This is a genomic window from Shewanella sp. 10B, from assembly GCF_023475885.1.
GTDB lineage: Bacteria > Pseudomonadota > Gammaproteobacteria > Enterobacterales > Shewanellaceae > Shewanella > Shewanella mangrovisoli.
The window spans coordinates 1,384,114-1,441,784 of record NZ_JAMDJO010000001.1 but is presented as its reverse complement, the minus strand read 5'-3'; the positions used below and the strand labels follow the sequence as shown (position 1 = coordinate 1,441,784).

49 protein-coding genes and 1 pseudogene (2 of these 50 only partly in view) are annotated in these 57,671 nt (G+C 48.7%); 15 read left to right on the top strand and 35 right to left on the bottom strand.

Going from position 1 to position 57,671, the window contains the following annotated elements; all coding sequences use genetic code 11:
- A protein-coding gene (pabB, locus tag M0415_RS06120; RefSeq protein WP_249554961.1) for an aminodeoxychorismate synthase component I crosses the window boundary here: on the bottom strand, positions 1-862 show its 5' portion. It extends 542 nt beyond the left edge of the window; the window shows 862 of its 1,404 coding nt (coding positions 1-862); its start codon is at positions 860-862; its stop codon lies off the left edge, out of view.
- A 121-nt stretch (positions 863-983) separates the two neighbouring features.
- On the opposite strand from pabB, the gene M0415_RS06115 reads away from it, so the two are divergent.
- From M0415_RS06115 to M0415_RS06100, 4 genes are all read left to right on the top strand, one after another.
- Complete coding sequence (locus M0415_RS06115) at positions 984-2,528, top strand: fumarate hydratase (RefSeq protein WP_220055792.1); 1,545 nt, start codon at positions 984-986, stop codon at positions 2,526-2,528.
- A gap of 274 nt (positions 2,529-2,802) precedes the next feature.
- A complete protein-coding gene (locus M0415_RS06110; protein WP_249554963.1) occupies positions 2,803-4,854 on the top strand; it encodes a dipeptidyl-peptidase 5 in 2,052 nt (683 codons plus the stop codon).
- A gap of 137 nt (positions 4,855-4,991) precedes the next feature.
- Positions 4,992-5,450, top strand: coding sequence for a GNAT family N-acetyltransferase (locus M0415_RS06105; RefSeq protein ID WP_249554965.1), 459 nt, complete (start codon positions 4,992-4,994; stop codon positions 5,448-5,450).
- A gap of 55 nt (positions 5,451-5,505) precedes the next feature.
- On the top strand, positions 5,506-6,441 hold the full coding sequence (locus M0415_RS06100; RefSeq protein WP_249554967.1) for a M14 family metallopeptidase: 936 nt from the start codon (positions 5,506-5,508) through the stop codon (positions 6,439-6,441).
- 213 nt (positions 6,442-6,654) lie between these two features.
- Here M0415_RS06100 and M0415_RS06095 read toward each other — a convergent pair whose 3' ends face one another.
- The 4 genes and pseudogenes from M0415_RS06095 to M0415_RS06080 all read right to left on the bottom strand — a co-directional run bounded on the left by M0415_RS06095 (position 6,655) and on the right by M0415_RS06080 (position 9,461).
- Positions 6,655-7,911 (bottom strand): Y-family DNA polymerase, encoded by a 1,257-nt coding sequence (locus tag M0415_RS06095; RefSeq protein ID WP_249554969.1) that lies wholly within the window; start codon positions 7,909-7,911, stop codon positions 6,655-6,657.
- Positions 7,899-8,315: a LexA family protein gene (locus M0415_RS06090; RefSeq protein ID WP_249556597.1), complete on the bottom strand. Its 417-nt coding sequence runs from the start codon at positions 8,313-8,315 to the stop codon at positions 7,899-7,901. The genes M0415_RS06095 and M0415_RS06090 overlap by 13 nt, the downstream gene beginning before the upstream one ends.
- Positions 8,292-8,678: pseudogene (locus M0415_RS06085) on the bottom strand (LexA family protein); the annotation flags it as partial. The gene M0415_RS06090 and the pseudogene M0415_RS06085, both read right to left, overlap by 24 nt.
- Positions 8,679-8,816: 138 nt before the next feature.
- Positions 8,817-9,461, bottom strand: a complete 645-nt coding sequence (locus M0415_RS06080) for a DUF938 domain-containing protein (RefSeq protein ID WP_249554971.1) — start codon at positions 9,459-9,461, stop codon at positions 8,817-8,819.
- A gap of 278 nt (positions 9,462-9,739) precedes the next feature.
- On the opposite strand from M0415_RS06080, the gene M0415_RS06075 reads away from it, so the two are divergent.
- Complete coding sequence (locus tag M0415_RS06075; protein ID WP_249554973.1) at positions 9,740-11,029, top strand: NAD(P)/FAD-dependent oxidoreductase; 1,290 nt, start codon at positions 9,740-9,742, stop codon at positions 11,027-11,029.
- An 88-nt stretch (positions 11,030-11,117) separates the two neighbouring features.
- Here M0415_RS06075 and M0415_RS06070 read toward each other — a convergent pair whose 3' ends face one another.
- Positions 11,118-11,999 (bottom strand): LysR substrate-binding domain-containing protein, encoded by an 882-nt coding sequence (locus M0415_RS06070; RefSeq protein WP_220057952.1) that lies wholly within the window; start codon positions 11,997-11,999, stop codon positions 11,118-11,120.
- Positions 12,000-12,194: 195 nt separating this feature from the next.
- On the opposite strand from M0415_RS06070, the gene M0415_RS06065 reads away from it, so the two are divergent.
- The 3 genes from M0415_RS06065 to M0415_RS06055 all read left to right on the top strand — a co-directional run bounded on the left by M0415_RS06065 (position 12,195) and on the right by M0415_RS06055 (position 15,376).
- Positions 12,195-13,334, top strand: a complete 1,140-nt coding sequence (locus M0415_RS06065) for an S-(hydroxymethyl)glutathione dehydrogenase/class III alcohol dehydrogenase (RefSeq protein ID WP_011622557.1) — start codon at positions 12,195-12,197, stop codon at positions 13,332-13,334.
- Between the two features lie 127 nt (positions 13,335-13,461).
- On the top strand, positions 13,462-14,301 hold the full coding sequence (gene fghA / locus M0415_RS06060; protein ID WP_249554975.1) for an S-formylglutathione hydrolase: 840 nt from the start codon (positions 13,462-13,464) through the stop codon (positions 14,299-14,301).
- A gap of 289 nt (positions 14,302-14,590) precedes the next feature.
- Entirely contained in the window at positions 14,591-15,376 is a 786-nt protein-coding gene (locus M0415_RS06055) for a S1 family peptidase (RefSeq protein WP_249554977.1), read from the top strand.
- Between the two features lie 160 nt (positions 15,377-15,536).
- On the opposite strand, the gene M0415_RS06050 is transcribed toward M0415_RS06055, so the two are convergent.
- From M0415_RS06050 to M0415_RS05975, 16 genes are all read right to left on the bottom strand, one after another.
- The gene (locus M0415_RS06050) at positions 15,537-15,887 is read right to left on the bottom strand and encodes a YdbL family probable chaperone protein (RefSeq protein ID WP_011626323.1); all 351 of its coding nucleotides are present in this window, start codon (positions 15,885-15,887) and stop codon (positions 15,537-15,539) included.
- Positions 15,888-15,911: 24 nt separating this feature from the next.
- The gene (locus M0415_RS06045; RefSeq protein WP_011622561.1) at positions 15,912-16,112 is read right to left on the bottom strand and encodes a YnbE family lipoprotein; all 201 of its coding nucleotides are present in this window, start codon (positions 16,110-16,112) and stop codon (positions 15,912-15,914) included.
- Between the two features lie 13 nt (positions 16,113-16,125).
- Positions 16,126-19,332 carry an intermembrane phospholipid transport YdbH family protein gene (locus tag M0415_RS06040; RefSeq protein WP_249554979.1) on the bottom strand — a complete coding sequence of 1,069 codons (3,207 nt, stop codon included), beginning with the start codon at positions 19,330-19,332 and terminating at the stop codon, positions 16,126-16,128.
- Between the two features lie 257 nt (positions 19,333-19,589).
- Complete coding sequence (locus M0415_RS06035; protein ID WP_249554981.1) at positions 19,590-20,777, bottom strand: aromatic amino acid transport family protein; 1,188 nt, start codon at positions 20,775-20,777, stop codon at positions 19,590-19,592.
- Between the two features lie 666 nt (positions 20,778-21,443).
- Positions 21,444-22,103 carry a bifunctional phosphoribosyl-AMP cyclohydrolase/phosphoribosyl-ATP diphosphatase HisIE gene (hisIE, locus tag M0415_RS06030; RefSeq protein WP_023267317.1) on the bottom strand — a complete coding sequence of 220 codons (660 nt, stop codon included), beginning with the start codon at positions 22,101-22,103 and terminating at the stop codon, positions 21,444-21,446.
- Positions 22,104-22,147: 44 nt separating this feature from the next.
- Positions 22,148-22,921 (bottom strand): imidazole glycerol phosphate synthase subunit HisF, encoded by a 774-nt coding sequence (gene hisF / locus M0415_RS06025; protein WP_249554983.1) that lies wholly within the window; start codon positions 22,919-22,921, stop codon positions 22,148-22,150.
- Positions 22,903-23,640, bottom strand: a complete 738-nt coding sequence (hisA, locus tag M0415_RS06020; RefSeq protein ID WP_249554985.1) for a 1-(5-phosphoribosyl)-5-[(5-phosphoribosylamino)methylideneamino]imidazole-4-carboxamide isomerase — start codon at positions 23,638-23,640, stop codon at positions 22,903-22,905. Before hisA ends, hisF begins: the two co-directional genes overlap by 19 nt.
- A gap of 130 nt (positions 23,641-23,770) precedes the next feature.
- Positions 23,771-24,421 carry an imidazole glycerol phosphate synthase subunit HisH gene (gene hisH / locus M0415_RS06015; protein WP_249554987.1) on the bottom strand — a complete coding sequence of 217 codons (651 nt, stop codon included), beginning with the start codon at positions 24,419-24,421 and terminating at the stop codon, positions 23,771-23,773.
- Between the two features lie 146 nt (positions 24,422-24,567).
- Positions 24,568-25,659, bottom strand: coding sequence for a bifunctional histidinol-phosphatase/imidazoleglycerol-phosphate dehydratase HisB (hisB, locus tag M0415_RS06010; protein ID WP_249554989.1), 1,092 nt, complete (start codon positions 25,657-25,659; stop codon positions 24,568-24,570).
- Between the two features lie 82 nt (positions 25,660-25,741).
- Positions 25,742-26,947 carry a histidinol-phosphate transaminase gene (hisC, locus tag M0415_RS06005; RefSeq protein ID WP_249554991.1) on the bottom strand — a complete coding sequence of 402 codons (1,206 nt, stop codon included), beginning with the start codon at positions 26,945-26,947 and terminating at the stop codon, positions 25,742-25,744.
- A gap of 66 nt (positions 26,948-27,013) precedes the next feature.
- On the bottom strand, positions 27,014-28,315 hold the full coding sequence (gene hisD / locus M0415_RS06000; RefSeq protein ID WP_249554993.1) for a histidinol dehydrogenase: 1,302 nt from the start codon (positions 28,313-28,315) through the stop codon (positions 27,014-27,016).
- A gap of 3 nt (positions 28,316-28,318) precedes the next feature.
- On the bottom strand, positions 28,319-29,218 hold the full coding sequence (gene hisG, locus M0415_RS05995) for an ATP phosphoribosyltransferase (protein ID WP_220055393.1): 900 nt from the start codon (positions 29,216-29,218) through the stop codon (positions 28,319-28,321).
- Between the two features lie 656 nt (positions 29,219-29,874).
- The gene (locus M0415_RS05990) at positions 29,875-30,702 is read right to left on the bottom strand and encodes a hypothetical protein (RefSeq protein ID WP_249554995.1); all 828 of its coding nucleotides are present in this window, start codon (positions 30,700-30,702) and stop codon (positions 29,875-29,877) included.
- 66 nt (positions 30,703-30,768) lie between these two features.
- A complete protein-coding gene (locus M0415_RS05985) occupies positions 30,769-31,095 on the bottom strand; it encodes a DUF7716 domain-containing protein (protein WP_249554997.1) in 327 nt (108 codons plus the stop codon).
- Between the two features lie 82 nt (positions 31,096-31,177).
- The gene (locus M0415_RS05980) at positions 31,178-31,630 is read right to left on the bottom strand and encodes an acyltransferase (RefSeq protein ID WP_249554999.1); all 453 of its coding nucleotides are present in this window, start codon (positions 31,628-31,630) and stop codon (positions 31,178-31,180) included.
- Positions 31,631-31,718: 88 nt separating this feature from the next.
- Positions 31,719-32,060, bottom strand: a complete 342-nt coding sequence (locus tag M0415_RS05975; RefSeq protein ID WP_249555001.1) for a hypothetical protein — start codon at positions 32,058-32,060, stop codon at positions 31,719-31,721.
- 357 nt (positions 32,061-32,417) lie between these two features.
- On the opposite strand from M0415_RS05975, the gene yoaA reads away from it, so the two are divergent.
- Together yoaA and M0415_RS05965 are read left to right on the top strand one after the other, a co-directional pair.
- Positions 32,418-34,340, top strand: a complete 1,923-nt coding sequence (yoaA, locus tag M0415_RS05970; RefSeq protein WP_249556598.1) for a DNA repair helicase YoaA — start codon at positions 32,418-32,420, stop codon at positions 34,338-34,340.
- A gap of 54 nt (positions 34,341-34,394) precedes the next feature.
- Entirely contained in the window at positions 34,395-34,913 is a 519-nt protein-coding gene (locus M0415_RS05965) for a rod shape-determining protein (RefSeq protein WP_249555003.1), read from the top strand.
- A 72-nt stretch (positions 34,914-34,985) separates the two neighbouring features.
- Here the strand turns inward: M0415_RS05965 and M0415_RS05960 are convergent, their stop codons facing one another.
- Positions 34,986-36,947 carry a TonB-dependent receptor domain-containing protein gene (locus tag M0415_RS05960; protein ID WP_249555005.1) on the bottom strand — a complete coding sequence of 654 codons (1,962 nt, stop codon included), beginning with the start codon at positions 36,945-36,947 and terminating at the stop codon, positions 34,986-34,988.
- Positions 36,948-37,447: 500 nt separating this feature from the next.
- Positions 37,448-38,965, bottom strand: a complete 1,518-nt coding sequence (locus tag M0415_RS05955; protein WP_249555007.1) for a methyl-accepting chemotaxis protein — start codon at positions 38,963-38,965, stop codon at positions 37,448-37,450.
- A gap of 470 nt (positions 38,966-39,435) precedes the next feature.
- Between M0415_RS05955 and pheS the strand changes: the two genes are divergently transcribed.
- The 4 genes from pheS to lpxM all read left to right on the top strand — a co-directional run bounded on the left by pheS (position 39,436) and on the right by lpxM (position 44,155).
- A complete protein-coding gene (gene pheS, locus M0415_RS05950) occupies positions 39,436-40,419 on the top strand; it encodes a phenylalanine--tRNA ligase subunit alpha (protein ID WP_037417925.1) in 984 nt (327 codons plus the stop codon).
- Positions 40,420-40,433: 14 nt separating this feature from the next.
- On the top strand, positions 40,434-42,821 hold the full coding sequence (gene pheT, locus M0415_RS05945; RefSeq protein WP_055648370.1) for a phenylalanine--tRNA ligase subunit beta: 2,388 nt from the start codon (positions 40,434-40,436) through the stop codon (positions 42,819-42,821).
- A gap of 3 nt (positions 42,822-42,824) precedes the next feature.
- Positions 42,825-43,121 (top strand): integration host factor subunit alpha, encoded by a 297-nt coding sequence (ihfA, locus tag M0415_RS05940; RefSeq protein ID WP_011622581.1) that lies wholly within the window; start codon positions 42,825-42,827, stop codon positions 43,119-43,121.
- Positions 43,122-43,216: 95 nt separating this feature from the next.
- Positions 43,217-44,155, top strand: coding sequence for a lauroyl-Kdo(2)-lipid IV(A) myristoyltransferase (lpxM, locus tag M0415_RS05935; protein WP_055648382.1), 939 nt, complete (start codon positions 43,217-43,219; stop codon positions 44,153-44,155).
- A 92-nt stretch (positions 44,156-44,247) separates the two neighbouring features.
- On the opposite strand, the gene hypA is transcribed toward lpxM, so the two are convergent.
- The 7 genes from hypA to fdhD all read right to left on the bottom strand — a co-directional run bounded on the left by hypA (position 44,248) and on the right by fdhD (position 51,205).
- Positions 44,248-44,604 carry a hydrogenase maturation nickel metallochaperone HypA gene (gene hypA / locus M0415_RS05930; RefSeq protein ID WP_037427750.1) on the bottom strand — a complete coding sequence of 119 codons (357 nt, stop codon included), beginning with the start codon at positions 44,602-44,604 and terminating at the stop codon, positions 44,248-44,250.
- A complete protein-coding gene (gene hypE / locus M0415_RS05925) occupies positions 44,604-45,623 on the bottom strand; it encodes a hydrogenase expression/formation protein HypE (RefSeq protein WP_055648371.1) in 1,020 nt (339 codons plus the stop codon). Before hypE ends, hypA begins: the two co-directional genes overlap by 1 nt.
- Positions 45,616-46,755, bottom strand: a complete 1,140-nt coding sequence (gene hypD / locus M0415_RS05920; protein ID WP_037417937.1) for a hydrogenase formation protein HypD — start codon at positions 46,753-46,755, stop codon at positions 45,616-45,618. Before hypD ends, hypE begins: the two co-directional genes overlap by 8 nt.
- Positions 46,756-46,817: 62 nt before the next feature.
- Positions 46,818-47,063: a HypC/HybG/HupF family hydrogenase formation chaperone gene (locus tag M0415_RS05915; protein WP_055648372.1), complete on the bottom strand. Its 246-nt coding sequence runs from the start codon at positions 47,061-47,063 to the stop codon at positions 46,818-46,820.
- Positions 47,063-47,827 (bottom strand): hydrogenase nickel incorporation protein HypB, encoded by a 765-nt coding sequence (gene hypB / locus M0415_RS05910; RefSeq protein ID WP_249555009.1) that lies wholly within the window; start codon positions 47,825-47,827, stop codon positions 47,063-47,065. Before hypB ends, M0415_RS05915 begins: the two co-directional genes overlap by 1 nt.
- A gap of 212 nt (positions 47,828-48,039) precedes the next feature.
- A complete protein-coding gene (locus M0415_RS05905) occupies positions 48,040-50,361 on the bottom strand; it encodes an FdhF/YdeP family oxidoreductase (protein WP_249555011.1) in 2,322 nt (773 codons plus the stop codon).
- Positions 50,345-51,205 carry a formate dehydrogenase accessory sulfurtransferase FdhD gene (gene fdhD / locus M0415_RS05900; protein WP_249555013.1) on the bottom strand — a complete coding sequence of 287 codons (861 nt, stop codon included), beginning with the start codon at positions 51,203-51,205 and terminating at the stop codon, positions 50,345-50,347. Before fdhD ends, M0415_RS05905 begins: the two co-directional genes overlap by 17 nt.
- Positions 51,206-51,376: 171 nt before the next feature.
- Here fdhD and M0415_RS05895 point away from each other — a divergent pair, with 171 nt between their 5' ends.
- Positions 51,377-52,255: a LysR family transcriptional regulator gene (locus tag M0415_RS05895; RefSeq protein ID WP_249555015.1), complete on the top strand. Its 879-nt coding sequence runs from the start codon at positions 51,377-51,379 to the stop codon at positions 52,253-52,255.
- Here M0415_RS05895 and hypF read toward each other — a convergent pair.
- The 4 genes from hypF to cybH all read right to left on the bottom strand — a co-directional run.
- On the bottom strand, positions 52,233-54,779 hold the full coding sequence (gene hypF / locus M0415_RS05890; RefSeq protein WP_249555017.1) for a carbamoyltransferase HypF: 2,547 nt from the start codon (positions 54,777-54,779) through the stop codon (positions 52,233-52,235). The genes M0415_RS05895 and hypF overlap by 23 nt on opposite strands.
- Before the next feature lie 71 nt (positions 54,780-54,850).
- Positions 54,851-56,701, bottom strand: coding sequence for a NiFe hydrogenase (locus tag M0415_RS05885; protein ID WP_249555019.1), 1,851 nt, complete (start codon positions 56,699-56,701; stop codon positions 54,851-54,853).
- Entirely contained in the window at positions 56,682-57,260 is a 579-nt protein-coding gene (locus M0415_RS05880; protein WP_249555021.1) for a HyaD/HybD family hydrogenase maturation endopeptidase, read from the bottom strand. Before M0415_RS05880 ends, M0415_RS05885 begins: the two co-directional genes overlap by 20 nt.
- A gap of 7 nt (positions 57,261-57,267) precedes the next feature.
- Positions 57,268-57,671, bottom strand: partial view of a Ni/Fe-hydrogenase, b-type cytochrome subunit gene (gene cybH, locus M0415_RS05875; protein WP_088211234.1) — the 3' portion only. 271 nt of this gene lie beyond the right edge of the window; the window shows 404 of its 675 coding nt (coding positions 272-675); the start codon falls outside the window, past its right edge — the gene reads right to left on this strand; it ends in the stop codon at positions 57,268-57,270.

The window sequence follows — 57,671 nt, the reverse complement described above, 5'->3', positions numbered from 1 at the left end:
TGCCTTTAATCGGTTTGGTTTGAATGTCGTCACCGCGTAGCTGAATAAAACGCTCGGGCGAAATCGATAAAATCGCGTTGGCATCAAGCCGCATAAAGGCGGAGAAGGGCGCCTGATTGGCACTTCGTAGTTTGCAGTAGGCGCGCCATTCATCGCCTTGATACTCAGCTTCAAAGCGCTGGGTTAAATTAATTTGATAGCAATCGCCGCTATGCAGATACGCCTGTACTTGATTAAATTTTGAGGTGTACTGGGCTTTGGTGAGCTGCGCCGACCAAGGGCTGGTGAGGCAGAATTCGGCCTGTTTGATGGTATCGGCTATTTTTGCTTCAATAATTTTCAATTGAGCGTTGAGCGCGGCATCCCCTAAATAGTGCACCATAAACCAGCTTTGCTGCTGATAATCGAAAATCAATGCCCAGTCGTAAAAGCCAATATTCATCTCACCGAGGTGAATATCCTGCGCCGCAGTGCTGGGGAGCTGTTCAATTCGGCGACCTAAGTCATAACTAAAGTTGCCCATGGCGCCGCCACTAAAAGGCAAATTGCAGGCAAAAGAGTGTGGATACCAATAGCGCAGCAGCTGTTTGACCAGCGTAAAAGGGTCATCCTGGGGGCTGAGGTGAGTCGGTTTGGCTAATTCAGGCAGATGAACTCGAATGTCAGTCAGCTGGCCTTGGGTGATGAGGGTGGCGATGGGACCTGCGCAAATCATATCGAATTTAGCGTCCTGATGGGGCGCATTGGCCGAGTCGAGCAATATGGCCCAAGGTTCTGCCGCAAAGTGTTCGAAGATTGCTGCTGTGCTGAAAGTCCAGTCAAGTTGGCGTACTGCCAGCGGTAATGCCGCCCTATTTGCCATCAATTAACCCTATCTAAAAATGTGATGTAGCCCAAAAAGATGGGAAAGAGTATCATATTGGCCCAGAAAGAATTACACAAAAAACAAGTAAGGCCCTAAAGGCTGCTGGAGCGCACCTACTATGTCATCTCACCATGAAACGTCTGAAAATGTAGTGATTAAACAAGCCGACTTTATTGAAAGTGTGGCCGATGCCCTGCAATACATCTCCTATTACCACCCAAAAGATTTTGTTGATGCCATGAGCGAAGCTTATGAACGTGAACAAAGTGCGGCTGCAAAGGATGCGATTGCGCAAATTTTGATTAACTCGCGTATGTCTGCCGAAGGTAAACGCCCACTGTGTCAAGACACGGGTATTGTGACCACCTTCGTTAAGATTGGTATGGGGGTTAAGTGGGACAAAACCGATATGACCGTGCAGCAAATGGTCGATGAAGGTGTGCGTCGTGCTTATACCAACCCAGATAACCCACTGCGGGCATCGATTGTGGCTGATCCTGCAGGTAGCCGTAAAAACACCAAAGACAACACCCCATCCGTGGTGCATATCGATATGGTGCCAGGCAACCATGTGGAAGTGGCTATTGCTGCCAAGGGCGGCGGCAGTGAAAACAAAGCCAAGATGGTAATGTTAAACCCATCTGACGATATCGCTGCTTGGGTTGAAAAAACGCTGCCAACGATGGGCGCTGGCTGGTGTCCTCCAGGTATGCTCGGTATCGGTATTGGCGGCACCGCTGAAAAAGCGGCCGTGCTGGCGAAAGAAGCGCTGATGGAAAGCGTAGATATCCATGAGTTAATGGCGCGCGGCGCAGAAACTAGCGAAGAAAAACTGCGTTTAGACATTTTTGAGCGTGCTAACAACTTAGGTATTGGTGCGCAGGGCCTTGGCGGTTTAACCACAGTGTTAGACGTGAAAATCAAATCTGCGCCAACCCACGCAGCATCAAAACCTGTAGTCATGATCCCGAACTGCGCGGCAACTCGCCACGTTCACTTCCATTTAGATGGCACAGGTCCTGCGGATTTAGCGCCGCCGTCACTGAGCGACTGGCCAGAAATCACCCGCGAAGTGGGTAGCGATGTGCGCCGTGTTAACTTAGATACAGTCACACAAGCGGATATCGAGCAGTGGAAGAGCGGTGAAACCATTCTGTTAAGCGGTAAAATGCTGACCGGCCGTGATGCTGCCCATAAGCGTATCCAAAGCCTGATTGAAAGCGGCGAAGGTTTACCAGAAGGCGTGGACTTTACTGGCAAGTTTATCTACTACGTTGGCCCAGTTGACCCAGTCGGTAACGAAGTTGTAGGTCCCGCTGGCCCAACCACCGCGACCCGTATGGACAAGTTCACTGACCTGATGCTGGATAAAACTGGCCTGATGGGCATGATCGGTAAGGCTGAGCGTGGTCCAGCAACTGTTGAGTCTATCAAGAAGCACAAAGCTGTGTACCTGATGGCCGTTGGCGGCGCGGCTTACTTAGTGTCGAAAGCCATTAAGAAATCACGCGTAGTAGCTTTTGCCGACTTAGGTATGGAAGCGATTTACGAGTTTGACGTTGAAGATATGCCAGTGACTGTGGCGGTTGACTCAAACGGCGTAAACGCCCATGAAACCGGCCCTGCGATTTGGAAAGTAAATATCGCTAACGCCAAAGCCTAAGCAAATGGCCTAAGCGAATGTCCTTCTTGCAAAAATGTCGCTTTTTTAAGCGGGATTTGAGCGAGAAAGGGCGGCGAGTGGCACTCAATGACGCCATTCGATGCTGACTGACAATTTGTCACAAAAAAATACGCTCAAGTACGCCTTTTGGCTTGCTTGAGCGTTTTTGTTTCGTTAGTGTGGCAAACTTATCTTCACAAAGACGATTGATGATCGTTTTGACCGTTCATTCGGTACAACTACCGAATGTGTTTAACAAAAGATGGATATAACAATGAAAATAGCTCCTCTCCTATTGGCGCTTGGCGCGGCAGGTTTGGCCTGTTCAGCCCACGCGGCCGATCCTAAGCCTTTTACTGTGCAACAGCTGGTTAAACTCAACAAATTGCATTCGGCCACGGTGTCCCACGACGGCACAAAATTGGTCTACGGCCTGAAAACCGTTAATGACAAGGGAGAGGCGAGCTCGGATTTATATATTCTCGATCTGACGCAAGCGGACGCTAAACCGCTGCAGATCACCTCGGCTGCGGGTACTGAGCACGATGTCAGCTTCGCAAACGATGACAAATCAATTTATTTCCTTGCCAGCCGCAGTGGTTCAAGCCAACTGTTCCAACTGTCATTAACGGGCGGCGAAGCGCAGCAAGTTTCAGACCTGCCATTGGATATCGATAATTACAAACTCTCTAACGATGGCAAGCAAATCGTGCTTAGCATGCGCGTCTTCCCAGAGTGTAAAGACTTAGCTTGCTCAAAAGACAAATTTAAGGCCGAAGAAGAGCGTAAATCGACGGGCCGTGAATACAAGCAGTTGATGGTGCGTCACTGGGATACCTGGGAAGACCATGCCCGTAACCATTTATTCGTGGGTGCCCTTAACGGCGAGAAGCTGACCAAAGTGGTGGACATCACCCAAGGTTTAGATACCGAAACCCCACCTAAGCCATTCTCAGGCATGGAAGAAGTGACTTTCACTCCTGACGGTAAATATGTGGTGTACAGCGCCAAAGCGCCAAGTAAAGATCAAGGTTGGACCACAAACTACGATCTGTGGCAGGTGAGTGTAAACGGTGGCAAAGCCACTAACTTAACCGCCGATAACATTGCTTGGGACGCCCAGCCAACATTCTCAAGTGATGGTCGCTACATGGCGTATCTTGCGATGACTAAACCGGGCTTTGAGGCCGATCGTTACCGCATTATGCTGCGTGATACTAGCACTGGACAGTCGAAGGAAGTGGCACCGCTGTGGGACAGAAGCCCAAGCTCGCTGATGTTTGCACCGGACAACCGTACTTTATATGTGACGGCGCAGGACATTGGCCAAGTGTCTATTTTCAAAGTGAATACTCAGTTTGGTGATGTGCAGTCTGTTTATAGCGACGGCAGCAATAGCCTGATTGCGATCGCCGACGATCAAGTGATCTTCGACAGCAAAACCTTAGTTGAGCCGGGCGATCTGTACCGCATCAACACCGATGGCCAAGGCCTGAAACGTCTGACTGAAGTCAACAAAGACAAACTGGCCGAAATCAAATTCGGTGAATTCCAACAATTTAGCTTTAAGGGTTGGAATAACGAAGATGTTTACGGTTACTGGATCAAACCTGCTAACTACCAAGAAGGCAAAAAGTATCCGATTGCATACCTAGTCCACGGTGGTCCACAGGGGTCATTTGGTAACGCTTTCAGTGGTCGTTGGAACGCCCAGTTATGGGCAGGCGCGGGTTATGGCGTTGTGATGGTGGACTTCCACGGTTCAACTGGTTACGGCCAAGCCTTTACCGATTCTATCAGCCAAGATTGGGGCGGTAAGCCATTAGAAGACTTACAAAAAGGTCTGGCAGCGGTGAGCCAACAACAAAAATGGCTCGATCCACAAAATGCCTGTGCCTTGGGTGGCTCTTACGGCGGCTACATGATGAACTGGATCCAAGGTAACTGGAACGATGGCTTTAAGTGCCTCGTTAACCACGCGGGTCTGTTCGACATGCGCTCCATGTACTATGTGACCGAAGAAGTGTGGTTCCCAGAGCATGAGTTTGGCGGCACTTACTCAGATAACAAAGCCTTATATGAGAAGTTTAACCCAGTAAACTATGTGGAAAACTGGAAGACGCCAATGCTGGTTATCCATGGCGAGAAGGACTTCCGCGTGCCTTATGGCCAAGGTTTAGCCTCATTCAGCTATATGCAGCGTAAGGGTATTCCATCAGAGCTATTAATTTTCCCTGATGAAAACCACTGGATCTTAAAGCCAGAAAACCTAGAACAATGGTACGCGAACGTGTTCCGTTGGATGGATAGCTGGACGAAAAAGTAATCGAGGATGATGGACTTAAATCCACTGGGTATTAAGTCCCGTTAACTTGTAGCCAAAGCCAGAACCCTGTTCTGGCTTTTTAATACTAGGATTGTTAATCATAGCCAGTTACACACTGGAGTTATCAAGGAATGAATATGCTGATCAGAGCGGCGACTACAACAGATATTGAGGCGATAAGCGCATTAATCACGCAGCTTACACACGTTTATATCGCTCCCACGTGTACAGATGTGGGCGCTGAAACCTTAGTCAAAGCCATGTCGGTTGAGTCGGTGGCTCAATATTTTGCCTTAGGTTACCAATATCATGTTGCAGAGAATGAGGCTGGCGAACTCGTCGGTGTGGTGGGGATGAAGGATAACAGTCATCTTTATCATCTGTTTGTGGCGGATATTGCCAAGGGACAAGGCCTGTCGCGTCAATTGTGGGAGCTTGCTAAAGCTGAGTGTCTAGCGAAGGGGAATCTCGGCACTTTTACCGTCAATTCTGCGGTGAATGCGCTGCCAGTCTATCAGCGCTTTGGCTTTATTGCGCAAAGTGATATTCGTGAGCGCGGTGGGATCCGCGATATTCCAATGCAACTCATGCTTTGATCTATAACGATCTTTAACCTTAAGACCAAAACATAAAATCAGAAGAAGAGAACCAATGGCGAATGTGAGTTTTTACCCAATCGGGACAGTCGGTGAAAAATGGGGCGATGCCGAAAAGGCGGCATGGTTTGCTAGCACGCTAATTAAGCGTTCTTACCAAGAGGATGTTGTCACGCCACTAAAAGCGATGGAGTCACAACTGGCCGAATTAGGGCTGAGCGTGGTGCAATATGGCGCCTTATCAATTGATTCTGCGCGTTATCCCTTGTTTGCGGTCAAGTCTGCAAGCTTCGATCCGAATAAGAAAACCGTCTTAGTTACAGGTGGCGTACACGGCTATGAAACCAGCGGCGTGCATGGCGCCTTGGCCTTTTTGGCTAACAACGCGGCTCATTATGCGAAGCGGGTAAACCTAGTGGTGGCAGTATGTGTAAGCCCTTGGGGATATGAGACCATTAATCGCTGGAACCCAAAAGCTATCGATCCAAACCGCTCGTTTTATGCCAATAGTCCCGCTGAAGAGTCGGCAGCACTGATGGCACTGGTAGCAAGCGTTCCACAAGGTTTTGATGTGCATGTGGATTTACATGAAACCACTGACTCGGATGAGGATGAATTTCGCCCAGCCTTGGCCGCGCGTGATGGCAAAGACTTTATCCCCGGCACCATTCCAGATGGTTTTTATGCCGTAGGCGATACCGAAAATCCGCAGGATGCCTTCCAAAAGGCGATTATCGACGGGGTGAGCAAAGTGACTCACATCGCACCCGCCGATGACAAGGGCGAGATTATCGGCTCGACTGTGGTGCAACACGGAGTGATCAACTACCCATTAAAAGCGCTAGGTTTATGCAGCAGTGTGACGGGTTGTATTTATAACACCACCACCGAAGTGTATCCCGACAGCCCATCGGCCACGCCCGCAGAGTGCAATTTAGCCCAAGTCGCGGCAATCACTAGTGCCATCGACTATGTATTAGCGTTGAACTAATTGAGTTTGTTTGAAACTAAGTCTGAACAGCCGTAATGCTTTTCAAGACGTTATCAATTGATTTTAATTAAGTTTAATCAATAAAAAGGCACTCGTTTGAGGGCTTTTTTATTGCCAACTCCCTTTCATATTTATGTAATAGCATAGGTTTTTACTGATTAATTCTGCTGTTTTGGGCAAAATTTAAGTCACTCCAATTCTTGCAATGAAAGGCTAGCATTTTACTCTAGGTATGCCACCCCACAGCGTGGTGTATTGTGGTGTGAGTAATGCGCGGCGCATTGCCCATTTCTGTTCTATGCCTTGTGCGGCTAAAAATAAGGTATCTCGCCCATAACGGGCATTTATTCCATCAAATGCGTTCATTAGTGTGGGTTTAGTTTTAGATAAATTGAACAAATCGAGTTGTTGATACCTATTTTGTTCGAGATTTATCAGGCCTATTCCTATCTTGTAGTACTTAACTCCTGGTCGAAATAATCTTGGTGCTGCTAAAGACGCTGCTTGCGTCATCTCAATGGTGCAATTGGTTGCAGTGGGGAAATGGATAAGGGATTTAAAACCAACGGGTTGTTCATCGTAAGGGGAGTTATTGGCAAAAATCAGCATCGATTTGCAACATGAACCCTGCGCTCTGGCTTTTGCCGCTGCAATCCCAACGTGTTTGCTCAATGCTTGTAGTAACGCCTCAAAATCCATGATGCGCTCACCCACGGAGCGAGTGGAAAATATCTGTTGTTTATCTGCCCGTGTGTGGTCCCATTGTTTACAGGCAGTGCCATTAAGTTCTCGGACGGTTCGCTCTATCTCTATGCTGAATTGCTTGCGAGCAAGGCCTGTTGGCATTTGTGCCAGATCGTAAGCGGTGTGAATGCCCATACTCACCAATTTTTTGCTGAGGCGGCGCCCAATTCCCCATACATCACTGACTAAGAGTTGTTTAAGAATTTCAATTCGTTGAGGTTCATTATCTATCAGACAAACACCATGATAGCCGGGTAATTTTTTAGCGGCATGATTAGCGATTTTAGCCAGTGTGAGTGTTGCACCTATGCCAACGCAAACGGGTATGCGAGCTTCTTTCCAAACGGTTTGGCGGATGCGAAGGCCGTGTGTTTTTAAACAGGGGATGCTGGTGTGGCAGTGCTTGAAGGATAAAAATGATTCATCAATGGAGTAAATATGTTGGTCGGGAGCGAAGCGGCCGATGATTTCCATCATTTTTGCCGACAAATCGGCATAGAGCTCGTAGTTGCTAGAACACACTATTACCCCCAGTTTGGCGCATTGTTCTTTGACATGAAAATACGGCGTAAATTTGGGGATGCCGAGTTCTCTCGCCTGACGGTTGGCTGCCACGATACAGCCATCGTTATTGCTTAGTACGATAATCGGTTTGCCGCGCCAATCGGGGCGGAACACTTGCTCAGCGGAGCAATAAAACGAGTTGGCATCGACTAAGGCGTACATGACCATAAGCCCTGTAATGAAGATTTAAAATGCATTCTAATCGAGCGAATAACAATTCCTTCTACGCTAAAGGTGTCGCAATCTCGTATCGGCACGGCATGGTATTGCGGATTAGCAGACAGTAACATCCTGCGTTTTTTATCAAAAATTTTGCAGATAAACTCGCCATTGAGCTGGGCAACGATAACGGCTCCCTGTAATGCGTTAACTTGTCGGTCAATAATTAATATATCTCCATCATATATCCCTTCATCTTGCATGGAGTCCCCTTTGGCGACACCAAACCAGGTTGCGCAAGGGTGTAACACCAATAGATCATCCAGGTTTGTCCTAAGCTCAGAATAGTCTGAAGCAATGTTAATAAAATCATTGAGATAGAAATGTTGCCTCAAGGTTCGGATCACGACCCCTTCAACGCAAAAATCATCGTAATCGTGTATCACTATGGCTTGGCAGTTTTCATGGGAAGAGAGCAGCATTCTCTGTTTTTCATCATAGATTTTGCAGATGAACTCGCCATTGAGTTGGCCATAAATCACACACCCTGTGTGAGGTTTTATATGGCGATCGATGATCAGCAGATCGCCATCGAATATGCCGACACCTTTCATCGAGTCGCCTTGAGCGATGCAAAGCCGTGTTGCACTGGGGTGCAATACGAGTAAATCATCAAGACACAATCCAAGCTGAGTATATTCAGCTGCTGGGCTTTCAAAGCCGCTAATTCCCGCGTGAGCGGGCCAAGGAATAATAGGGTAAACACGCATAGCAATATAATTACTGTATATAAATACAGTAATTATAGCGAGCATTGTTCTATTCGCAAATGGGACTGAGTGTTAAATTGGCTTGCTAGTCAGTCAGTACAGGTTAACCACATGATTAAGTTAGTGTTTTACTTAGTATCAGTCAGTGGCGTGTTTTGAAAAATGCAGCAGCCGATTATTGGCGGGCATGGCGGTATCTGCAATCAGTGTGAAGGCTTGCGCTTGGGCGAGCTGAATAATCCATTCTATGTCCCGAATACCACTCTCACTATCTCTTTGTTTTAAATACTGATCGAATTGACGATTACTGTCGCTGGTAAACTGGCCTTGGTAGTTAAAAGGGCCGTAAATACAGAGGGTATTGAGTTGTGGCAAATATTGGCCCAAGCCAGCAAAGAAGGCTTCAACCATGGTTTGACTCATAATATGCAGGGTATTGGCGCTAAACACGGCATCGATACGGGTGTCATTAATGGGCCAAGGTTGGGTGACATCGAGTGCGAAGGGCAAGCCGAGGTTGTTGATACCTTTTTGATGCCCTTGTTGGTGGCATCTTGCGCTAATGCCCTCAAGGTAATCGGTTTGATCGCTGGTTTGCCAAAAAAGCTGAGGCAGATTTTCAGCAAAATAAACTGCATGTTGTCCCGTGCCGCTGCCAATTTCCAGCACCTGTTTGGCGCTGGCAAAGGCGGTTTGTAACACGGCGAGTATTGGCGCTTTGTTATTTTCACAGGCTTGAGAAAAAGGCAGTAAGCTAGACGGTGTTTGAGGATCCTGAAACATGGTATGTCCTAAATTTGTCCTTGCGGGGGCAGGCAAAGTGTTTGTCTTACAAAAACGCGGTGTTAGCCTGCCATCGCGGTCGTAATGGCTTGTAGCTTAAGCCAATGCGGCGGTAAATTCTATTGATAAGCACGATTTGGGATGGCCGCACGGGTTGAGTTTTATTCGGCTCTACAATCTTCTGTTGACCACGATATTAGCTTAGATATACTCAAAAATTCTGAACAAATGTAAAAAATATAAAACAAAAACAGCTTAAATCTGTTCAAAGGATTCCTATGTCTGCTAAACGCTGCGCGTCTTATTACAATGCCACCATCAAGCAAGAGTCTGATTATCCTGAACTTGAAGGCGAAATTCGGGTCGATGTGGCCATTATCGGCGGTGGATTTACCGGTGTGGCAACGGCGGTGGAATTGTCTGAAAAGGGTTACCAAGTGGCGCTACTTGAGGCCAATAAGATTGCTTGGGGCGCGACAGGGCGAAATGGCGGCCAAGTGACGGGGAGTTTGTCCGGCGATGCCGCCATGACAAAACAATTGCGGCGTCAGCTTGGTCAGGAGGCCGAAGATTATGTGTGGAACCTTCGTTGGCGTGGGCACGATATTATCAAAAACAGAGTGGCGAAGTATGGCATTGATTGTGATTTAAAATTTGGCCATATCCAAACTGCGTATCGCCCCGCACATATGGTCGAGTTACAGCAAATGTTTGATGAAGCTAATCGCCGTGGCATGGGGGAATTGATGACCTTAGTGCCAGCGCAGGAGATGCCCGCCTACTTAGCTTCGCCCTTGTACCACGGGGGGCTAGTCAATCGGCGGAATATGCATCTGCATTCGGTGAATTTATGTCTTGGAGAGGCGCGAGCGGCGGCTTCATTGGGCGCTAAAATTTATGAACATTCGCAGGTGCTGGATATTCTGCAAGGAGAGCTCGCTACTGTGGTCACGCCAAAGGGCAGGGTGAAGGCAAACAGTGTGCTTATCGCCGGTAATGCCTATCACAAATTGGGCCGGCCTCAGCTGCGGGGCATGTTATTTCCCGCCTCCCTTGGTAATTGCGCGACAGCCCAATTGCCAGCAGATTTAGCTAAGCAACTCAATCCGCAGGATTTAGCTGTGTATGATTGCCGCTTTGTACTGGATTATTACCGCTTAACCGCCGATAACCGTTTGATGTTTGGGGGCGGCACCAATTACAGCGGCCGCGATCCTAAAAACGTTGCCGCCGAGCTGCGTCCGGCGATTGAACGCACTTTCCCCCAGTTAAAGGGCGTTGACATTGAATTTGCCTGGGCTGGCATGGCGGGGATAGTGATTAACCGTATTCCCCAGCTGGGCAAGATTGCGCCGAATATCTTCTATTGTCAGGGATATTCGGGCCATGGCGTGGCGACTTCCCATATTATGGCCGAGATTATGGGGCAGGCGATCGATGGTCAAATGCGAGAGTTCGATCTCTTCGCCGCCATGCGTCATATCCGGATCCCACTAAATGAATGGTTTGGGAATCAAGCCCTTGCGTTAGGGATGCTGTATTACACCCTGAGGGAAAACTGGCGCTAAATAGCTTGTAACCCATCAAACTCGGGCGGCTTTATTAGTACCCCAATTGGGTGATTTGTGACTCGGGGTCGCTGCAATGGGTTAGTCGCTATTCATTCACTGTCGCCAGTTTTTCCGCCAGATAATCCACGAATACCCGCACTTTTGCGCTCAGGTGACGATTTTGCGGATAGAGCGCCCAAATGCCTTCTTTAGCTTCGCGGTGCGCGTCGAGGAAGGAGATGAGTCTACCTGCATGTATATCTTCTTCAATATAATAATCAGGGAGTTGCACTATTCCTATACCCTTTAATGCCGCATCTCGCAGGGCGTAACCGCTGTTGCAGATAAGGTTGCCACGTACCTTAATATTGCGCTCGCGGCCATTTTCAATAAAGCGCCAGTAATTGTGATTCCCGATCAGGCAATTATGTTGATTTAACTCCGAAAGCGTATGGGGCTCACCGTATTTTTCAACGTAACTGGGCGAGGCGGCCACATAATGGGTACGGCTACTCAAGGGTTTAGCCATCAGACTGGAGTCGGCGAGTTTACCAAGGCGAATGGCCAAATCGTAACCGCCCTCAATCAAATCTAAGGTTCTGTTGGTCAAGTCGACATTAAATTCCACGCTGGGATATTGCACCATAAAATCATTGAGTAATGGCATGATAAATTTTTCGCCGTAGGCCACGGGCGCGGTGAGTTTCACCAATCCTTGGGGCGAACCTTTTAGATCGGTAATCGCCCGCTCGGCCTCCTCGAGGCCTGTCTGTAACTGGCGGCAATGGCGATAATAAATCGTGCCTTCTTCGGTGAGCGATACCTTGCGAGTTGTACGATAAAACAGCTTAGTGCCGAGGCGATTTTCCAGCGCGCCGATTTGCCGACTCACGTGGGCGGTGGACACATTGAGGCGCTGTGCAGCCAAGGTAAAGTTCTCGGCTTCGGCCACTGCTACAAATTCTGATATGCCATCCCAAAGGTACATTATTGCTTCTCAGTAAAAATGAATTGCCAAAATGCTAGATTATCAATCCTCAGGAAATAAATACAATCTAGTGACTGCATTACCGCACACTATTTTTAAGCTTATCCGTCCACCTCAATCTATGCTTACAAGCGAGTAGGGCTAGGGTAAGCCGTAAATTGATAAGCCCATTGATTAAAAGAAGGAAAGACAAGCATGTCGAACGAAAAACCACAGTTTATCAAGTCAAAGGCCGCCGTGGCCTGGGGGCCGGGACAGCCGCTCAAGATTGAAGAAGTCGATGTGATGTTACCTAAAGCCGGCGAAGTATTAGTTCGCATCGTGGCGACTGGGGTGTGCCATACCGATGCGTTTACCTTAAGTGGTGACGATCCAGAAGGCGTGTTCCCAGCGATCCTCGGCCATGAGGGTGGTGGTATTGTTGAGCAAGTGGGCGAAGGCGTGACCAGCGTGCAGGTGGGCGATCATGTGATCCCTCTCTACACGCCTGAGTGTGGCGAATGTAAATTCTGTTTATCGGGTAAAACAAACCTGTGCCAGAAGATCCGTGCGACTCAAGGCAAAGGTTTAATGCCAGATGGCACCACGCGTTTTTATAAAGATGGCCAGCCCATTTTCCATTACATGGGCTGTTCTACCTTCTCTGAATACACTGTATTACCTGAAATTTCATTGGCTAAGGTTAATAAAACTGCGCCATTAGAAGAGATCTGTCTGCTAGGTTGTGGAGTGACGACAGGTATGGGCGCCGTAATGAACACCGCTAAGGTGGAAGAAGGCGCGACCGTAGCGATTTTCGGCCTAGGTGGTATCGGTCTTTCGGCCATTATTGGTGCGACCATGGCTAAAGCCAGCCGAATTATTGCCATCGATATTAACGAATCTAAATTCGAACTTGCCCGTAAATTAGGTGCAACCGATTGTATTAATCCGAAACATTTCGACAAACCTATTCAAGAGGTGATTGTTGAGATGACCGATGGCGGCGTGGATTACTCCTTCGAATGTATCGGTAATGTCAATGTGATGCGCAGCGCGCTCGAGTGTTGCCACAAGGGCTGGGGCGAATCAGTGATCATTGGTGTTGCGGGCGCAGGGCAGGAAATCTCCACCCGTCCATTCCAACTGGTGACGGGCCGTGTATGGCGCGGTTCTGCCTTCGGTGGCGTGAAAGGACGCTCGCAATTACCTAAAATCGTTGAACAATACCTAGCAGGTGAGTTTAAGCTCGATGACTTTATCACCCACACTATGGGACTTGAGCAAGTCAACGAAGCCTTCGACTTGATGCATGAAGGCAAGAGCATTCGCAGCGTGATCCATTTCGATAAATAAGCGCTCAGTTTGCCATCACAGCAGCAGATAACCGCTAACGGCTTGTCTGCTGCTTATGCGTTTTAAGCTTGTGATAGAGTCTTGAACGGCAAGCTAAACGCTGAAAGTGAACAGGAAAGGGATTGAAATGACCATAGAAAATATCAGTTGTAACAAGAGTTTTGGTGGTTGGCACAAACAGTATCGCCATCAATCTCAGGCGCTGAATTGCGAGATGCGCTTTGCGATTTACCTGCCACCCGAGGCGGCCAACAAACCTGTGCCTGTGTTGTATTGGCTATCGGGTCTCACCTGTACCGACGAAAACTTTATGCAGAAGGCGGGCGCGCAGCGTATTGCGGCTCAGTTGGGAATGGCTATCGTCGCCCCCGATACGAGTCCTCGTGGCGATGATGTCGCCGATGCGCCGGATAAAGCCTATGACTTGGGCCTCGGCGCAGGGTTTTATTTAAACGCGACCAGAGCGCCTTGGAATCGCCACTATAAAATGTACGACTATATAGTGCATGAGCTGCCAGCGCTGATTGAAGCGAATTTCCCCGTAACCGGGCAGCGCGCCATCTCTGGCCACTCCATGGGCGGGCACGGCGCGTTAGTGATAGGGTTAACCAATCCCCACAGATACAGTTCAATCTCGGCCTTTAGTCCTATCAGTAATCCAAGCAATGCGCCTTGGGGGATTAAAGCCTTTACCGAGTATTTAGGGGAAAATCGTGAGCACTGGCGCCAATACGATGCCAGTGAGTTGCTAAAACTGGCGATTAACGAAGTGCCGGTGTTAGTCGACCAAGGTGATGCCGACAGCTTTTTAGAGGCGCAACTGATGCCACAAACGCTTAGTGATATCGCCAAAGCAAAAGGCTACCCGTTAGATTTGCGTATGCAGGCGGGGTACGACCATAGCTATTACTTTATTGCGAGCTTTATTGAAGAGCACCTTAAATTCCATAGCTTGTATTTTAAATAAGGCTGCCAATCGTTAACCCCTTTCAGGATTAAACTTTAGAGTTAAAGCCTAGGGGTAAATATTAAAAAGCGCGGTGAACACAAGCTCGCTGCGCTTTTGTTTTCTACGGATAAATTGCGATGTCATTCAACATGTCATGTTGATCAATCACGCCTGAATAATCTTGATGCCGCGGTTATATCTCAAATGAGAAAAAGCTGTTAAGTTCTCGACATTAATGATGATTCATTCTCGATATTCTCATCACGCAATATTGGTGAATAAATATACGCAAGGATAGGAGTTCAATATGAAATGGATGTTCGTACTTTTACTGGGGATAACCAGTACCGCCAATGCCATGATTATCAGGCATGATGTGGATGACGCGAAATATCAAGCGGCGGCGCAAAGCGATAATTCGACGGTCAGCTTTTTAGGACTTTATAAAGGCGATGAAATCGTGCTTGGTACTGGCAGCCTTATCGATATGCAATGGATTGTGACGGCGGCACACGTGGCCAATGAGCTAACGGTCGGCAATAAGGTGCAATTTAAAACGGATTTTTACCCGATTAAAGACGTGATAAAACATCCACTTTGGAAAGAAAGGCATTTTCCCTACGATATTGCCTTGGTTCAATTGGCTTCTCCCATTGAGGATGCAACACTCGCTAAGTTGAATCATGCCTCAACCGAAACGGGCAAAATCGCCACCTTCGTCGGACGTGGCGATTATGGTAATGGGTTGGTGGGCGTTGCGGGGGCCGACAAACAATTACGTGCGGCACACAATGCCGTGGTCGGGGTGCAGGAGCAATGGCTGCAATTTATCTTTGACCGTGACGCAAATGCCTTACCATTGGAGGGGATTAGTGGCCCAGGTGATTCGGGCGGCCCCGCGTATCTCATCTCGGCCGATTCAGTTTGTCTTATCGGTGTTAGCTCATGGCAAAATGCCGAGTCAACCAATTGGGAAGAGGGCAAGTATGGCGTGATTGAACATTACTCACGTATTTCATATTTTCGGGATTGGATTGAGCAAACCTTATTTCAGGCATCAAAGACTGTCCTCGCTGGCTGTTCTGATAGCTAAAAATGCTTATTCCTTAAAGTGCTGTAATCGATGCGATATGGGCGTACAGCCTCAGCATAAAACAGGTACGTTTTTCATTCCGTGATCAATGATAGAGACAAAAACGCCTGCAATTGCAGGCGTTTTTGTCAGTGCTTAGTCGCTTACTAGTGCTAACTCTCTACTTTTTAACCCATTTTCCTTGGGCGTTTTGCACATAGTTGCCTTTATCTGTGGCGGCGATGGCTTTTTCACCGGCAAGTTTGGCCACATCGGCGGCGGAGATATTGTTCTTTTTCGCGATGGTTTCGTAATGGGCGCGGCGTTTGTTGTTCACATCGTCCATCACGGCTTTGGCCTCGCTATTATTTTGCACTAGGCCCAAATAGCCATTGAGTTGCTCACCTAAGTAACCTTGGGATTTGGCTTCCTGTAGTGACATGGCAAAGGCATTTAAGCTGAATAAACTCAGGCCGAGCAACAGGAGTAATGTTGGCTTTTGTAGCAGGGTTTTGAGTGGCATTGATTTCATTGTATATTCCTAAATTCTTAGTGATTAGAACAACTTATCATCTGATAGAAGCTGATCTAGCTCCTTATCCACTTTGATTTTTATCTCGTGTTCAATTTTCACATTGAGATTAATCACAATCGGTTTGTCAGGCGGCTCAATCTTTACCGTTGGCGCACAGCCTTGCAATGCCGCCAGTAGCAGCAATGCACCTAAACTCACTTGCTGTAATTGAATGATCTTCACTGAGGTTTCCTTGTTACTTCACGGATTTTTCGATTCTATCCTGCAGATCGTTACCAATCTGAAGACTCCTGAATAATTGCAGCATGTTCTCTTCATGAGAGTAATTCAAGTGGATGGGGCGTTCAATCCCTCGGCTGCGGCCTTTGACTTCCACTAGGAGGTTGGCATCGCCGGTTTGATCCATATCGAAACTACTGGATAACTGGCTGTATTCTAAATGTTCTAGTGCCGAAAATACAAAGTCGAGATAAGGTTGCGATTGGCGCATTTGATCGACCGCCGGATTGCCTGAAATCGCAATAAGGCCACCGGGCGCACGGGCCGCCAACTGGCCACCGCTGATCGAGACTTTGCCATCGACCAAATCCACGGGTAATACACCATCGAAAATACCATCGGCATAGATACCAATTTGCGGCTGAATGCGCAGCACTTCTTCAAGGCTCATGCCCTGCAATAATAGATAGGCGTGGGATTTGTCCTGTAATTTTAAATTAAAATCAGGCAGTAAGAACTGGCCGCTCAATACTTTGCCCTTGGCAGTCATCGACACGTCGGTATCACTCAAGCCCGTGAGTTGTTGCAGCCAATTGTCGGGAAGCTTTTCGGCATCCTTGGCGAGGACAATATCGGCCTCCACTTCGATGTCGGTCAAAGGGAAGCCGGGATCGAACAAGTTAAAGGTCATCATGGTCTGCGGGCAGTTCAGTCGGCTTAAACTGCTGAAATAGCCTGGTGCTTGCGGCGCCTTATAGGATTGCCCCCAAGTGAACTCGCATTGGGCCTGTAATTTCCCGCCTTCAAAGGTCGTGTCTTGATAAAAACCTTCCAGCTCTGTCATCGACTGGGTAATTTGCATGGCAAATTGGGTCTGCTCTGGCTCATGTGTCAGCTTAAATTGTGCTTGTAATTGGTTATGGCCTGTCACATTTAACTCAGCGGGCAAGGGCTGAGTTTGATTAAGCAGAGATAGTGCTTCTGTCATGCTGGTATCGACAACCCACTGGCCCGTTAACAGCAGTGGCTTGTGAGGCGCGGTGAACTGTAATTGATGGTCGCTTTGTAGCTCAACCGTGCCGACTTGCCACTGTTCATGGCCGTGAAGACGTTGGTTTTGCCAGTTTAATGTCTGCGCGAGTGCCAAATTATCCAGTTTAAGCACAGTCTGTTTACGTGTGCGGCCTTTGGCACTGAGCTGCTTTTCAATCAAGAGTTGCTGCGCTTGCCAGTTAATTTGGTTACTCAACTGACTAGATTGAATAGCAATTTCAATGGATTGCAGCGAGGAGTAATCGAGCGTCATCGCCTTTGATGTCTCAAAGGAGAACGTCTTGAGGCTAATATCGTTGCGGCTGCTCTGCACTGCGGCAGCGCTGTTGTCCGCAAGATTCTCTACCGCTTGGCTCACGCGCAGCTGCGACAGGGCGAGTGATAGCGGCGGCAGCTTGAAGGCAAACTCGGTCGATTGTGCGCCAGTTGTATCTTGAGTCGCTAATGGGGTTGCACTCGCGGCAATCGGGGCCTTAGCGTTGAGCTGAATACTGCCAAGGCTTAACTGCGTTTGTTTAGTTTGATGCTCGGCGGCTTGCGCAGTTTGCTGTAGCTGCAGATCTTCAAGTGCAAATTGTAAGGTATCGCTTGAGACACTCGAGACACTCGAGACACTCGTCACTGGTGCTGTGCTCACTTGCCAATTCAGCCCTTGAGGTGACTGAGCCACGCTGATATGTCCCGCCGTTTGCATCATTCCCGCGCCCCAACTGAGATCCTGCGGCGCTGCATGCCAGAGCTCCCGCAGCGACAGCGGCGTCGTTTGCTTAAGCGCCAATTGCCAGCGGCTCGCGACCTTCCAAGCATCTGGCATGGGTGTTAACTGGATATCTTGTAAGTGAATACGCGTCTCAAGCTTACTGCCTAGGGTGGTTAGCTCGAATGCGGGCAGCGCTATCGGTTCATGGCTGCTCGCTTGAGATGCCAGTGCATAGTGCAGTGGCGCAGTCATCGAAAAGGCAAGGCCCACGGGCGCCTCGGTGCTTTTAAGCCCCGACAGCAGGCTAAGGAGCGCTTGAGAGTTTTCATCGCTCAATTGCAGTGACTGATTAAGTGCGGCTAAGAGCTGCGCGTGCTGTGCCTGATTGGGCGTGAGCGCAAGATGAAAGGGCTCGAGGGTGAGATTAAGTGAGGCAAGTGATCCACTAAGCTCAAACCCTAAAGCTGGCTGGGGCGTGAGCGTTAAGTCAGCCAAATGGCTTAAGTTGATGCTGGGCTGCTGAATGCGGTGGCGGCTTGTGATTTCGCCACTAGCGAGTGTCATCGTGCTCTCAGAACTGAGTTGCCCACTTAGTCCTATCCCAAGTTGTTGCCACTGTTGATCCCACAGGGTTAATTGGCTGAGGATGCTCCCTTGGGTTTGGCGCAGGCCAATTTGATGCAGGTTTTCCAGTAGCGGCGCGATATTCAGTTCGCTCTTCAAGCGCCATTGTTCGTTGCCAAGCGTCGCTGCAAGCTGGGCTAACGGTTCACCCTCAGGGCTGCTAAAGGCTGTGGTTAATTCAGCTTGATGATTCAGGCTGAGTTTATCCATCACCAGCTGATAGGCCGGAAGCTCTGCCTGCGGCGCTAATCTGAGTGTGGTTTTACCTATATCAATTAAAGGTAAGGATTTGATATTTAACGCCAACGCTGGCGTTTGTTCATCGGCGATGGTGGGGCTTCGCTCCAGCAGCGATGCGCCGAGTTCAACGTCTATCTCGCCCGTGCTAATGCGCTTGATTTTTTGAGTTAAACTCTCAACTTGGACAAGTTGCTTCAGTTCTTCAAGGCTTTTGGGCCAGGTGAGTTCAAGCTGAATATCCAGATTATTGATCACTAAATGCGAGTCATGTACACGCAGGCTCGCAGAGCGAATGTGCCAATGTTCTAAACCCATGGGGCCTAAACGAATATCGCTAAGCTCACCGTCCATGCCGCTTAAGGCATAATTCGCGACGCGAAGGATCAGGGCTTCGGTTTGACTGTTGACTATCCAAATGGTTAGCGCCGCGCCAGCTAACAGGCCCGCCGCAGTGGTGGCAATCAGGCTTTGTTTTAAGCGCTTTTTGAGTGTAGAACCGCGGCGGTGCGCCGAATCTGGCGCTGCGGCCGCCGTCGCTTCTTGAGGCATCGCCTGATGCGCGTGCTCGGCAGTCTCCTGTTCTGGCGATGTCGGCGTGTTAACCATGGGGGTCGAATGTCATCCTTATCATCAGCGCCTTGCGATTGTTTCCCGTGGGAGCGTGAGGCGATTTGGGGCTGCCGATGCTCAGCGGCAAGCGGGATTAGCCGCAGTTTAACACTCAAGCCGCTGGCTGACTAATAAAGAACTTGGCAATCTTGCGCGAAGCAAGACTGAGTGCCTGTCATTATTCACCTTGATTTTACAGGCACTTATACGGCTTAAGCTTAAATAGGTTTATCGCGATTGTTTATCCGTACCGCTTATCCCAAGAGCTGAGCGCCAATCACGGCCACTCCACAGAGCATAGCTAACAGTAAACCGAGTTTGCCCCCCGCGACGCGGTAACCCTGAGGCAGGTTTGCCTTATCGCGCGTTTGTCTTTGTACCCACACCATGGTTACGGGTAAAAAAATCGCGAGGATCACGAGGGCGATTGCCGCATAACCGAGGGCGGTAATAAATCCCTGCGGGTAAAAGAGGGCAAACCCCAGAGGAGGCACGAAGGTTATGGCGGCGGTAACACTACGACCCGCGGCATTATCCTGCTGCCTTAAGTTCGCCGCCATAAAGTCAAACAGACCGAGGCTGACCCCTAAAAAAGAGGTGGCCAGCGCCAGATCGGCAAACACACTGATGGCAGAACTTAAGTATTGGCTGTGCAGTACACTGGCTAACTGATTGATAAAGCACGAAAGGCTCTGATTCGTCATCAGTTGGCTTTGGCTGAGCACGCCTTGGCTGCCCAGTTGCCACAGCAGGTAAATCAGTAGCGGTAACGCCGAGCCGAGCAGCATGATTTTACGCAGGCTTTTTACCTCAACGCCTAAGTAGCGCACCACGGACGGAATCGAGCCATGAAAACCAAAGGAGGTAAAAATTACTGGAATGGCCGACACGATAAGCCCTTGCTCTAGTGGCAATTCGAGTAAATGGGTGCCTTCGACCTGTGGCAGTAATAAGGCCAGCATTAGGATTAACGCAATGATTTTTAAACTAAAGAGCACGCGATTGATCAAGTCGACACAATGGGTGCCTAAGCCGACAATGGTGCCGACTAACAGGGTAAAGAAGATGGCGCCCGCCTGTGGTGGCAGATTTAATCCTAACCATGCATTGAGCTTTTGATTGACTTGCTCACCGCCACCCGCGATATAGGCGGCGCACAGGGCGTAGAGTAAAAACATCAGGGCAACACTTGCAATCACTTGGCCCTTAGCGCCCAAAAGCGTGCGCGCTAATTGGTTCAGGCTCGCATCGCTCGGGGCAAATTGATGGATTTCAACCATAAGCAGGGCGGTGTAGGCCATCAGCGCCCAGAGGAGCAACATAATGATGCTCGATACACCAAAACCGAGTCCTGCCGAGGCGATAGGGAGTGCGAGCATGCCCGCGCCAATGGTAGTGCCTGCAATCAGTAGCAAACTGCCGAAAAATTTATTTTGTGTCATAACTTTACGCTCAAACGTCTTTATTAATGGCTCAACTGTCTCAGATGAGTGCTTTATTGAGGAGCAGTGCAGAGTGGCGCGTGATACTGGGAACTATAGGGTACGTGGGTGTACCTGTATTGTGATCGTGGCGCAATCTGCGGATCGTTGGGGATATGGCCACAATGGAAGGTCAGGCGAGTGTGCCTATCTATGCCATTGCGGCTACAGATAGGGATAATAAGCTGTGGTAATACGCATAAAACTCGCCTTTGCTTGGGGTTAATTCGGCACTTAATAACATCGAGTGACTTGAACACATCGAATTGCTTGATCACATCACATAACGAAGACAATTCGCCTGTTTTTAAATTTGTCTTAAATGTTAATAAGTTGCGTTAATGCCTCGGTGCGGGTTCGAGGACGCTGGCTACGATAGGTAGTTAAGGTGTACTTGTCAACCATTACAACAGTATTTTGCTGATTTTTTGTCAGGGGCCAAGTGTACAATTTGTGTGACGTCGTGCTGTTTTTAGCAGAGGTTAAGAGTAGCAAGGTGGATTATGGAGGCTGAACTTTTGTTGGTTACGGCAAGTGAATAGGCCGTAACTGAATGCAAAATCAAGAATACTCTGCCGCAGACCAAAAGGAATGCGGCAGAGTGGTGCTTCGAGGTTTGAAAGCGAGCTATTTTTGCTGCGCTTTTTGATGGCGGGCAAGCAAGTTGGCGTTAATATCACTTAAGCTTAGTGATTGATCCTCAAGCAAGACTAGCAAGTGATACACCAGATCCGATGCCTCGTTAATCAGCTCCTCTTTATCGTGGGTTGCTGCGGCCAAGGCGGTTTCTAATCCTTCTTCACCGACTTTTTGGGCGATGCGTTTGGTGCCTCGGGCAAATAAAGAGGCGGTGTAGCTCGACTCAGGGTTTTGCCCCTTACGCGAGGCGATAAGCTCGGCTAGATTGTTTAAAAACGGGTGCGCATTGCCATCGAGCCAGCAGCTTTCGGTGCCTTTATGGCAGGTTGGGCCATTGGGCAACACCTGCACCAACAGGCTGTCGTTATCACAGTCTTTATCGATGGCGACCAATTTTAGGGTATGGCCTGAGGTTTCGCCCTTGGTCCATAAACGTTGCTTAGAGCGGCTAAAAAACGTCACATCACCGGTCGCCAGCGTGTGCTGCAGCGCGGCTTTATCCATAAATCCGAGCATTAACACTTTGCCCGATAGGTGGTTTTGGATAACCGCAGGGATAAGCCCCTGTTGTTTTTCCCAGTCGAGGCTATTAACCAGTTCTGCACTTGCAGGGCCTTGGCAACAGCTTGAAGTGGTTCCAGTTGTCATATCTGCATACCTTATTATTTCTATCAATCGCTACTGATGTTGAGTTACTGACGAATGGCGATGCCTTCGGTCGCTAAATACTGTTTTAACTCGCCGATATTGATAATGGCTTTATGGAATACGCTGGCCGCCAGCGCTGCATCCACCTTCGCCTCGATAAACACATCGCGAAAATGCGCCATAGTGCCAGCGCCGCCCGAGGCGATTAAGGGCACATCGCACAGCTGGCGTACGAGGCTTAACTGTTTGATATCATAGCCACCGCGCACGCCATCTTGGTTCATCACGTTGAGCACGATTTCGCCGCAGCCACGTTTTTGTACTTCTTCGACCCAATCCTGAGTGTACCAAGCGGTTTCTTTGGTGGCGGCTTCATCGCCGGTAAATTGCTTTACCTTATAACTGTCGCTTGCCGCATCATAAAAAGAGTCTATGCCAATCACTATGCATTGACGGCCAAATTCATCCTGCAGGCGTGAGATTAAACTCGGATCGCTAAGAGCGGGTGAGTTGACCGAAATCTTATCCGCGCCAAAGGCCAGTAACTCGCGGGCTTGGCCGATGGTTTTAATGCCGCCAGCAACGCAGAAGGGGATATCGATTTGCTCTGCCACTCGGCTCACCCAAGACTTATCGACTACTCGGTCATGGGCACTGGCGGTGATATCGTAAAACACCAGTTCGTCGGCGCCCTCTGCGGCGTAACGCGCCGCGAGTGGCACTATGTCGCCAACAATTTCATGGTTGCGAAACTGTACGCCCTTGACCACGCAGCCATCTTTCACATCTAAACAGGGGACTATTCGTTTGGCCAGCATTGGATTGCCTCCGCCACATTAAACTGATTGATAAGTAAAGCTTTACCGATAATGATGCCCGCGGCGCCACTGTCTCTGACGGCGGCAACATCTTCAAGGGTGGCAATGCCGCCCGAGGCTTGCCACGCGATATGGGGATAGCGGCTGGATAGCTCGCGGTAAAGCTCGGTATTGGCGCCTGTGAGGGTGCCATCGCGGCTGATGTCAGTCACCAGCGCATGTTTAAGCCCAACTTGGCTAAAGTCTTCGACGATAGATTCTAGACTCTTACCGCCACCGCTTTGCCAGCCAGAAACCGCAACGATTTTCTCGCCGCTCTGATTGATATTGACATCCAGTGCGAGGCAAATAGCCTCGCTGCCAAACTTGTTAAACCAGCCTTTGACTAACTCGGGCTCTTTGACGGCGAGCGAGCCTATCACCACGCGTTTAACCCCAAGGGATAATAACTCGGCGACTTGCTCTTCAGTGCGGATCCCGCCGCCCACTTGAATATTGGCGCTCAGCCCCGCTGTCAGCTTAGCAATCAAAGCCGTTTGGCGTTTTGTAGGGTCTTTCGCGCCAGTTAAATCCACGATATGCAGCCAGTTTGCCCCTTGGTCTTGGTAAGATTGCAACTGGGCCAGTGGGCTTAAATCGAAGGTAGTCTGCTGCCCATAATCCCCTTGGTAGAGCCTAACTACCTTGCCATCAATTAAATCAATTGCTGGAATGATCATCTGTTGTCCTTAATTCTTTGGCGCATTTGCTGCCGCGCTTTATTGCTGAATATTGTGGCTGAACAAGCTGGCTTAGCCAAACTTAGCCTCCCCACACTTAGCTCAGTCAAAAGCTAATAAGCGATTGCATTTACTGCATTTTTAAAAAGTTACCTAGGATTTGTGCGCCCACGGCGGCGCTCTTCTCGGGGTGAAATTGCACGCCCATAAAGTTGTCTTTACCGATGGCGGCGCTAAAGTCCTCACCATAACGGCATTGTGCCAAGGTGTAGTCGCTTAATGGTGCGCGGTAGCTGTGCACAAAATACACATAACTGCCTGCTGGAACACCGTCAAATAGCGGGTGAACCTGAGACGGATTGCTAAAAGTCAGTTGGTTCCAACCCATGTGCGGCAGAGGTAAACCTTCGGCCTTCAGTATTTGACGGTCTAGCTCGTCGATCTCAGTTGGAATAATGCCTAAGCATTGGCAATCCAGCGCTTGGCCGCCGCGTTCTTTAGAGAGCAGGGTGAGCATTTGCATCCCTAAGCAGACACCCAGCACGGGTTGAGTTAACCCTTGAATTAATTCGACTAAGGCTTTTTCAGATAATGAAGCCATCGCGGCGCCAGCGCTACCGACACCTGGCAGAACTACACGTTTAGCGGCTTTAATGCTGGCCTTGTCATCGGTGACTAACACCTTAGCGCCTAGGCGCTCAAAGGCGAACCGGACCGAACTTAAGTTGGCGCAACCTGTGTCTATGATGACAACATCAAATTCATCTATGTTTGCTGACATTGGGTTTTCCTATTGATGGGTCAGCGGGGAAGTGGTTTATCGCCACATTCCTGAAACTGCCCCTCGTTAAAATCATCAGACTTTGTATTATTCGTTAATCAATCTGCATTAGGTCATTACACACCTAACTCAGGTTGAGTGCGGTGTCAGAGCACGCCTTTACTCGATGGTAAGACATCACCTTCAACTTTGACTGCCTGACGCAGCGCGCGGCCAAGCACTTTAAATAGCGCTTCGACCTTGTGGTGATCGTTGTCTCCCTCGGCTGCGACGTGCAGGGTGCAGCGTAGGCCATCGGCAAAGGAGCGGAAAAAGTGTGGCACCATTTCGGTGGCCATTTCACCGACTTTTTCCCGTTCAAATTGGGCGGCGAATTTAATAAAAGGCCTGCCGGAGAGATCGAGTAAGCATTCGCCCTTGGCCTCATCCATCGGCAAACTAAAACCAAAACGGGCAATACCGCGTTTATCGCCAAGGGCTTGGCGCAGTGCATCCCCAATCGCCAATGCCGTATCTTCAACGCTGTGGTGATCGTCTATCTCGAGATCACCATCGACATTCACCTCCATTTTGAAGTTTCCGTGGGTAGCGATTTGATCCAGCATATGGTCGAAGAAACCAATGCCAGTGTTGATGGCGCCTTTGCTGGCATTGTCGAGATCGACAGTCACGCGAATATCGGTTTCCTTGGTGGTGCGTACCACAGTCGCGGTGCGGCCCTTGTTGAGTAAGGCATCGGCAATCGCGTCCCAGCTAAGACTGCCACGCTGATATTGAAAGCTTTTAATCCCCATGGCATTGCCCAGTTCCACATCTGTGTGTCTGTCACCAATCACGGCGGACTGAGTGAAATCGATGGTGCCTTGGGTCAAAAAGTCTTTCACTAGCCCTAGTTTTGGTTTGCGGCAGCTGCAATTTTCATCGTTAAAGTGCGGGCAGATGAGTACATCTTCAAACTTAACCCCTTGGCTAGACAGGATTTGCATCATCATATTGTGCGGCGCATCGAAATCTTCCTGCGGGAAGGAAGGGGTACCGAGTCCATCTTGATTGCTGACCATCACCAAACGAAAACCGGCTTTTTGCAGGCGCAGTAAGGCGGGGATCACTTGGGGCTCGAATACCAGTTTGGCGAGGCTATCGACCTGTTTATCGGTAATGGGCTCTTCAATCAAGGTGCCATCACGGTCGATAAAGAGTATTTTCTGGGCGACATTAGGAGTAAATACTGGGTTCATGCTGCTACCTTTCAATTCAGTTTGTTATCTTTATAAAATCAGTTTATTAGGCCAATGCTGCGACAAGACTTGCGCTAAATGCTCACAGCTTTTGCGATTCAAATAGCGACACTAAGCGGTCGGTGTCAGCCTGAGAGCTGAAGCTAAAACGAATGGCTTTAGCGAGTCTTGGATCCTTATAGGCCCGCGCGACAATGCCATTGTCGATAAGCAGCTTCGCCACTTTGGCTACGTCGTCAAATTCGGCGAGCACATAGTTGCCATTAGGTGTTAGCACTGCGCCGCCCCATTGCTCGCAGTACAAATTCAGCGCCGCCGCGAGTCGCTGGCCCTGCGCATTGAGCTCTTTAACTTGGATTTTCATCCGCGCAATCCCAGCAGGTGATAGCGCTTGCACGGCCACTTCACTCACCGGCAGTGGCACGGGATAGGGCGCAATGACCCGCATGATGATTTCGATAATTTCTTCATTGGCGAGCAAAAAGCCGCAGCGTGCGCCCGCTAAGGCAAAGGCCTTTGAAAGGGTACGCAGCACCACAAGGTTTGGGTAAGACTCGAGTAAATCGGCGACGCTATATTCTGGGCAAAACTCAATATAAGCCTCATCGACGACAACAATGGCGTCGGGCAGAGCTTGGATGGCTTGCTCTATACGCGCCTTGTCAATCACAGTGCCGGTTGGATTATTAGGATTGCAGATAAAAACTAACTTAGCGCCGCGTGCGGCCGTCGCAAAGTCGGCAGGGAGACTGTATTCAGCCGTTAAGCTTAATGCCTTAACACCCACATTAAAGGTTTGCGCGCTAATGGCGTACATGCCGTAAGTGGGCCCAAAGGTCGCAATAGCGTCGATGCCTGGGATACAAAAGGCCCGGATCAGCAGTTCGATGGCCTCATCGGCGCCGCGACTGGCGACAATCTTGCTCTCTGCTACACCACTATATTGGCTGTAGGCATTGATCAACGCGGGCGGTTGGCACTCGGGGTAACGATTTAACTTAGATAAATCGAGTTCGGCAACCGACACATTATTGAAGGGCGATTCGTTAGCGTTGATCCAAATGTCCCCTCGACCACCTAGCCTGCGAGCACTTTGGTAGGGCGTTAACTCGAGCAGTTCTGGCCGAGCAAGACGTGCGGCAAGGGTTGTCGGCTCGATGCTTGTGGTATCGAGAGTATTGTTATCGAGAGTATTGCTGGCGCAATTGGCGCTCGGAATGTTTGTCACAGGCACATTGCTCGTTGGTGCTGGGCTCGTTGGTGCTTGGCTAGTTGGCACTTGGCTCATCCTATTCATCCTAAGTCTTGCTATGGCGTTAATTAAGCGTACTGTTGATTGCGTTACTTATTTCCATCAGTCCTTAAGACTGGCTAAGCGTATCGCGACCGCATTTTTATGGGCATCGAGTAACTCATTGCTGGCAAGGGTCATCACCGCTTGCCCGAGTCCGAGCAGGCCCTTAGCGCTGAGCTCTTGCACCGTAAAGCGGCGGCTAAAGTCTGCTAAGGAAAGGCTCGATACCGCGCGGCTGTAACCGTAAGTCGGCAATACATGGTTAGTCCCACTGGCGTAATCCCCAACCGATTCAGGAGTATAGGCGCCTAAAAACACTGAGCCTGCGGCGCGAATATGTTTTAGTACGTCCCGTGGGAAGCGGGTTTGAATAATTAAGTGTTCGGGCCCATAGCGATTTGAAACGAGCGCCGCTTCCTGCATATCTTTGACTAAAATGGTGCGGCTGCCTTTAAGGGCCGTCGCAGCAATCTCTTGGCGCGGCAGGGCGGCCAGTTGTGACGCGAGCGCTTGATTGACAGCTTGTGCTAATGGCTCCGAGTCCGTGACTAAAATGACCTGCGAATCAGGGCCATGCTCCGCTTGCGAGAGTAAATCCGCGGCAATAAACTGCGCATTGGCATCGCTATCTGCTATCACCAACACCTCGGAGGGTCCCGCAGGCATATCGATAGACACAGTGCAGCGACCATCTTGAGAGACTAAGCGTTTGGCCTCGGTGACATAACGATTACCCGGGCCAAAAATCTTATCGACGCTAGGAATCGTTTCAGTACCAAAAGCGAGTGCGGCAATGGCTTGCGCACCGCCCACTTGATAAATTTCGGTGATCCCACAGGCGTTTGCCGCATACACAATCGCATCGTTAATCGGCGGCGGACTCACCAATACGCGTTTTTCACAGCCGGCAATTTTTGCGGGCAGGGCCAACATCATCACGGTCGAAATGAGGGGCGCGCTGCCGCCGGGAATATATAAACCGACTTTTTCAATCGGTTCGCTACGAAGCTCGCAGCGAACACCCGCTTGGGTTTCAATCTCTATGGGGCGAAATTGCTGCGCGCTGTGAAACACATCAATGTTGGCCATCGCTTGGGCAATAGCGGCTTTAAGTTCTGCCGAGACTCGTGCGCTGGCGGCGCTAATCTCGCTTTCACTTAAGCGCAGACTGTCGATATTGGCGCTATTAAAGCCATCAAACTTTTGATTAAACTCTTTCAGCGCCGCATCGCCACGGCTAGCCACGGCATCGACAATCGCCCGAACACTTTGTTCTAAGCCGCTGTCGCCGATTAAAGGTGAGCGTTGGAGCGCAGCTTTCTGTTCATCGGCGGATAACGCTGCCCAAGTCAAAATATCCATAGATCACCCCATCATTTTTTCAATTGGCATTACGAGGATAGAGCTGGCGCCGAGCGCGGTGAGTTCTTCCATGGTGTCCCAGAATAAATCTTCAGTACTGACGGCGTGGATGGCCACTCGATTAGTATCGTCGTTTAATGGCAGCACCGTTGGGTTTTCGGCGCCGGGCAGCAGGGCGACAATTTGATCTAAGGTTTCTGTGGGCGCGTGCAGCAAAATATATTTACTTTCACGGGCGCGGATCACGCCGTTTACGCGGGATAAAATTCTGTCGATTAGCGCTTGTTTGCTCGGCGTTTGGGTTTGAGTCGATTGAATAACACAGGCCATAGAACGGTAGATGACTTCTGTCTCGTATAAACCGTTGGCCTCAAGGGTGGCACCGGTGGAGACTAAGTCACAAATGCCATCGGCAAGCCCTGCACGGGGCGCGACTTCAACCGAGCCTTTTAACATACAGTCGCGATAACTTATGCCTTTTTGTTGCATAAAACGGCGGAGTAGATTGGGGTAGGAGGTGGCAATTCTCAAGCCTTCTAAGGATGAGGCATCGGCATAGCTAAATTCGCTTGGCACGGCTAATGATAGGCGGCAGGCCCCAAAATCCAATTGGCGTAACTTTACAAACTCGGCGGGTTTATTTAAGGTTTGACGCTCAATCTGCTCTTCTTCAAGCACGTTCTCACCAATAATGCCTAAATCGACCACGCCATCCATTACCAGTCCTGGAATATCATCGTCACGCACTCTGAGTAAATCGATGGGCATGTTGTCTGCGTGTGCGATAAGACGTTGTTCATTAATGGAAAACTTAACGCCGCAGCTCTTGAGTAATTGCTGTGAGTCGGTGGATAAACGGCCAGATTTTTGGATGGCGATGCGTAAACGGTTTGATTCAGTCATAGTCTTGTCTCGCTCAAAGTTAACAAATTCAAAATGATATTCTTTTGTCGCATGGTTTAACTGGTTTCTATGTCTTGCCGGTATTTATCTAGCTAACATATTGAAATTACATACTAAACATGGGTTAAGTTGTAAGTTAAAAAGCCTAAAAGCAAAAAACCCCGGAATTCCTTCCAGGGGTTAGTGATCATCTTTGAATCAGTCCGCCAGAAGGATACAGTCCTCCGGCAGTGAGCGTCCGAAGGCTACCGCATATGGTGATGATGGTGGATAGCGTTCAGTAATGGGCTCATATGACTCTCTATACTCTGTATTCTGTTGAATTCGGTGTTGATGGATACTTATCCATCGAACGTTTTTTTAAGCTAACCGCTTTCTGTGCCGTTTGCAACAGCTAATTTTGACTAAATAAGAATATTTATGCGTTTTGTGAAAATGTTTCATCTTGGTGGTCGCAGGACGATAATCTGCTTATCACAAGGAGGAGCGAATACTTGAGGTTTCCTAGAGGATGGCACAAAGCCGACGCTGCGTTTAGACAAATTCGGCTGGCGGTAAGTATGGTAAATCTTGTCTAACAGCGTTCAATCTAGACTGGCGATAGTGGCTAAGTGTCAGTCACAGCGCTAATGAGGGATTAGCGCGTGACATCCCTTTTAGCGTGTTAAATATTCTCCAAACAGGTGGTCAACTGTCTGTTGGCAATATTTGTCTTCACCACGCCAATATTCGGCAAATACCCAGTCATTTTTGCCTTTGCGTTGTCTATCGAAACAACGAGGTTTTAAGACTCCCAGACTGGCTAATATCTCGATTAATATTTGTCGCTCAGCTTTACTCGATTTAATTACACTCGCTAATCTTTTCTCTAGTGCGCTGGGATAATCGCTCGAGTCTGACGTTTCGATAATCGTTAATATTGCTCTAAAACAGGCAATATCATCTGACGTCGGCTCTGGAATATCGGCATTAATAAATTGGCTTAAATCAAAATAGGTATACAAAATATCCCCATGGCGCACGCCGCCCCATTTTATACGCTCGAAATTGAATACGTTAATATCCATCTCGTTATAGGATTCGCTTCCTCGGATGCCATATTGACTGTCTCGGCAAATGCCACAGGTATAGGAGTGTGCAGTTGGTTCGCCATCCGTATAGGAAGTGCCTGAAATGACAGGCGTATATTGATGTGATGGGATTTTTTGGGCGATCGCATAGGATGCAAGGGATGAGCGCCAATCCAATCGCCTAGAGGTTAGACTACTTAAAAATCCTTTTGTTACTTGTGCTTGCGATATGCCTTTAACTAGCGATGTGATGGCAAGGATGCATTCATCGTGGGAGATAGTTAAAGGATCAAACATTAATCCTTTCGATTTGGCATAGTTAAAGTCGGACTCGGAGAGACTTCTATTTTTTACGTCAATCCAACCATTCTTCCAATAGGTGGAGAATAAAATCCTTTTTGCTTTTTTATCCATAGCTGATTCTTTATTATCTTTTAATAATTGGGTTTCATTTATCTTATAAAAACTTAATTAAAGCGCTTAGCTTTCTAAATTCATATAAGCATCGTTTTGATGGTAATAACTGACGGCATGAATTACGTCATGCAAGCTGGCATTAGGCAGCTGTTGCACTAAATTAGCCTTGATACTTTGTAAGTCCGCAATGCTTAAAAAGTATTGATAACCTTGGATTTGCGGATAGAGAGGCTCATCCTGTTGGTCGCGCTCCTCTTCAAGTTCATCGTCAATGATTAATACCGACATTGAGGGACTTAATGGTTGATCTAGGGCTTTGTACATATCCAAGTGCCACGAAAAAGAACCGAGTTGGGATAATAGTGTTTCCAAGGTTAATGTTAAGCGCATGACATATCCTTTTGTGCAAGCATCATTTACATCATTATGGCGAGTTAATTAAGGCGAGTGAATTAAACCGACAGAATTAGGCTTAAGGCCTCAACAGACTCAGCATTAATTCGGTTAACGCAAACGATGAGAAAATAAACAGTAAATTAATCAAGGCCCGCATAATCCAAGGCAATGCACCGTAGGAAAGACCATATTTATTTGAGGCAATTACGATAACTCCCATGATGCCAAACCAAGGTGTAAAAAAGAACATGGCTTGCCATTTAACCAAAGCAACGGCGAGATCATGCAGCGCACCACTGACTAAAAAGGTGAGCAAGACGGCAAGCCACATGGGCAGAAACTGACTGAGAGGACGCATAATATTACGTGATAAATAATAACCCCAAATCGGATTCCAATAATGCCAAAAAATGGGGAATGACTTAGCGCCAAGGGCGCGGGATAGCATATTCCTCATCGAGTGATTGGCACCGAGCGGAACACCATTTCGCTTTTTCACATATTGTGACAAAGATAATGTCGTTTGCATGGTTAACCTCTATGCTCCACGCTTACCACTCATAGAGAGTGGTCTGCAGTCTGTTTTGCCGTCTAAAGTGTACGGTTGTCAATATTCATTACAGCACTGCATCTGGCAAGCAGTAAGTTAGGCTTTTATCTGCCATAGCATAACAGGTTTGATCGATTTTCTCGGGGGATGGCCTAATAAAGATTCCTTGCTTGCCATTAACACGAATAAGCTGCGATTGATTATCCTGCCTCATAAAAATGGTACCGCCATTTTCTAGCGAGACATCAACTATGTATTCGCTAATATTGGCGCAAATCGCGATCTCGCAGGATTCAGAACGCTCTTCCTGCCCATCAATAACGAGGCATTGCGAGGTCACTTCATCACAACCTGCCCATGAGGCGGGGTTAAAAGCCAACAATAGTAAAAAGCCTGAAAGGTATTTCATCGAATCATCCTGTTGCGTTATAAACGTTCATCCGTGGCTGATGAGCGCCAATCTTTTAAAGCGTATTGTCGACTGACCGCCAAACTTCGCAATATTCTCGCATATAACTATCTTCGTGTTGAATTCGGCGCAGGACTGAAACTATTGGTATTATTAGGCGGGCTTAATTACACTGCGGCGACGGCATCAGGCTCTTTAACGCTTGCTGACTCATTTACCCAGATTTAGCCATCTCTGAACCGTATTTTTAACTCTATTAAAGGACCTTGCTCGCCCTTGACTCACTCCCGACGCCCAGCTATGCGGCAAGCCAAACTTCAGCAATCCACTCAGCAGTCGAGCGACGCTCAACGTCCGATGAGCCGATTGGCAAGTGAAGTACTGCGCGCTTTTGCCAGCGATGGGGTGCTCGCCAAGCATATTCAAGGATTTAGTGTGCGTCAGAGTCAGGTTGAAATGGCGCAAATCATCAGTGAAGCGATTGCCAGTAAGGGCAATGCACTGATTGAAGCGGGCACTGGGGTCGGTAAAACCTTCGCGTATTTAATTCCTGCCATCTTAAGTGGCAAGCAAGTGATTGTGAGCACGGGCAGTAAAAACCTGCAGGAGCAATTGTTTCTAAAGGATTTACCCGCGTTGACCTCTATGCTTGGGATAGCACCCAAGCTTGCGCTATTGAAAGGCCGCAATAACTATTTATGTCAGCATCGGCTCGATAGGCAGATGCAGGAGGCCAGCCATATTGAGGCGCGATTATTGGATGATTTACTGAAAATTAACCAATGGGCGGGCATGAGTAAGGATGGTGATATCGGTGGTTTAACCTCAGTTGCCGAAAACTCTCCCGCGCTTCCCTTAGTGGTCAGCACGAAAGAAACCTGTCTTGGGCAGCGCTGCGAATTTTATGATGCCTGTTTTACCCGCAAGGCCCGCAGCCGCGCCATGGACGCCAAAATCATTGTGGTGAATCATCACTTATTCTTTGCCGACAGCGTGTTAAAGGATACGGGCTTTGCCGAGCTATTACCCGATCCCGATGTCGTGATCTTCGATGAGGCGCATTTACTGCCAGATATCTGTGTCAGTTACTTTGGACAGCAATCCTCGAGTCGTACTATCGATGACTATCTACAAAAGTTATTGCAGATTTATCAAACTGAGCTCAGCGATACGGGGCAGATTGCTCAATTCTGTCAGCGCTGTTTGGCCAAGTTAAGTGATTGGCATAATGCATTATTTTCGAGTGGCGAGTCGGATTGGCGGCTGCAGCTTGGTAATAAATCCATCGCCTTAGCCTCTTGGGATTTATTGGCTGAATTGACCGCACTGCAAAAGCTGTTAGTTGTGCACGTGGGGCGCAGTGAATTATTGGATGATATTGCGGTAAAGCTGACTGAGCTTAATCATAAACTCAATCAATTTTTTAATTGTGATAACCCGCAGGCGGCGTACAGCGTTGAGTTTGGTAGCCGCTTTGTCATGCTACGAATGTCACCCATCAATATTGCCCGCGAGTGCCAGCAGCTATTTGTCGCCAATACTAGCTGGATTTTTACCTCGGCGACCTTGCAAGTGAACCGCAGCCTAGGGCATTTTGCACAGGAGCTTGGGATAAGCGATGCTAAGGCGCATATTTTAGACAGTCCCTTCGATTATCCGCGTCAGGCGCTATTTTGTGTGCCGAGGCAACTGGGGAATGTGGCGAATCAGCAGCAAGCGCTTAAGCAGTTAGTCGATGTGTGTGTCAAAGCGATTGAGGCGGCGCAGGGGCGAACCTTTATTCTGTTTACCAGCCATAAAATGCTCGAGCAAACCGCGCTGGCATTGCGAACACGGACTCAATATCCACTCTTGGTACAAGGGCAGGCGGGCAAGCAAAGCCTACTGACCAAGTTTCGCCAATTGGGGAATGCGGTATTACTGGGGACGAGCAGTTTTTGGGAAGGGGTGGACGTCCGCGGCAAGTTATTAAGCTGCGTGATTATCGATAAGTTGCCCTTTGTCTCGCCCGATGAGCCGCTTTACCGTGCTCGCGCCGACAATATCAGCCGTCAGGGGGGCGATCCTTTTACTCAAGTGTCGTTACCGCAGGCGATTATTGCGCTTAAACAAGGGGTTGGACGTTTGATCCGTGACGAAAAGGACTGCGGCGTACTCATTCTGTGTGATAATCGGATTGTGAATCGCGCCTACGGACAGGCGTTTTTAAACTCCCTGCCACCGATGTCCCGCACTCGAGATTTAGACCAAGCCCTGCAATTTTTAAGGAAAATCCCTTAATACAATAATAAGTTGGAGCTTCAACGCTCTAACTATGTGTTTCTTTTCTGGAGTATGGACGTGTTTAATTGGTTAAAAGGCTTAGTCTCTAAAGATGTATTGATTGAGTTAACTGAAGCTAAGATTACGATAAAGTCTTTTGGTGATAAGACCTGTATTGAATATGAGCCTGTGCTTGCCCTCGTCGATGAGCCGGCTCAGACGCGGATCAAGGCCATTGGTCGCGAGGCGATGGGTTTGCAGGGCGAGGGCGTTCGGCTAGTTAATCCTTTTTCCCATCCTAGGATGTTTGTTGCAAGCTTTGAACTCGCCGAAAAGCTGCTCCAATATGGCATTTCGCAACTTCATACATCTGGATTTCGAGCGGCGCCTAGGGTGATTGTACACCAGTTAGAAAAGACTGAAGGCGGCCTTACCGATATTGAGGATAGGGTACTGCGTGAACTTGCCATGGGCGCGGGAGCAAGAGAAGTGGTGATTTATCTTGGCCCTAGACTCAATACTGACCTCGATACGTTTGATGAGATCAAGAGCCACGTTGAAACACAAAGAGCCTGTAAAAAATTAATCTAAGGTGAGATTCAACTTACTTTGCCGATATTCGAGGGGAAGCATGGCCTGCCGCGGCAGGCCATGATTTAAGGATTAAAAGCTTGCCGTTACCCCTGCATACACGCTGCGGCTCTTTTGAATGTAATCCAAATCGGTGGCAATTTGATCGCGCTCGGCATCCGTCAAGTTAGTCACCCCTAATTTTACCCTAAACATAGGGTTGATTTGATAATTCATACCTAAATCAAGTGAACCATAACCATCTGATTTAACATTGGTTCTCAGATATTGTTCACCCGTGTAGTGATAAGCGATAAAGGTGGATAATCCCTCTAACGCCTGCCATTGCAGTTTCAGGTTGTAGCTATCTTCAGGCGTTAAAGTAAAAGGCGAGCCATTTTGTTTATCCTTGGCATCGGTTTTACTGTAGTTACCACTGATACTTAAACTGTCGGTTAAGTCGTACCATGCCTGTAATTCCCAACCTGTGATCTTAGCTTCGTTAACGTTTTGATAGGTGAGTACTGCGCCCGGGGTTCTGTCCCAGGTCTCGGTGATGATTTTGTTTTCTACATCATTATGGAAATAGGTGACGGAGCCGCCAAAATCTGTGGTTTGGTATTGGGTCGATAGCTCGTAGTTCACCGAGGTTTCGGGTTGCAAATCCGGATTGCCCGCCACAGAGCAGGCACCACGACAGGCTGGGATAATATAATCGGCTTGGGACTGCGACATATTCGGTGCTTTAAAGGCTTTACCACCGCCGCCTTTGATCACCCATTCGGAGCTGAGCGGATAAACCAGATAGAGGCGAGGACTAAATTCGGTGCCATATACATCGTGGTGATCGACACGGCCACCGAGGGTGAGACTCAGTTCGCCTAAACTGAACTCATCCTGCAGATACAGTGCCGACTGACTGTCGTCTAAGGTGCCATCGCCTAAAATATTGCGGCTGTTCTCCAGTTTGGTCCAACGGTATTCGGCGCCGCCCGTAAGCATATGTTCGCCGAGTAACACTGTGGTTTGGCCGTCGAGATTGTGGTTGGTTTGAGTTATATGGCCAATTTGCGCGATCAGCGCCGAATCATCGGTTACTTCGACATTTTCATAATAGTAACGCAGGCGAGTATCACCCCAGTCCCAACGGCCGTTATGGGTCAAACCTGAGCTAATGCGCTCCGCCTGTTGGTTGTTGGTCAGAATCGTGCCGTAGTTATTCCAGTCGGACTCACGCTCGTCATTGGCGTAACTAATATCAAATTGCAGATCCTGCTGCTTATCGATTAACCATTGCAGATTGGCTAAGGCGCTGATCTCATCCCTGTCTTCTAGGGCATCGATCGTCGGCTTTAAGTCTGAACGCCAGGCATCGCGTTTATTGCTATCGACAATCAAGTTCGCCAGCAGTTTATCCTTAACGAGTGCGCCGCTAGTGTAGAAGTTGTATTTAGTGCTATCACCGCCTTTACCACTGGTTGGCGTGTCGTATTGCACGCCAACACTGGTTTGCCAAGTTTCGGTCGGTTGGCGCAGGATAACGTTGACTACGCCACCTAAGGCTTCGGAGCCATAGAGGGATGACATGGGGCCGCGAACTAACTCAATGCGCTCGATAGCAGACATGGGGATAGATGACAGGTCGAAGTCATTGCCATAGTTGGAGGTCAGCGCCTCGCGGGAATTGACGCGGCGGCCATTGATCAAGATTAAGGTGTAGTCAGAATCCAGACCCCTAAGGCTGATTTCATTGCGGCCATAGGGCGTACCTTCACTGATATTCACTCCCTGTAAATAACGCACTGCACTGGCGAGATCATCAATCACTAAGGCTTCAAGCTCAGTGCGATTAATCACTGATACTGATGCTGGCGCCGATAGCTCAGAGTGTTTGGTTTGCGTCGCAGTGATCACCATACGTTCCATCTCGCCTGTGGCGCTATCGTCGGCGAGTGCCGTTGCCGATATAGCACTGAGGCCGAGGCTGATAGCTAAAGGGAGGACTTTACGGGAAAATCGCGTCAGACGAGGGGTAAAATCGGGTTGTGCAGGCATATCATTCTTCCTTGTAAAATTTTGGCGAATGATAATTATTCTTAAATGCGTCAACAAGTCGCTATGCCACAGTTAAGTGTAAAGCCAGTGTAAATTTTATATTTACAACAAAGGGATACTGTTCTGTTACCGTAAAAATAAGTGTTTGCTTTGAGGTGAACTTAAATCCCGATGAGTGGTTGTATGCAGTCAATCATGCTTTGCAAGAAGGTTTGATAAATGCGTTTGTTGGTGTTAACGCTTAATATTCATGCTTAGCGTGCGTCTAAGTTACGACGGTTTGAAATGAACCTCGTTAGATGAAGCTTAATAGAAGCTCAGTTAAAACTTGGCAGTTTAAAGTGTTAACAGGTTAGCTGGTGCACTGAATAAGACAATAAGCGGTAATGCTGAGGGAAGGTCATAAATCTAGGGGAGGCCTATAGGAGCATATAGATGAAGGGATAAGCGTTATCCCTTCATCTATTACTCGACTATTACTCGACACTCAATTTTCAGTATTAGACCTTAAGTCCAACCATTAACTGATCGAGTTGGCCTGCGGTGGCTTGCAACTCATCACAACCCGATACCGATTGGTTCGCCGATTGCTCGACATCGTGGGATTGATTGCGAATTTCCATCAGATTGGTCGCGATTTCGTTAGCTACGGCTGATTGTTCTTCCGCAGACGTGGCAATCAACACACTCATTTCGAACACGCGGCTGCTATGGTGGGCAATCGAATCGAGATCTTTACCCGTTTGCAGTACATGCTGTTTGCCTTCACTTGCTTGACTCACGGTGCGAGACATCACTTGAGTGAGGTTACGTGTGCCTTGTTGCAGCGACTCAATCATGGATTTAATTTCTACCGTTGCAGCTTGCGTGCGGCCAGCAAGGGTTCGTACCTCATCGGCCACTACCGCAAAACCGCGACCCTGTTCGCCGGCACGCGCCGCTTCAATCGCGGCGTTTAACGCGAGTAGGTTAGTTTGTTGCGAGATAGCATTAATGGTCGAAACCACCTCATCAATCTTACTGGCGTTGTCGTTGAGGGTATTGACGGCATTCGATGCAGCAGAAATTTCATCCGACAGCACATCAATTGCGCTTACTGTGGTTTCAATATCCTTAGAACCCGCATTAACCTGTTGATTCGCCTCTTGGGTTTCGGCGGAGGATTGCTCGGCGTTGCGCGCCACTTCTTTAACCGCAGCGGTCATTTCTTCCATCGCCGTGGCTAAGGAATCGAGGTGCTGACGTTGATTGACAGCAAGGGCTTGTCCTTGCTGCGCCGTGCTTCTAAATGATGAAACCACTTCGCGGATTTTGCTAGTGGATTCAGCAATTTGCTTCACTAGGGTATGTTGACGCTCGACCAAGGTGTCGATACTAATCGCTAAGATGCTGAACTCATCTTTCACTTCGAAGAAGTTCAATCGCCCAGTCAGATCCCCCGAGGCTGCGCGTTTAAGTGCCATCACTGTGGTGTAGAGCGCACCGCCCACAAAGGTGGAGATGTAGTAGCTAAACAGGAAGAGCACGAATAACAGCACCGCCATTAGGCTGTAGACTAAGATATTGTCATCGGCTAAAAGGGCGTTCAGTTGACGATCGTCGACGGGAATGATGGTCAGCATATTTTGATCATTAACCGAGCTAACAGCCCGATTAGGTGAACTGCTGGTATCAATACCACCACCGCTGCGCGCAAGGGTTTGTGCGCGGCTATCAGCCTCAGAAACTGTAACAATCTGAACATTCTGTAAGCCTTGGCTCAGCTGATTAGGTAAATTTTGGCGTTCTTGCTCGGGTAGCTTGCTAGAAATCTGCGCGGCGAGTTGATTGATTTTCTGGGAAGTGTCTTGGAGCCCATGCAAATGGCTTTCAAGCAGGGTATCCCTAAACTGAGTATTTAAAAATACCGCTAATCCCACAATCATAAACATCGGAACTAGGGCGAGAATTGCAAATTTGGTTTTTAAGGTCATGTGGATAAGGTATTGATCTATCCAGCGAAATTTAACTTCTTTCATTAGCGCCTCGATAAATTGGGCTGTGACCAAATGGATATCGGTCGATTTGCCATAGACTTTATGTTTTTCTGCTTAGTAAGCTGTTGCTTGTATTATTGTTGTCCAATTGCGGCATTTTTGTTTGTTTTGCAGCAATTTTGGCAAGGTACAAACATAAGTTTACAGTTTAGTTACATGTGTCGCCAGTGGTTAGTGCGTGATCACGTGACTGCTGTAAAAATCGACAAATGTCTTTCCAAGGCGATCAACTTGGAAGGTTTGTTGGGATAACACATGAATTTGCATGATAAAAACCCCGAATAAGCCCTAGTAATATGCCGCTCGCTCGCGTAAAATTTCTCTCCTTTTATTTCGTTATAGCTAGCAAAGCGTCTGGCATTAACGCCCGATAACCTGAGCACCGAAATAGCCTGAAAGTTTGGCGCCCATAGCACTTGTTTATCAAGCGCGACTATGCAGTGGAAGAGAAAATGCAGCAGTTAACTGAGATCGTAGAACAAGCCTTAGTCATTATTGACCAGGCCAGTGATCTAAAAGCACTGGATGATATCCGTGTCGATTACCTAGGTAAGAAAGGTAAGATCACCGACATGATGAAAATGATGGGCAGCTTAAGTCCTGAAGAAAAACCCGCTTTTGGTCAGGCGGTCAATGATGCGAAACAGGCCATTCAACAGAAATTAACTGAGCGCATCGACGTCCTGAGAAGTGCAGAGCTAGAAGCCAAATTAATTGCCGAAAAGATTGATGTGACGCTACCTGGTCGCACTATCGAAATCGGTGGTTTACACCCAGTGACGCGCACCATTGAACGTATCGAAACCTTTTTTGGGGAATTAGGGTTTTCGGTAAAACAAGGCCCTGAAATCGAAGATGATTTCCATAACTTCGACGCCTTGAATATCTCTGAGCACCACCCAGCGCGTGCCGACCACGATACGTTTTATTTTAATCCTAAGCTGATGTTGCGTACCCAAACCTCGGGCGTGCAAATTCGTACTATGGAAACGGAAAAGCCGCCACTGCGGATTATTTCACCGGGTCGTGTGTATCGTAACGATTACGACCAAACTCACACACCAATGTTCCACCAAGTGGAAGGTTTGCTGGTAGATGAAAACGTTAACTTCGCCGAATTAAAAGGCGTGTTGCATGATTTCCTGCGTAACTTCTTTGAGGAAGATTTGCAGGTGCGTTTCCGTCCTTCTTACTTCCCATTCACTGAGCCTTCAGCCGAAGTGGACGTAATGGGTAAAAACGGCAAATGGTTAGAAGTGTTAGGCTGCGGTATGGTGCACCCAAATGTGCTGCGTAGCGTTGGCATCGATCCAGAAAAATACTCTGGTTTTGCTTTTGGTATGGGCGTTGAGCGTTTAACTATGCTGCGTTACGGCGTAAACGATCTACGAGCGTTTTTCGAAAACGACCTGCGTTTCCTGAAGCAATTTAAATAACGGAGCTGTATAGCATGAAATTTAGCGAATCTTGGCTTCGTGAGTGGGTCAATCCTGCCGTTAGCCGTGAAGCATTATCCCACCAGATCACTATGGCTGGCCTCGAAGTCGATGGCGTTGATGCCGTGGCTGCCGAGTTCAACGGCGTTGTGGTTGGTGAAGTGGTCGAATGTGGCCAGCACCCAGATGCAGACAAACTGCGCGTGACTAAAGTCAGTGTCGGCAGTGGCGAGCTTATCGATATCGTCTGCGGCGCACCTAACTGCCGTCAAGGCTTAAAAGTGGCCGTAGCAATGGTCGGTGCCGTACTGCCAGGCGATTTTAAAATTAAGAAGGCTAAGCTGCGTGGTATGCCTTCAGAAGGCATGCTGTGTTCATACAGCGAGCTGGGCATCGACATCGACAGCGATGGCATTATCGAACTGCCATTAGATGCGCCATTAGGCACGGATTTACGTGAGTATCTCCAGCTTGATGATGCTGTGATTGAAGTGGATTTAACCGCTAACCGTGCCGATTGTTTAGGTATGGTAGGTTTGGCCCGTGAAGTCGGCGTGTTAAACCGTCAAGCGGTAACTGAGCCACAATGGCAAGCCGTGACGCCAAGCACTGATACCAAAGTGGCTATTAATGTCAAAGAAACCGCAGCTTGCCCACGCTACTTAGGTCGTGTGGTGAAGAATGTGAACGTGAAAGCGGCTACGCCATTATGGATGCAGGAAAAACTGCGTCGCAGTGGTATCCGCTCAATCGATCCTATCGTGGATATCACTAACTTTGTGTTGGTTGAATTCGGTCAACCGATGCACGCCTTCGACCTTGCCAAACTGACTGGCGATATCCAAGTGCGTTTAGGTAATGGTGAAGAGAAAATCACCCTGCTCGATGGCAGCGAAGTGACTATTCCAAACGACACTCTAGTGATTGCCGACGATGCGCGTCCATTAGCCCTTGCTGGTGTGTTTGGCGGTGAATATTCGGGTGTGAGCGACACCACGCAAGACATACTGCTTGAATGTGCGTTCTTCGCGCCGTTAGCGATTATGGGTAAGTCACGCCGTTTAGGTCTGCATACCGATTCATCACACCGTTTCGAACGTGGTGTTGACCCTGAGATGCAGCACAAAGTTATGGACCGTGCGACTCGCTTAGTGCTGGATATTTGCGGCGGTGAAGCGGGTCCTGTGGTTGAAGCCAAATCTGACGCTGACTTACCAAAGCCTGCGCAAATTCTATTGCGTCGCAGCAAGTTAGATAAAATTCTGGGTCACCATGTTCCCGATAGCGACGTGGTTGAAATCCTCGAACGTTTAGGTTTCGGCGTCGTTGCAGGTGAGGGGAGCTGGCAGGTCACCACCGCCACTTACCGCTTCGATATGGCGATTGAAGAAGACTTAATCGAAGAAGTGGCCCGTATCTACGGTTACAACAACATTCCAAACGTTGCGCCCGTGGCGTCACTGCGGATGTCTGATCATAAAGAAACCGACTTAAGCCTCAAGCGCGTTCGTTCGCTGTTAGTGGCCCGTGGTTTCCAAGAAGCTGTGACTTACAGTTTCGTTGATCCTAAGCTGCAAAATCTGGTTCACCCAGGTGAGCAAGCCATGGTGTTACCGAACCCGATTTCTAGCGAAATGTCGGCCATGCGGTTGTCGATGTTCACTGGATTATTGACTGCGGTTGGCTACAACCAAAGTCGTCAACAGGGTCGCGTGAGACTTTTTGAAACTGGCCTGCGCTTTGTTCCTGATATTCATGCAGAATCCGGTGTAAGACAGCAAGCAATGCTCGGTTGCGTCATTACAGGGCTTCAAAATGACGAACATTGGTCAATGGAATCGAAAACCGTTGATTTTTTCGACCTTAAAGGTGATTTAGAAGCAATTATCGGCTTGACAGTTTCCGCATCAGAATTTAGCTTTAGAGTAGCGACGCATTCTGCTCTTCATCCAGGGCAATGTGCTGAAATATTGAGAAATGATCGAGTGATCGGTCATATAGGTGCTATCCATCCTAGTTTGGAGAAGCCTTTTGGACTCAATGGTAAAACCATCGTTTTTGAGTTGGAATTGGATGCTTTATTGCATACCAGTTTACCGCTAGCCCAAGCTGTATCTAAGTTCCCGGCTAATCGTCGTGACATCGCAGTAGTCGTAGATGAAAGTGTATCTGCAGGCGATGTAATGAAATTGATAAGAAAAGTTGGCGAAAATCAGTTGGTTGGCATAAACTTGTTCGATGTATACTTAGGTAAAGGTGTTGAGCCCGGCAAGAAGAGCTTGGCGATAGCACTTACATTACAAGACACTACTCGTACACTTGAGGAAAAAGAGATCGCTGAAACTGTAGATTCAGTTGTTTCTGCCCTGAAGACCGAGTTCAACGCATCGTTGAGGGATTAAAGTATGGCACTTACCAAAGCCGAAATGGCAGAACATCTTTTTGAAACACTCGGTATAAACAAGCGTGTAGCCAAAGAGATGGTTGAGTCGTTCTTTGAAGAAATTCGAGGCGCACTTGAAAGTGGTGAGCAGGTCAAGTTATCTGGCTTTGGCAACTTTGACCTTAGGGATAAGAATCAAAGACCGGGAAGGAACCCAAAAACAGGCGAGGATATCCCGATTTCCGCTCGCCGTGTCGTGACCTTCCGTCCCGGCCAGAAACTGAAAACTCGCGTAGAAGCTTCTAACGCGGGCAAGTAATTTTAGATGTTCGACAGTAAAGCCACTCCTTCGTGAGTGGCTTTACTATTTTCTTTTTATGGTGAATGACTTTTCCACTGTCTGAGGTGATTTCTTTGTCAAGACAGCCCAAACATTTTGACCGACGTTTTCAACTGGCGTTATTGCACCCTAAATATTGGGTTACTTGGTTGGCGATCGGTCTATTAGTGATTTTTGGGATCATGCCCGCGTGGCTGCGTGATCCTATTGCTAGAACCTTGGCCAAACTGGTGGCGCCTATTGCGAAAAAGCCGATAAGTATTGCCAGGGCGAACTTAAAGGCGTGTTTCCCTGAAAAATCCGCCGCAGAAATAGAATCCTTAATTGATGACAACGTGCAGAACTTCGTATTAGTGCTGTTATCGCAAGGTGAGCTGTTGGTACGATCTAAGGCGCATTTACGCCGCCGTGTGAATTTGATGGGCTTTGAGCATGTACAAGCGGCGCAAGCAGTAGGGCAGCCGGTGATATTTATCATGCCCCATGTGTGGCCTATTGATTATGCTGGGCTGAGGTTAAACCTCGACTTGCCTATGGTCACTATGGCAAAGGCCCATAAAAACGCGTTATTTAACTGGTTTAATAATCGAGTACGTAGCAGTTGTGGTGGCCACGTTTATATGCGAGAGGCCGGAATTCGCGCCTTATTAGCAGAGCTTAAGCAGAACAATAGCTTTTTCTACCTGCCCGATGAGGATTTAGGCCCAGATCAGAGTGTGTTTACCCCGTTTTTAGGCACAGTCAAAGCGACATTACCCGTGGTTGGCCGATTAGCTCAGGCGGGAAATGCCCAAGTGCTGCCGGTGAAAATTGGTTATAACCAAGCTTCACGCCAGTTTGATTTAACTGTGATGCCCGCCATTGCCGCCGAAGACATGGTCGGTAAGGAAAACGAGGCGTTAGCACTGAATAAAGCGGTTGAGAAAGTGATACTCGCTTATCCAGAGCAGTATATGTGGTTCCTAAGATTGCTAAAGACTCGCCCTGAAGGGCAAGCCTCAATTTATCAGTAAGCGTTTATCGCTTATGGTAAACCCGAATAAAAATGGCTTTTAGTGTGTAGACTTAAAGCCATTTTTATCACTGAAGCCGTGCTTATAATCGATTAAATATCCTCTGCTTGCTCCATTTCTAGCTGCATCAGCAGCATATCTTCACCCTCTAATACCCGCGTATGATAACTGTTACAGGCGGGGCACACGATTGAACGTTCATCGAGCACCGACTCTTGTTGGCAATCTGCACATTTGATCACTAGTGGCTGTAGTGTCATGCAAAGCTCGGCTTCGCGGCAGATCCCATCGAGTTTAAAGGTCTCAAACGCCGTTTGAAGTAGGGTGGGTTCGACACCGCTCATTACGCCGAGTTTGATTGCTACCCGAGTAATTTTAGTTGCTTGATTTGCCCGTGCATGTTGTTCGCACTGTTCAATTAAGGCGCTTACTATAGAATACTCGTGCATTAACAAATCCTTGGTAGCAGTTCACCTTGAGGCAAGTCTAAGTAACGTTTGGTATTCCATGGCGTTCTTAAGATCACTTTTCCGGGTAGTTCGTCGCTGACGGTACCGATGATGGCCGCGCTTTCGCAGTGACCAAATCGTTGCATAATTTCCAACGCACCAAGGGCGATATCGTTGGGAACAGCCAAGATAAAGGTGCCTTCATTGGCTAAATCCATTGGCTCAAAGCCATAGAGTTCACACAAGCCTTTGACCTCATCACAAACCGGGATGCTCGCCTCATTGACTGTGATGCCGACATTGGCGGCAACGGCCCATTCATTTAATACGGCAGAGAGCCCGCCGCGGGTAGCATCGCGCATAGCATGGAGTGGAATATTAGCTGCGATCAATTGCTCTACGACTGGCCAGAGCGTGGCACAATCGCTTTGTAGCGTGGACTCGAGGGTAAGACCCTCACGCGCCATCAAAATAGCCGCGCCATGGCAGCCCACATCACGGGAGACAATAATCGCATCGCCGGGCGCGACATTGGCAGCCGAGATATTCGGACGTAAAATACGCCCAACGCCTGAAGTATTGATAAACAAGCCATCGGCGCAGCCCTTAGGTACTACTTTGGTATCGCCACAAACAATTCTAGCCCCACTTTGTTTCAGCTCTTTGGCCATACTGCGTACAATTGTGGTTAAGTCTTTGAGCGAAAAACCTTCTTCGATGATCACGCTACAGCTTAAATATTGAGGCTCAGCGCCCATCATTGCGAGATCGTTAACAGTCCCAGCAATCGCCAGCTTACCGATATCACCACCGGCAAAAAACAACGGAGATACAGTGAAAGAGTCCGTCGTAAAGGCTGTCGCACCCTGTAATTCAAGTTTTGCGGCGTCTTCTTCGCTACGCAAAATCGGGTTATCGAATTCGGCAAAAAACAGATCGCGGATGAGTTTATTCATCTCTTTACCGCCACCACCGTGGCTGAGTTGAATCGCTTTCTCTTTGGTTGATACATCAGCCATGATGTTGCTCCTTGCTATCGATGCCTTGATAGCGGTAATAAGCATTACAAGCGCCTTCGGAGCTGACCATGCAGCTACCGAGAGGGGTTTCGGGATTGCAGCCGCGGCCAAAGACTTTGCAGTCCTTCGGTTTGGCGAGTCCACGTAGAATATCGCCGCACTGGCAAGCCTTATGATCATCAATTTCTTTGACGGGCAATCTGTCTTTAAAGCGCAGCTCTGCGTCCCTGTGTGCGTATTCATCCCTTAATTGCAGCGCAGAGTTGGGGATTGGTCCAAGCCCGCGCCAACGAAATTGCGGTCTGATCTGGAAAAACTGTTCAACTTTTGCCTGTGCGGCAAGATTACCTTGCTCAGATACAGCGCGGCTGTATTGGATATCGAGTTCTGCCTTGCCTGCGGCCTTTTGACGCACGATGCGCAGGATAGACTCCATGACATCCACGGGCTCAAAACCTGAGACCACTACCGGTGTGCCGTATTGCTCTACGGCCGGGCGATAGATTTTGGCGCCACTGATCACGCTGACGTGTGCTGGGCCAATAAAGGCATTGACCCTCGCATTAGGATCGTGCATCACGGCATCAATTGCGGGTGGGACTAATACATGGTTGATATGAAAAAACAAATTCGCCAGCTTTTCCTGCTCTGCCAGTTGCAACAATATTGCCGTCATTGGGGTGGAAGTTTCAAATCCAATGGCGAAAAACACCACGGTTTTATTTGGATTATCACGGGCAATTTTGAGCGTGTCTAAAGGGTCATAGATAGGCCGAATATCACAGCCCTTGGCTCTGAAACTGGCAAGTGAACCTTGGGAGCCGGGGACGCGGATCATATCGCCTAGCGTCACTAATATCACATCTTCCTGCTGGGCAAGCACTGCGGCTTGATCGATCCGCTCTTTAGGCATAATGCATACAGGGCAACCGGGGCCGTGGATAAACTCAATGTTATCCGGCAGCAAATCCAGTAAGCCGTATTTCATTATGGTGTGGGTATGGCCGCCACACACTTCCATAATGTTGATTTGTTGATCGAGTGAGTGAGCGACCTGGGCAATATCCTTTGCAAGCGAGGCAATGGTTTGGGGATCGCGAAAGCCTTGATAGAGTTGTTTTAATTCAAGCATGTTCAATCCTTGTCGCAGTGTATCGTCTGTAGTTTGCGATCGTTTATAACTGCGGCTGTTGCTTAATGCGTGGTTTCATTTTCAAGTTTTGCGACTATCTCTTGATATAATTCAAGGCTTTGCAGAGCATCATTGCGATCAATTTTATTCATCACAAAACCGATATGAATGAGCACATAATCACCAATAGCCAAGGGTTCAGTCATAAGATGGCTGCTGACATCGCGTTTTACGCCTAAGGTATCGACGGTTACAGATTGGCGCTCGTTATCAACTGCTACCACTTGTGAGGGGATTGATAAGCACATTATTGTGGCTCTCCCACAGTGTTTCGGCGCAGATTTTCATTTAGCCAAGCGGCAACGGCATGCATGGAATCGCCATCTTTAATGGAGACTTCGAGTATTTGAGTGTCGGGATTGAGTTTTTTAAGCTGGGCTTTGGCCTCGTCGACACTGAAATCGAAGTAGGGTAATAGGTCGCATTTTGTGATCAGAACCAGGTCAGCACGGCGGAACATTACTGGATATTTTTCAATCTTATCATCGCCTTCGGGAACGGAGAGCAGCACGATATTTTTATGGGTGCCCACATCATAGCTGGCGGGGCAGACGAGGTTGCCCACGTTTTCCACAAAGCAAATATCTAACCCTTCCAGCGGCAAGTGATGCAAAGCACCATGCACCATAAAGGCGTCTAGGTGGCATGCACTGCCAGTTTGAATTTGATGTGCTGTAATGCCCTTTGCGATTAGGCGGTCAGCATCACGGGAGGTCTCTAAATCGCCTTCAATAACGGCGTAATTAAGTTTTGTGTACTCTTTTAAGTGCTCAAGCAAGGTCGTTTTGCCGCTACCTGGGCTACTCATTAGATTGAAGGCGGTAATATGGTGAGCCTCGAAATGGGCACGGTTGTGGGCAGCTTCTACATCATTTTTATCGAGAATTTTATGGATCACCGACAAGGTTTTTTTATCGTTAAGCTGAGGATTGGTGTGCAATTCCTGATGGTGATGCAGGTGGCCGTGATCATGGGAATGGCGGGGTAAGGAGCAGCCGCAGTCTTTACACATCTTATATTTCTCCTTGTCCTAGGCAAAATGCCTCTTTGGGCGGTATTAGCCTGACAATATGCTGATGCTATTAAATAGGGTTAATTTGATTACGCTAATGTTAAGTGTGATACAAATCGGCTGTGGATTCTTTGATGTTCGTCAGGTTTATTTGGATAAACAAAGACCAAAGAAAATTTCTTTGGTCAGTGGGGATAATGCGCTTACGTGGCTTAGCGTTGAAGGATGTTGATTTTGTTGCTGCTCGCGGGGGTTAAGATAACGGGAACCGATTTTGAGGTCGGGGTGTAGGAGCCTACGCCCACACTGTCGATGGCGACTAAGGGATTGGTCTCTGGGTAATAGGCGGCGATATTGCCCTTGGGGATCTCGTAATAAATCACCATAAAGTCATATACTTTGCGTAATTTGCCATCGTTAGTGAGCGATTGGATATCGACTAACTGGCCATCGCTAAACCCCTGCGCTTTGGCATCATCACTGTTCATAAACAGCACATTGCGCTTGCCCTTAATGCCGCGGTATCTGTCATCCATGCCGTAGATGGTGGTGTTGTATTGATCGTGTGAGCGCAGACTCTGCAGCAGTAACACTGGCAGTGTACTGGTCAGGGCCTGACTCGAACAATCGGCGATGATGGACTCGGGTAAAGCACAAGCGTTAAATTCAGCCTTGTGGCTTTGGGTATGCCAGTCGAGCTGCGCGGCATTATTGGTTAAATGGAATCCCGCTGGGACGTTAATTTTTTGATTGTAGTCGTCGAAACCAGCAATGGTTTGCTCAATCAAATCGCGGATCAGGTTGTAATCATCCCTTAGGGCTAACCAGTCAATTGACTTGGCACTGGTTGCATTCATTGAGGGTGGTTTCACAGCCAAGGTGGCATGTGCCATGCGCGCCACAATATCGATTTCCGACAGGCAGAGTGGCGATACCGCATCGTTCATCCCAGTTGAGGCGTGCACCATACTAAAGGTATCTTCGACGGTGATTTTTTGAATGCCGTGTTTTTGCTTATCGAGTTCGGTGCGGCCAAGGCAAGGTAAGATCAACGCATCTTTGCTGACCTGTAAGTGACTACGGTTGAGCTTAGTGCTGATTTGCACATTCAACTGCGTTTTTCCCATGGCGTTATAGGTAAAAGCGCTGTCGGGCGCCGCGGCGGCCAGGTTTCCGCCGAGGCAGATAAGCACTTTGCTTTGCTCACACTCTAAGGCTTTTAAGGCTTCAACCACGTTATGACCCGCGGCGCGGGGTAATTGGCAGCCCAAATACTGTTCTAAACGGTCAATAAACTCGGCTTTGGGTTTTTCGTTAATCCCCATAGTGCGGTTACCCTGCACATTGCTGTGACCGCGCACAGGGCAAAGCCCGGCGCCTGCTTTGCCAATTTGGCCGCAGAGCAGATGCAGGTTGATGATTTCACGGATGGTATCGACCGAATGTTTATGCTGAGTGATGCCCATGGCCCAGCAACTGATCACCGTCTTGCTTTGGCTAAAGACTGTGGCGGCTTGAATAATATCGACCTTGGATAAGCCCGATTGGGCTTCAATCTGTTGCCAGTCGGTATGACGGATACTCTGCTCATAGTCTGCGAAAAACGCAGTGTGGGTGGCGATAAACTCACGGTCGATACACTTTGCGTTCGACTCAAGGATATGCTTTGCCATGCCGCGAATAGCCGCCATATCGCCGCCCAGTAGCGGCGTGAGGTATTGATGACTAATGGTGGTCGCAGCGGGAGTTAATAACTCAGTTGGACTTTGTGGGCTGGCGAATCGCTCCAGCGCCACTTCTTTTAAGTTATTGAAGGTGACAATTTTACAACCCTGTCTGGCGGCTTTACGTAGGGCATTCATCATCCGTGGATGGTTGGTGCCGGGATTTTGCCCAAAGACAAAAATCGCTTCGGCCGCATCGAAATCACTTAAGACGACTGTGCCTTTGCCGACACCAATGGCTTGGTTGAGTGCCACACCGCTGGCCTCGTGGCACATATTCGAGCAATCGGGGAAGTTATTGGTGCCATACAGTCGGCCAAACAATTGATAGAGATAGGAGGCCTCGTTACTGGCGCGGCCCGAGGTGTAAAACTCCACTTGATTGGGATCGCTAAGGCCGTTGAGCGTATCAGCAATCAGCTGAAAGGCATCATCCCAGCTGATGGGTTCATAGTGATCGGTCGCGGCGTTATAACGCATAGGCTCGGCCAAGCGGCCCTGATATTCGAGCCAATAGTCGGTCTGCTTAGCTAACTGGCGCACCGAATACTCGGCGAAAAAGTTGCGGTCAACAATCTTGCCCGTCGACTCCCACGCCACGGCTTTGGCGCCATTTTCACAAAACTGAAAAGCACCAGCCTTGTTATCGCCCCAGGCACAACCCGGGCAGTCAAAGCCATCGGTTTGGTTTACCCTGAGCAGATTTTTGATATTTTGCTGGGTCTTTTGGCTCCGCAGCACATGCTTTAAGGTCGATTGCAGTGAGGGGAAGCCGCCGGCTTTGGTCGGTTTTTCAATATGAACAGGCATAAAATTCTCCGCGATTGCATTGGGATGCAAGGCTTTCATCAAATATGGAGTAGTGGATTGGCGGATCAAACTTAGGAATATGGACAAGATTAAGCTGGTATTTCAGCGCCAGTTTCACCGCGAGCTGGCTCGGTGACGCGAGACTAATCAGATGGTTGGCTCCATAACGCACCGCCTTTTGGATCAACTCGCTGCTGCAGCGACTGGTCATCAGCAGCGCCTTGGTGCTGCGTTTTTGCCGCAGCAGCGCGCCAATGAGCTTATCTAACGCATTGTGCCGACCGATATCTTCACGACACTCAAGGATATTGCCAGCCTCATCTAAGGCAAAAGCCGCATGGATAGCGCCACTGCGCTGCGCCTTAAGTTGATGTGTATGTATTTGCTGTTTGAGGCTGTCGACTTGCTCAAGCACTAAGGGAGCGCAGGCGGGTAATGGTGGTAAATCTGGTAGGGCATGACCTAGGGCTTCCACACCGCAGATCCCACAGCCAGTTGCGCCAACGAGCCGTCTTTTGCGTTGTTTAAGGGCGATGAAACAACGATTGGCTAAGGTGACATCGAGCATTACCCCGTCTTGGACTGGAGTGATATCAATCTCATGCACATCTTGGTCTTGGCTGATAATGCCTTCTGCGAATAAGAAGCCAATCACAAAATCCTCAAAGTGATCGGGCGTTATCATCATCACCGCATAGCTGATGCCATTGAGGTTGATGGCGGCAGCGACCTCTTCAACCAGATGCGAATAAAGGGTGTTAGGCTGTTGAGCCGCGTTTGGGCTGTATTGAGATCCAGGGCAGAGCCTTGGATCATTCGCCGAATCGAGTGGGTGAGTTAGCACGCATTTCAACCTGAAATTAGATATTGATCACATTCTAGGGAGGGTTTACGCGCTAGGCCAATCAAACTATTTTATGGATTGATAGAAGATTTCTATTAAACTATGGATACCAATAGGGTTTGATTTTTCAGATTTGTCTAAAGCACTGTATCTAACTATGTCGAAAACACTATGAATATTCGCCACCTGCATTATTTCCAACAACTCGCACAATTACAGCATTTTGCCAAAGCGGCGAACGCCTGCCATGTGACGCAACCGACACTCTCTGCGGGGATAAGCGCCCTTGAAAAAAGCGTAGGCACAGAGCTTGTGGTGCGGGGGAGCCAGTTTGTGGCGCTCACGGATGCGGGACAGATCATGCTGCAATACGCCGAGAGAATGTTGCAGGAACAGGCAGCGTTAAAGCAGGAGTTGAGTCTGTTTCGCGGCCAGCTCACGGGTTCATTAAGGATTGGCATAGTGCCGCAATCGAGTATCGACATCATGCCGCTCATCAAGCTGTTTAATCAGGCCTATCCCAATATCAGCATCAAGTTATCTGTAATGACCAATGGGCAATTGATTGAAAATCTTAGTTTGCATAAAACCGATATCGGACTTGGGTTTGACGAACAACTCACCGAGGCTAATCGGCGCAGCTTCGTGTTTTATCCGCAGCGGGCCAATCAAATGGCGCTGTTGTCCTGTGATTCGGTTGATGACAGTGCAAGCAAGTGCTTGTCTTTATATGACATTGGCACGCGTCCCTTAGTGCTGCTGAGTCAAAATATGCAGTTTAGAAAATACATAGATAATGCGATGGCGCAGGCGGGGATCGATTTTAATCTGGTGCTGGAAACCGACTCATTATTCCACCTAATCGGCGCGGTAAAGCATGGTTTAGGCTGTGCTATCGTTAGCCGCGGTATTGCCGAATCGGTGGCGCAACTCTTTGGGATCCCGTATCAGCTTTTGGACGGTGTCAGTTCAGGGCAAACGGTCTTAATGACCCGTAAGCACAGCATAACACCCGCAATGAAAGCCTTTATGCGTCAGCTTGAGTCTTAAAGCATGACTGGTTATTGCTCACGTCTTGATGAATACCATACCAAAGCTGCCCGAGGGCAATCCCCCCATCGTTGACGGGAATATGTTTGTTGGGCAGCACGGTATTGCCTTGTTGGTGCAGTTTATTGAGGCAATATTCGAGCAAATATTGATTTTGAAACACGCCGCCGCACAGCACCATGGGCAGGGCTGGATAGCGCGCGGCATAACCACAAATGGCATCTCCCAAACTATGCAAAAAGGCGCGGGCGATCTGCTCTTGCCGAAGGCTAGTGAGCGGCGCTTCGGTAATCAGCGTGATTATCTGTTTAAAGAGTTGGCTGCTGCGCCAGATATGCGGTTCGCGTGCCGAGCTGTCACTGGATTGATTCGTCGTGTCCAAGGGCAAGTCGAGCATCAGCGTGGGCAGTTGCTGCGTATCGGCCCGTCTTGCCGCTGCTTCAATTAACATGCCCGCTTGGCCTTCAAATTGGGTGGTGTCGATAAAGCCTAAGGCGCAGGCGAGGGCATCGAATAAGCGTCCCACCGAGGAGCTGTTAATCCCATGACCGTTTTGCCAGATCCGATGCAGATTGCTTAAGGTTAGTGGCGTCAGGCTTTTTAGGATGGGCAAATCTAAGGCTTGTACCGCCGCTAAACTCATTTGTTCAAATAGCAAAGCGAGCAGCAATCGCACAGGCTGCTTAATTGCCTGTTCTCCACCGAGCAGGGGAATGGCCTCGAAATGGGCAAGCCGCTCGGCGCCGTTAAGGGTGGTGAGTAAGACTTCGCCGCCCCAGAGGCTGCCATCGTTCCCAAGCCCAGTGCCATCGAAACTAAAACCTAACACTGCATCCTGATATTGATTGATGGCCATTACGCTTAATACATGGGCGTGGTGATGCTGCACACTGAAGGTTTGGATTGAACGAGAGTCTCCACGCAGCGTATCAAGGCGTTGCTGTTGCTGCGCCTCTGCCCAGCGCGATGGCGCATAGTCTGGGTGTTTATCGTGGACAATCAGCTCGGGGCTGAAATGATACAGGCGGGCGAAGGTCGCCAGAGTGCGCTCGAAGTACTGCTCGGCGCTGACACTGAAGAGATCGCCGATATGTGGGCTTAAAAACACATTCGAGCCAAAACCTAAAGCAATGGCATTTTTTTGTTGGGCGCCCACGGCAAGTATGGAATGAGTGAGTGGTGTGGTTAACGGAAAACTTAAGGGCGCATATCCCCGCGCTAAACGCAGCACTTGCACTTGTGACGTACAGCCATTTGGTGGTTGGATAAGTTGCACCACACTGTCATCACAGCCATTGAGGATGGGCCGATTGTGATCGACGATGGCATCCACCACATGGCCGAGTTGACTGATAAGCTCATCGCAATGGGTGATAATCGGCTCGCCCGACAGATTCGCACTGGTCGCAACTAAGGGAGCATTAAATAGCCCGAGTAGTAAATGATGCAGGGGAGTGTAGGGCAAAAAGATGCCAAGTTTGGGGATGTTAGGCGCAATCTCAGGGCTTAGATCGTGCTTATGCTGTGCTTGCATTAGTACTATTGGGCGCTCCTGCGAGCTTAAGGTTTGCCACTCTGCCTGTGTGCCCGTTACATAGCGTTTTGCCATTTCAATGCTCGGCATCATCACCGCCAGCGGCTTAGCCTTGCGTTGTTTACGTTCTCTTAATTGACTGACTGCCTGAGTGTTTCTTGCATCACAGACTAAATGGAAGCCGCCAAGGCCCTTAATCGCCAGAATTTGCCCTTGGGCAAGCTTTTCGGCCGCAGCCGACAATACCGCAAGGCTGTTATCTTGCGAAGCAGACAAGGAGTGAGGTGCGAGTAACTCGCCCTGCGGCGATTTTAAACTCAATTGAGGGCCACACTTAGGGCAACTCACGGGCTGAGCGTGGTATCTGCGATTTAGCGGATCTTGATAGGCTTTAGCGCAGTCGGGACACATGGCGAAATCTGCCATGGCCGTATGATGGCGATCGTAGGGCAAGGCATTGATAATAGTGTATCTTGGGCCGCAATTGGTGCAATTGGTAAAGGCATAGCCATAGTGGCGGTCCTGCGGATTGTGCATATCGCCGAGGCAATCCTGACAGGTACTCTTGTCGGCTGATACGGCAACCAGCGCTGCTAAGTTATGCTCACCAGAGCCATTACTTTGGCTATCACTTTGGCTATCACTTTCGATAATATCGAAGCTAGTCTCTTCAAGCTTTAGGGCTAACTGGCTATGGCCAATCTGATCGATACGCGCCAGTGGCGGCGGATTGGTGGTTAACTCGCGCACAAAGCAATCCAACTGTGCGGCGCTGCCTTGCAGCTCAATCATAACGCCCTTGGCATTATTCAGCACTGTGCCGGTTAATTTAAGCTCACTCGCCCAGCGGTAAACAAAGGGGCGAAAGCCCACGCCTTGGACTATGCCCGTGATATGTAGCTGGCGGCGCTCGAGTCGCTCGGCTTGATTGGCGGGTAAGGTGGCTTTTTTCAATCTCGGTCTTCTTCGCTTATCTGGCTGCATCTGCATGGAAGATAAAACATTTTATCCTCCATGCGTTAGCGCTATCTGAATTTAAGGCTAGCGATGAGCGGGTGCTGTTAAAGGCTATTTAACTGCCTCTGCTTAACATAGAGCGCACCTACGGCTAAGTTGTCGCCCTCTAAATCGAGGCTGCGATTAAGCAATAGCGGGAAATTTTTCCCGAGTCGCAAGCTAATACGCTTGCAGAGGGTTTCGTTGGCTAACTCATTGCCTGCTAAGGCAATGTTGTGTACACCGATATTTAAATCAATGTGTTCCAGCCAATTGGCGAGGTAGTCGGCGAGGGAGTCTTGCATTGCAAAAGCCAGCTGACTCGGATCGCTGTGCCCCGCGACGCGAAAACTTAGCAAAGTGCCGAGGGTTTTACACCAATTCAGGCTGCGGTGCGCTTCGCCCTTGGTGAGGGGATAATCGATGCGCGGCGCATTGGCACCATGGTAACGCATGGCCGCGGCGAGCAGGGCATCGCTCAAATAGGCTGACGACTGAGTTTCTTCCTGCGGATTTAATCCAATCAACACTGCGGCAATCGCCCACAGACTCTGAAGATTATCGCGTCTGCCATGCAGTTTTAGGCTCAGCAGCTTTAAGTAATCATCAGGGAACTGGCTCTTAAACTTTTGCGCGACGGCTTTTTGTGGACTGCTGTCGAGGCAATGGAAAATCTCATAACCATTATCGGGCAGTTCGGGCAGGGCGAAAAATAGCGAGGTTTCGCCCTTATTATCACAGGTGACGATTTGGCTAGGATGCGCGTGGCTTAAGTAAATTACCGCCGCATTTTTGGCTTGCTTGTGGGTGGTGAACTTGCCATTGAGTAAGGTCGCAAACAGCGCCGCATCTGCAATAGTATGATCTTCCTCATCGCCCTGATATTCGGCTGTATTGTCTGTAGAAGTTAGCGCTTGGACGCTGAGTAAACCTTGGTGTGAACGGGTTTTCTTATTGGCTTGCCACTTCGCTTTAAAGCCTAAAAAACGAACATCTTCCCGCAGGGGCTCAGGTGCATGGAAGTGTTTTACCTCTTGGTGTTGTGCATTGCCTAACGTTGGGCTGGAAAGCTTTGCCCAGCCACCTTCAACCCATGCCAGTTGTGGTCTATGGTGCTGCCCTTGCAGATAAACCCAGTCGATGCCTTTTTGCCTTAATACCTCGGCAAGTACCAGTACCACACGGCTATAACCAAAGCAGATATCGTACAGCGGCGCTGACAGCTTTTCGTGCGCTTGGGTGGGTCTTGCGCAAATCAGCGGTTTTTCGATACTGGATAGGGCAATGATTTGATGATCTTTCAGGCAAAAATGTGCGTTGAGGGTATTGGGATTACAAATAAGTAGCTGTGGTCTTGCCGATGTTGGATTGGCAAAAGGCGCTAAGCTTAATTGCACCCCTTCGCTGGTTAAATCAAGCGTTCCTTGGCTGATAAGTTGCGCGGCCATGGCCTTAAGATCGGAAAGTGTGAGTGCCTTTTGCTCACTCGTTAAGCGCATCTCTCCGTGGCAGCAGGGGCAAGTTAAATCGAGCTGACCAAATTGCGCCGCCTGATTATCACCAAAGCGGGGGTAACACTGCTGGCAAAAGGCTGCGACGGATTTACCCACTTGCGTCGCTTCTGTAGGCATAACCTCCAATAATGTCCGCTGGCCTTGTGGCTCATCGACCACTTTAATGCCTGAATCGACGAGCCAAACGGAAATTAAAAAGTCGGCGGCGATAGCATCGGCGAGCTGCTCAAGTTGTGTTTGCTCGCCCTGCGCCTCAATAAAATAGATCTGTGGGCCAAAGTCATTTTGGCTGTCGCAGCCGATGCTGATATTGAGCGCATCGTAATTTAGGTATTGATTACATAAATGCGCATACAAAGGCACCTGCCGTGAGCAGGTAAACTCAAATCTGATGTGTTTCATCTTCTATATTTTCACCAGTAGTGACGCCACGTTTGTAAGAATTGGGGATCAGCGAATCGATACTATGCTCGGCAATGCGTGTCGCGGTGAACCCGAGGGAGGCTAAGTGGGTTAACAGGGTTTGTTCCATCAGAGGGACGGCGGCGGCAACCTTAGTGGTCAGTCCCAGTGTCATAGGTTCTAACACGGTTGGGGTGACGCCCAGTACAAAGGTTTTAGGTCTGTCGCCCACCATTTCCATCATATTGAGGGTTTGTAGCATTTCGACTTCATGGGCGCTGCCTTGCCAGTCGATTTCCTGTGGTGCCTTATCAAAATCGAAGAAATACACTTCGCCAGCCTCGACGCCGTTGGCATTGACGGTATCGACAACGATCAAATAATCGTATTGGCAAATAATTGGAATGAGTCCCTGGGCCAAGGTGCCGCCATCGAGCATCTCTAGCTGGTGGGACTCGTGTGTGAACTGATAATTCTCAGCGATGTAATTGACAAAATGTACGCCGATGCCTTCATCGGTGTACAGGACATTGCCAATACCCAGTAGCAATATCTTCATTGGACTCCTAGTGGTGTGAGTCTGGTTTCGGGTAGTCGTAACCAGAGACAATTGAGTCGACAGAGTTATGTTTGAAGCGTATCCCTGACCAAACCGCCATATAGACGTGGATAACTACAAAGATAACGAATGCCCAAGTGAGGTAGTGGTGCCAAATTCTCACCTGAGCCAGTCCACCCATTTGCGCCGTGATCCAAGCTGCGCTGCTCCAAAGCATGCCACCTAAACCTTCATGGTAGACGTTGGCATACAGCACGAGTCCAGTAATACATATCACAAGTGCCACGAAGGAGATTGCTACGTAGGTCACAAATTGCAGCGGTCCATAAACACCGGCTTTATGCAAGTGTCCCATCCAAATGTAGGATTTCAGTTGGGTGATCCAGCTCTTAACGCTCATCACATCACGGA

Bases quoted from the DNA above. Each gene is read 5' to 3' on its own strand.
- M0415_RS06035 (WP_249554981.1), bottom strand. From the start codon at position 20,777: ATGACACAAAATAAATTTTTCGGCAGTTTGCTACTGATTGCAGGCACT.
- M0415_RS06095 (WP_249554969.1), bottom strand. From the start codon at position 7,911: ATGTACGCCTTAGTCGATGCCAACTCGTTTTATTGCTCCGCTGAGCAA.
- M0415_RS06065 (WP_011622557.1), top strand. From the start codon at position 12,195: ATGTCGAACGAAAAACCACAGTTTATCAAGTCAAAGGCCGCCGTGGCC.
- M0415_RS05915 (WP_055648372.1), bottom strand. From the start codon at position 47,063: ATGTGCTTATCAATCCCCTCACAAGTGGTAGCAGTTGATAACGAGCGC.
- hisD (WP_249554993.1), bottom strand. From the start codon at position 28,315: ATGGATATTTTGACTTGGGCAGCGTTATCCGCCGATGAACAGAAAGCT.
- M0415_RS05975 (WP_249555001.1), bottom strand. From the start codon at position 32,060: ATGAAATACCTTTCAGGCTTTTTACTATTGTTGGCTTTTAACCCCGCC.
- hypA (WP_037427750.1), bottom strand. From the start codon at position 44,604: ATGCACGAGTATTCTATAGTAAGCGCCTTAATTGAACAGTGCGAACAA.
- hisB (WP_249554989.1), bottom strand. From the start codon at position 25,659: ATGAACCCAGTATTTACTCCTAATGTCGCCCAGAAAATACTCTTTATC.
- M0415_RS05960 (WP_249555005.1), bottom strand. From the start codon at position 36,947: ATGCCTGCACAACCCGATTTTACCCCTCGTCTGACGCGATTTTCCCGT.
- ihfA (WP_011622581.1), top strand. From the start codon at position 42,825: ATGGCACTTACCAAAGCCGAAATGGCAGAACATCTTTTTGAAACACTC.
- M0415_RS06105 (WP_249554965.1), top strand. From the start codon at position 4,992: ATGCTGATCAGAGCGGCGACTACAACAGATATTGAGGCGATAAGCGCA.
- hypE (WP_055648371.1), bottom strand. From the start codon at position 45,623: ATGGCTGATGTATCAACCAAAGAGAAAGCGATTCAACTCAGCCACGGT.
- fghA (WP_249554975.1), top strand. From the start codon at position 13,462: ATGACCATAGAAAATATCAGTTGTAACAAGAGTTTTGGTGGTTGGCAC.
- M0415_RS06115 (WP_220055792.1), top strand. From the start codon at position 984: ATGTCATCTCACCATGAAACGTCTGAAAATGTAGTGATTAAACAAGCC.
- M0415_RS05885 (WP_249555019.1), bottom strand. From the start codon at position 56,701: ATGAAACACATCAGATTTGAGTTTACCTGCTCACGGCAGGTGCCTTTG.
- hypB (WP_249555009.1), bottom strand. From the start codon at position 47,827: ATGTGTAAAGACTGCGGCTGCTCCTTACCCCGCCATTCCCATGATCAC.
- pheS (WP_037417925.1), top strand. From the start codon at position 39,436: ATGCAGCAGTTAACTGAGATCGTAGAACAAGCCTTAGTCATTATTGAC.
- hisA (WP_249554985.1), bottom strand. From the start codon at position 23,640: ATGATCATTCCAGCAATTGATTTAATTGATGGCAAGGTAGTTAGGCTC.
- hypF (WP_249555017.1), bottom strand. From the start codon at position 54,779: ATGCAGATGCAGCCAGATAAGCGAAGAAGACCGAGATTGAAAAAAGCC.
- M0415_RS05895 (WP_249555015.1), top strand. From the start codon at position 51,377: ATGAATATTCGCCACCTGCATTATTTCCAACAACTCGCACAATTACAG.
- hisF (WP_249554983.1), bottom strand. From the start codon at position 22,921: ATGCTGGCCAAACGAATAGTCCCCTGTTTAGATGTGAAAGATGGCTGC.
- M0415_RS06070 (WP_220057952.1), bottom strand. From the start codon at position 11,999: ATGTACCTTTGGGATGGCATATCAGAATTTGTAGCAGTGGCCGAAGCC.
- hisIE (WP_023267317.1), bottom strand. From the start codon at position 22,103: ATGACAACTGGAACCACTTCAAGCTGTTGCCAAGGCCCTGCAAGTGCA.
- M0415_RS05990 (WP_249554995.1), bottom strand. From the start codon at position 30,702: ATGGATAAAAAAGCAAAAAGGATTTTATTCTCCACCTATTGGAAGAAT.
- M0415_RS06040 (WP_249554979.1), bottom strand. From the start codon at position 19,332: ATGGTTAACACGCCGACATCGCCAGAACAGGAGACTGCCGAGCACGCG.
- hisG (WP_220055393.1), bottom strand. From the start codon at position 29,218: ATGACTGAATCAAACCGTTTACGCATCGCCATCCAAAAATCTGGCCGT.
- pheT (WP_055648370.1), top strand. From the start codon at position 40,434: ATGAAATTTAGCGAATCTTGGCTTCGTGAGTGGGTCAATCCTGCCGTT.
- M0415_RS06075 (WP_249554973.1), top strand. From the start codon at position 9,740: ATGTCTGCTAAACGCTGCGCGTCTTATTACAATGCCACCATCAAGCAA.
- hypD (WP_037417937.1), bottom strand. From the start codon at position 46,755: ATGCTTGAATTAAAACAACTCTATCAAGGCTTTCGCGATCCCCAAACC.
- M0415_RS06080 (WP_249554971.1), bottom strand. From the start codon at position 9,461: ATGTTTCAGGATCCTCAAACACCGTCTAGCTTACTGCCTTTTTCTCAA.
- M0415_RS05965 (WP_249555003.1), top strand. From the start codon at position 34,395: ATGGACGTGTTTAATTGGTTAAAAGGCTTAGTCTCTAAAGATGTATTG.
- hisH (WP_249554987.1), bottom strand. From the start codon at position 24,421: ATGTCAGCAAACATAGATGAATTTGATGTTGTCATCATAGACACAGGT.
- M0415_RS05905 (WP_249555011.1), bottom strand. From the start codon at position 50,361: ATGCCTGTTCATATTGAAAAACCGACCAAAGCCGGCGGCTTCCCCTCA.
- yoaA (WP_249556598.1), top strand. From the start codon at position 32,418: ATGAGCCGATTGGCAAGTGAAGTACTGCGCGCTTTTGCCAGCGATGGG.
- M0415_RS06050 (WP_011626323.1), bottom strand. From the start codon at position 15,887: ATGAAATCAATGCCACTCAAAACCCTGCTACAAAAGCCAACATTACTC.
- M0415_RS05980 (WP_249554999.1), bottom strand. From the start codon at position 31,630: ATGCAAACGACATTATCTTTGTCACAATATGTGAAAAAGCGAAATGGT.
- M0415_RS06055 (WP_249554977.1), top strand. From the start codon at position 14,591: ATGAAATGGATGTTCGTACTTTTACTGGGGATAACCAGTACCGCCAAT.
- M0415_RS06110 (WP_249554963.1), top strand. From the start codon at position 2,803: ATGAAAATAGCTCCTCTCCTATTGGCGCTTGGCGCGGCAGGTTTGGCC.
- M0415_RS06100 (WP_249554967.1), top strand. From the start codon at position 5,506: ATGGCGAATGTGAGTTTTTACCCAATCGGGACAGTCGGTGAAAAATGG.
- hisC (WP_249554991.1), bottom strand. From the start codon at position 26,947: ATGAGCCAAGTGCCAACTAGCCAAGCACCAACGAGCCCAGCACCAACG.
- M0415_RS05985 (WP_249554997.1), bottom strand. From the start codon at position 31,095: ATGCGCTTAACATTAACCTTGGAAACACTATTATCCCAACTCGGTTCT.
- M0415_RS05955 (WP_249555007.1), bottom strand. From the start codon at position 38,965: ATGAAAGAAGTTAAATTTCGCTGGATAGATCAATACCTTATCCACATG.
- M0415_RS05880 (WP_249555021.1), bottom strand. From the start codon at position 57,260: ATGAAGATATTGCTACTGGGTATTGGCAATGTCCTGTACACCGATGAA.